Source organism: Microbacterium phycohabitans (assembly GCF_032464935.1).
Classification (GTDB): domain Bacteria; phylum Actinomycetota; class Actinomycetes; order Actinomycetales; family Microbacteriaceae; genus Microbacterium; species Microbacterium phycohabitans.
The window spans coordinates 229,268-285,674 of sequence record NZ_JAWDIT010000003.1; the positions used below are offsets into that span (position 1 = coordinate 229,268).

51 protein-coding genes, 2 tRNA genes and 1 other RNA gene (2 of these 54 cut by a window edge) are annotated in these 56,407 nt (G+C 70.6%); 26 read left to right on the forward strand and 28 right to left on the reverse strand.

Annotated features, from left to right (window positions below):
* Positions 1-361: the 5' portion of a dUTP diphosphatase gene (dut, locus tag RWH44_RS09665; protein ID WP_298872819.1), read on the reverse strand. The gene continues 95 nt to the left of window position 1, outside the view; only the first 361 of its 456 coding nucleotides appear in the window; its start codon is at positions 359-361; its stop codon lies beyond the left edge, outside the window.
* A gap of 12 nt (positions 362-373) precedes the next feature.
* Here dut and RWH44_RS09670 point away from each other — a divergent pair, with 12 nt between their 5' ends.
* A complete protein-coding gene (locus RWH44_RS09670; protein WP_298873147.1) occupies positions 374-865 on the forward strand; it encodes a DUF3093 domain-containing protein in 492 nt (163 codons plus the stop codon).
* On the opposite strand, the gene RWH44_RS09675 is transcribed toward RWH44_RS09670, so the two are convergent.
* Positions 840-1,133, reverse strand: a complete 294-nt coding sequence (locus RWH44_RS09675) for a DUF4193 domain-containing protein (RefSeq protein ID WP_056231545.1) — start codon at positions 1,131-1,133, stop codon at positions 840-842. The two genes, RWH44_RS09670 and RWH44_RS09675, sit on opposite strands and share 26 nt — an antisense overlap.
* Positions 1,134-1,354: 221 nt before the next feature.
* On the opposite strand from RWH44_RS09675, the gene sepH reads away from it, so the two are divergent.
* Positions 1,355-2,380, forward strand: coding sequence for a septation protein SepH (sepH, locus tag RWH44_RS09680; protein WP_298872817.1), 1,026 nt, complete (start codon positions 1,355-1,357; stop codon positions 2,378-2,380).
* 85 nt (positions 2,381-2,465) lie between these two features.
* Here sepH and RWH44_RS09685 read toward each other — a convergent pair whose 3' ends face one another.
* A complete protein-coding gene (locus tag RWH44_RS09685) occupies positions 2,466-3,593 on the reverse strand; it encodes an alkaline phosphatase family protein (RefSeq protein ID WP_316004416.1) in 1,128 nt (375 codons plus the stop codon).
* A gap of 70 nt (positions 3,594-3,663) precedes the next feature.
* Here RWH44_RS09685 and RWH44_RS09690 point away from each other — a divergent pair, with 70 nt between their 5' ends.
* Entirely contained in the window at positions 3,664-6,117 is a 2,454-nt protein-coding gene (locus tag RWH44_RS09690; RefSeq protein ID WP_316004417.1) for a DNA gyrase/topoisomerase IV subunit A, read from the forward strand.
* Between the two features lie 33 nt (positions 6,118-6,150).
* Here RWH44_RS09690 and RWH44_RS09695 read toward each other — a convergent pair whose 3' ends face one another.
* Complete coding sequence (locus RWH44_RS09695; protein ID WP_298872810.1) at positions 6,151-8,220, reverse strand: DNA gyrase/topoisomerase IV subunit B; 2,070 nt, start codon at positions 8,218-8,220, stop codon at positions 6,151-6,153.
* A gap of 163 nt (positions 8,221-8,383) precedes the next feature.
* Here RWH44_RS09695 and RWH44_RS09700 point away from each other — a divergent pair, with 163 nt between their 5' ends.
* On the forward strand, positions 8,384-8,602 hold the full coding sequence (locus tag RWH44_RS09700) for a DUF7455 domain-containing protein (RefSeq protein ID WP_298872807.1): 219 nt from the start codon (positions 8,384-8,386) through the stop codon (positions 8,600-8,602).
* Positions 8,603-8,676: 74 nt separating this feature from the next.
* Here the strand turns inward: RWH44_RS09700 and RWH44_RS09705 are convergent, their stop codons facing one another.
* Positions 8,677-9,714 (reverse strand): alanine racemase, encoded by a 1,038-nt coding sequence (locus tag RWH44_RS09705; protein ID WP_316004418.1) that lies wholly within the window; start codon positions 9,712-9,714, stop codon positions 8,677-8,679.
* Positions 9,711-10,361 (reverse strand): alanine racemase C-terminal domain-containing protein, encoded by a 651-nt coding sequence (locus tag RWH44_RS09710; RefSeq protein ID WP_316004419.1) that lies wholly within the window; start codon positions 10,359-10,361, stop codon positions 9,711-9,713. Before RWH44_RS09710 ends, RWH44_RS09705 begins: the two co-directional genes overlap by 4 nt.
* Before the next feature lie 45 nt (positions 10,362-10,406).
* Here RWH44_RS09710 and RWH44_RS09715 point away from each other — a divergent pair, with 45 nt between their 5' ends.
* Positions 10,407-11,429, forward strand: coding sequence for a sugar-transfer associated ATP-grasp domain-containing protein (locus RWH44_RS09715; protein WP_316004420.1), 1,023 nt, complete (start codon positions 10,407-10,409; stop codon positions 11,427-11,429).
* Positions 11,430-11,920: 491 nt separating this feature from the next.
* Here RWH44_RS09715 and RWH44_RS09720 read toward each other — a convergent pair whose 3' ends face one another.
* From RWH44_RS09720 to RWH44_RS09730, 3 genes are all read right to left on the reverse strand, one after another.
* The gene (locus tag RWH44_RS09720; protein ID WP_316004421.1) at positions 11,921-12,619 is read right to left on the reverse strand and encodes a coenzyme F420-0:L-glutamate ligase; all 699 of its coding nucleotides are present in this window, start codon (positions 12,617-12,619) and stop codon (positions 11,921-11,923) included.
* The gene (locus RWH44_RS09725; protein WP_316004422.1) at positions 12,616-13,944 is read right to left on the reverse strand and encodes an RNA polymerase sigma factor; all 1,329 of its coding nucleotides are present in this window, start codon (positions 13,942-13,944) and stop codon (positions 12,616-12,618) included. Before RWH44_RS09725 ends, RWH44_RS09720 begins: the two co-directional genes overlap by 4 nt.
* A 275-nt stretch (positions 13,945-14,219) precedes the next feature.
* A complete protein-coding gene (locus RWH44_RS09730) occupies positions 14,220-15,146 on the reverse strand; it encodes a proteasome assembly chaperone family protein (protein ID WP_316004423.1) in 927 nt (308 codons plus the stop codon).
* An 84-nt stretch (positions 15,147-15,230) separates the two neighbouring features.
* Between RWH44_RS09730 and RWH44_RS09735 the strand changes: the two genes are divergently transcribed.
* The 3 genes from RWH44_RS09735 to sucB are packed head-to-tail and all read left to right on the forward strand — an operon-like array spanning position 15,231 to position 19,855.
* Positions 15,231-16,697, forward strand: coding sequence for a leucyl aminopeptidase (locus tag RWH44_RS09735; RefSeq protein ID WP_316004424.1), 1,467 nt, complete (start codon positions 15,231-15,233; stop codon positions 16,695-16,697).
* On the forward strand, positions 16,694-18,067 hold the full coding sequence (gene lpdA, locus RWH44_RS09740) for a dihydrolipoyl dehydrogenase (RefSeq protein ID WP_316004425.1): 1,374 nt from the start codon (positions 16,694-16,696) through the stop codon (positions 18,065-18,067). The genes RWH44_RS09735 and lpdA overlap by 4 nt, the downstream gene beginning before the upstream one ends.
* Before the next feature lie 54 nt (positions 18,068-18,121).
* Entirely contained in the window at positions 18,122-19,855 is a 1,734-nt protein-coding gene (gene sucB, locus RWH44_RS09745; protein ID WP_316004426.1) for a 2-oxoglutarate dehydrogenase, E2 component, dihydrolipoamide succinyltransferase, read from the forward strand.
* A gap of 17 nt (positions 19,856-19,872) precedes the next feature.
* Here sucB and RWH44_RS09750 read toward each other — a convergent pair whose 3' ends face one another.
* Positions 19,873-20,895 carry a hypothetical protein gene (locus RWH44_RS09750; protein WP_316004427.1) on the reverse strand — a complete coding sequence of 341 codons (1,023 nt, stop codon included), beginning with the start codon at positions 20,893-20,895 and terminating at the stop codon, positions 19,873-19,875.
* 118 nt (positions 20,896-21,013) lie between these two features.
* Here RWH44_RS09750 and RWH44_RS09755 point away from each other — a divergent pair, with 118 nt between their 5' ends.
* A complete protein-coding gene (locus RWH44_RS09755) occupies positions 21,014-21,724 on the forward strand; it encodes a DUF4191 domain-containing protein (RefSeq protein WP_298872788.1) in 711 nt (236 codons plus the stop codon).
* A gap of 57 nt (positions 21,725-21,781) precedes the next feature.
* Here RWH44_RS09755 and RWH44_RS09760 read toward each other — a convergent pair whose 3' ends face one another.
* Entirely contained in the window at positions 21,782-22,210 is a 429-nt protein-coding gene (locus RWH44_RS09760) for an RDD family protein (protein WP_316004428.1), read from the reverse strand.
* A 133-nt stretch (positions 22,211-22,343) separates the two neighbouring features.
* On the opposite strand from RWH44_RS09760, the gene glnA (RWH44_RS09765) reads away from it, so the two are divergent.
* Positions 22,344-23,768 (forward strand): type I glutamate--ammonia ligase, encoded by a 1,425-nt coding sequence (glnA, locus tag RWH44_RS09765; protein WP_298872784.1) that lies wholly within the window; start codon positions 22,344-22,346, stop codon positions 23,766-23,768.
* A gap of 92 nt (positions 23,769-23,860) precedes the next feature.
* Here the strand turns inward: glnA (RWH44_RS09765) and RWH44_RS09770 are convergent, their stop codons facing one another.
* Together RWH44_RS09770 and RWH44_RS09775 are read right to left on the reverse strand one after the other, a co-directional pair.
* Complete coding sequence (locus RWH44_RS09770; RefSeq protein WP_316004429.1) at positions 23,861-24,175, reverse strand: DUF2277 domain-containing protein; 315 nt, start codon at positions 24,173-24,175, stop codon at positions 23,861-23,863.
* A 38-nt stretch (positions 24,176-24,213) separates the two neighbouring features.
* Positions 24,214-24,498 (reverse strand): hypothetical protein, encoded by a 285-nt coding sequence (locus tag RWH44_RS09775; RefSeq protein ID WP_316004430.1) that lies wholly within the window; start codon positions 24,496-24,498, stop codon positions 24,214-24,216.
* A 250-nt stretch (positions 24,499-24,748) separates the two neighbouring features.
* Here RWH44_RS09775 and RWH44_RS09780 point away from each other — a divergent pair, with 250 nt between their 5' ends.
* Positions 24,749-26,443, forward strand: a complete 1,695-nt coding sequence (locus tag RWH44_RS09780; protein ID WP_316004431.1) for a long-chain-fatty-acid--CoA ligase — start codon at positions 24,749-24,751, stop codon at positions 26,441-26,443.
* Positions 26,444-26,606: 163 nt separating this feature from the next.
* Here the strand turns inward: RWH44_RS09780 and RWH44_RS09785 are convergent, their stop codons facing one another.
* Genes RWH44_RS09785 through RWH44_RS09795 form a run of 3 tightly spaced genes read right to left on the reverse strand, consistent with a single transcriptional unit; the run spans position 26,607 to position 31,176 of the window.
* Positions 26,607-29,597, reverse strand: a complete 2,991-nt coding sequence (locus RWH44_RS09785) for a bifunctional [glutamine synthetase] adenylyltransferase/[glutamine synthetase]-adenylyl-L-tyrosine phosphorylase (protein ID WP_316004432.1) — start codon at positions 29,595-29,597, stop codon at positions 26,607-26,609.
* Between the two features lie 10 nt (positions 29,598-29,607).
* Complete coding sequence (glnA, locus tag RWH44_RS09790; protein WP_076675636.1) at positions 29,608-30,948, reverse strand: type I glutamate--ammonia ligase; 1,341 nt, start codon at positions 30,946-30,948, stop codon at positions 29,608-29,610.
* A gap of 45 nt (positions 30,949-30,993) precedes the next feature.
* A complete protein-coding gene (locus tag RWH44_RS09795; RefSeq protein ID WP_298872768.1) occupies positions 30,994-31,176 on the reverse strand; it encodes an SPOR domain-containing protein in 183 nt (60 codons plus the stop codon).
* Positions 31,177-31,273: 97 nt separating this feature from the next.
* Between RWH44_RS09795 and ppgK the strand changes: the two genes are divergently transcribed.
* Entirely contained in the window at positions 31,274-32,059 is a 786-nt protein-coding gene (ppgK, locus tag RWH44_RS09800; RefSeq protein WP_316004433.1) for a polyphosphate--glucose phosphotransferase, read from the forward strand.
* Between the two features lie 62 nt (positions 32,060-32,121).
* Here ppgK and RWH44_RS09805 read toward each other — a convergent pair whose 3' ends face one another.
* The 4 genes from RWH44_RS09805 to RWH44_RS09820 all read right to left on the reverse strand — a co-directional run bounded on the left by RWH44_RS09805 (position 32,122) and on the right by RWH44_RS09820 (position 35,324).
* The gene (locus tag RWH44_RS09805) at positions 32,122-32,412 is read right to left on the reverse strand and encodes a hypothetical protein (RefSeq protein WP_298872762.1); all 291 of its coding nucleotides are present in this window, start codon (positions 32,410-32,412) and stop codon (positions 32,122-32,124) included.
* 65 nt (positions 32,413-32,477) lie between these two features.
* Positions 32,478-32,854, reverse strand: an RNA gene (rnpB, locus tag RWH44_RS09810) — RNase P RNA component class A.
* A gap of 28 nt (positions 32,855-32,882) precedes the next feature.
* The gene (locus RWH44_RS09815) at positions 32,883-34,580 is read right to left on the reverse strand and encodes a bifunctional 3'-5' exonuclease/DNA polymerase (RefSeq protein ID WP_316004434.1); all 1,698 of its coding nucleotides are present in this window, start codon (positions 34,578-34,580) and stop codon (positions 32,883-32,885) included.
* A gap of 15 nt (positions 34,581-34,595) precedes the next feature.
* Positions 34,596-35,324 (reverse strand): zinc ribbon domain-containing protein, encoded by a 729-nt coding sequence (locus RWH44_RS09820; protein ID WP_298872756.1) that lies wholly within the window; start codon positions 35,322-35,324, stop codon positions 34,596-34,598.
* Positions 35,325-35,576: 252 nt separating this feature from the next.
* Here RWH44_RS09820 and RWH44_RS09825 point away from each other — a divergent pair.
* Together RWH44_RS09825 and RWH44_RS09830 are read left to right on the forward strand one after the other, a co-directional pair.
* Positions 35,577-35,649, forward strand: a tRNA-Val gene (locus RWH44_RS09825).
* 50 nt (positions 35,650-35,699) lie between these two features.
* Positions 35,700-36,374: a CatA-like O-acetyltransferase gene (locus tag RWH44_RS09830; protein WP_316004435.1), complete on the forward strand. Its 675-nt coding sequence runs from the start codon at positions 35,700-35,702 to the stop codon at positions 36,372-36,374.
* On the opposite strand, the gene RWH44_RS09835 is transcribed toward RWH44_RS09830, so the two are convergent.
* Positions 36,371-37,066 carry a DUF1345 domain-containing protein gene (locus tag RWH44_RS09835; RefSeq protein ID WP_316004436.1) on the reverse strand — a complete coding sequence of 232 codons (696 nt, stop codon included), beginning with the start codon at positions 37,064-37,066 and terminating at the stop codon, positions 36,371-36,373. The two genes, RWH44_RS09830 and RWH44_RS09835, sit on opposite strands and share 4 nt — an antisense overlap.
* 251 nt (positions 37,067-37,317) lie before the next feature.
* Between RWH44_RS09835 and aceE the strand changes: the two genes are divergently transcribed.
* From aceE to RWH44_RS09865, 6 genes are all read left to right on the forward strand, one after another.
* Entirely contained in the window at positions 37,318-40,044 is a 2,727-nt protein-coding gene (gene aceE / locus RWH44_RS09840; protein ID WP_316004437.1) for a pyruvate dehydrogenase (acetyl-transferring), homodimeric type, read from the forward strand.
* Positions 40,045-40,154: 110 nt separating this feature from the next.
* Entirely contained in the window at positions 40,155-41,342 is a 1,188-nt protein-coding gene (locus tag RWH44_RS09845) for a PucR family transcriptional regulator (RefSeq protein ID WP_298873146.1), read from the forward strand.
* A 188-nt stretch (positions 41,343-41,530) separates the two neighbouring features.
* The gene (locus tag RWH44_RS09850) at positions 41,531-42,451 is read left to right on the forward strand and encodes an ACP S-malonyltransferase (RefSeq protein ID WP_316004438.1); all 921 of its coding nucleotides are present in this window, start codon (positions 41,531-41,533) and stop codon (positions 42,449-42,451) included.
* Entirely contained in the window at positions 42,448-43,452 is a 1,005-nt protein-coding gene (locus RWH44_RS09855) for a beta-ketoacyl-ACP synthase III (RefSeq protein ID WP_316004439.1), read from the forward strand. The genes RWH44_RS09850 and RWH44_RS09855 overlap by 4 nt, the downstream gene beginning before the upstream one ends.
* A gap of 67 nt (positions 43,453-43,519) precedes the next feature.
* On the forward strand, positions 43,520-43,768 hold the full coding sequence (locus RWH44_RS09860) for an acyl carrier protein (RefSeq protein ID WP_022880558.1): 249 nt from the start codon (positions 43,520-43,522) through the stop codon (positions 43,766-43,768).
* A gap of 68 nt (positions 43,769-43,836) precedes the next feature.
* Positions 43,837-45,075, forward strand: a complete 1,239-nt coding sequence (locus RWH44_RS09865) for a beta-ketoacyl-[acyl-carrier-protein] synthase family protein (RefSeq protein WP_298872696.1) — start codon at positions 43,837-43,839, stop codon at positions 45,073-45,075.
* A 144-nt stretch (positions 45,076-45,219) separates the two neighbouring features.
* Here the strand turns inward: RWH44_RS09865 and RWH44_RS09870 are convergent, their stop codons facing one another.
* From RWH44_RS09870 to RWH44_RS09880, 3 genes are all read right to left on the reverse strand, one after another.
* Positions 45,220-45,723: a DUF3145 domain-containing protein gene (locus RWH44_RS09870; protein WP_076675660.1), complete on the reverse strand. Its 504-nt coding sequence runs from the start codon at positions 45,721-45,723 to the stop codon at positions 45,220-45,222.
* Positions 45,724-45,860: 137 nt separating this feature from the next.
* Positions 45,861-46,742: a hypothetical protein gene (locus tag RWH44_RS09875; RefSeq protein ID WP_316004440.1), complete on the reverse strand. Its 882-nt coding sequence runs from the start codon at positions 46,740-46,742 to the stop codon at positions 45,861-45,863.
* Positions 46,743-46,818: 76 nt separating this feature from the next.
* Complete coding sequence (locus tag RWH44_RS09880; RefSeq protein WP_316004441.1) at positions 46,819-47,415, reverse strand: hypothetical protein; 597 nt, start codon at positions 47,413-47,415, stop codon at positions 46,819-46,821.
* 149 nt (positions 47,416-47,564) lie between these two features.
* Between RWH44_RS09880 and RWH44_RS09885 the strand changes: the two genes are divergently transcribed.
* Both RWH44_RS09885 and RWH44_RS09890 read left to right on the forward strand, forming a co-directional pair.
* Positions 47,565-48,239, forward strand: a complete 675-nt coding sequence (locus tag RWH44_RS09885; RefSeq protein WP_316004442.1) for a response regulator transcription factor — start codon at positions 47,565-47,567, stop codon at positions 48,237-48,239.
* Positions 48,236-49,663 (forward strand): sensor histidine kinase, encoded by a 1,428-nt coding sequence (locus RWH44_RS09890; RefSeq protein ID WP_316004443.1) that lies wholly within the window; start codon positions 48,236-48,238, stop codon positions 49,661-49,663. The genes RWH44_RS09885 and RWH44_RS09890 overlap by 4 nt, the downstream gene beginning before the upstream one ends.
* A gap of 125 nt (positions 49,664-49,788) precedes the next feature.
* On the opposite strand, the gene RWH44_RS09895 is transcribed toward RWH44_RS09890, so the two are convergent.
* Positions 49,789-50,127: a DUF7882 family protein gene (locus RWH44_RS09895; RefSeq protein ID WP_298872682.1), complete on the reverse strand. Its 339-nt coding sequence runs from the start codon at positions 50,125-50,127 to the stop codon at positions 49,789-49,791.
* Between the two features lie 335 nt (positions 50,128-50,462).
* Here RWH44_RS09895 and RWH44_RS09900 point away from each other — a divergent pair, with 335 nt between their 5' ends.
* From RWH44_RS09900 to RWH44_RS09915, 4 genes are all read left to right on the forward strand, one after another.
* The gene (locus RWH44_RS09900; RefSeq protein WP_298872679.1) at positions 50,463-51,860 is read left to right on the forward strand and encodes a hemolysin family protein; all 1,398 of its coding nucleotides are present in this window, start codon (positions 50,463-50,465) and stop codon (positions 51,858-51,860) included.
* Complete coding sequence (locus tag RWH44_RS09905) at positions 51,857-52,882, forward strand: CNNM domain-containing protein (RefSeq protein WP_316004444.1); 1,026 nt, start codon at positions 51,857-51,859, stop codon at positions 52,880-52,882. Before RWH44_RS09900 ends, RWH44_RS09905 begins: the two co-directional genes overlap by 4 nt.
* Positions 52,883-53,072: 190 nt before the next feature.
* Entirely contained in the window at positions 53,073-53,891 is an 819-nt protein-coding gene (locus RWH44_RS09910; RefSeq protein WP_316004445.1) for an SDR family oxidoreductase, read from the forward strand.
* A 187-nt stretch (positions 53,892-54,078) separates the two neighbouring features.
* Positions 54,079-54,447: a hypothetical protein gene (locus tag RWH44_RS09915; RefSeq protein WP_316004446.1), complete on the forward strand. Its 369-nt coding sequence runs from the start codon at positions 54,079-54,081 to the stop codon at positions 54,445-54,447.
* Between the two features lie 55 nt (positions 54,448-54,502).
* On the opposite strand, the gene RWH44_RS09920 is transcribed toward RWH44_RS09915, so the two are convergent.
* The 3 genes from RWH44_RS09920 to RWH44_RS09930 all read right to left on the reverse strand — a co-directional run.
* Entirely contained in the window at positions 54,503-55,369 is an 867-nt protein-coding gene (locus RWH44_RS09920) for a zinc-ribbon domain-containing protein (protein ID WP_316004447.1), read from the reverse strand.
* Between the two features lie 60 nt (positions 55,370-55,429).
* Positions 55,430-55,503 (reverse strand) — tRNA-Ile (locus tag RWH44_RS09925).
* 90 nt (positions 55,504-55,593) lie between these two features.
* Positions 55,594-56,407, reverse strand: the 3' portion of a protein-coding gene (locus tag RWH44_RS09930; protein WP_437127289.1) for a methyltransferase family protein. 128 nt of this gene lie beyond the right edge of the window; the window shows 814 of its 942 coding nt (coding positions 129-942); its start codon lies beyond the right edge, outside the window; its stop codon occupies positions 55,594-55,596.

Here is a 56,407-nt window from a genome sequence, read left to right on the forward strand (position 1 = left end):
GCACGGGTGGGACGGGCATCACGATGAGCTGGGCGATGCGGTCTCCGACCGCGATGTCGTAGGCCTCTTCGAGGTCGGTGTTCAGCAGTGCGACCTTGATCTCGCCGCGGTAGCCGGCGTCGATCGTGCCGGGCGCGTTGACGATGGTGATCCCGTGCTTGGCCGCCAGTCCGCTGCGCGGCACCACGAAGGCGGCGAAGCCCTCAGGCAGTGCGATGCGGACGCCGGTGCCGACGAGAGCGCGCCGCCCGGGTTCGAGTCGGACCGCCTCCGCGGAGGTCAGGTCGGCGCCGGCGTCGCCGGGGTGGGCGAAGACCGGGGGCTCGGATGCGACAATTGGGACGTCCACCGTTTCGGTCACCCCATGAGGGTAATGCAGAAGAGGGGGTGCGGCATCCGCACCGCAGCCGACTACCGAGAGCGTCTCAGCCCGTCGCTGTGGGCGCTCGTCGCCGCCGCCGTGTGCGGCCCGATGGCCGCCGTCGTCTTCTCGCCGCTCGACACGACGCTGGCGCTATTCATCGGTCTCGTCGTGTCGGTGGCGATCGTCGTGGGGCTCCTCGCGATCTCACCCGTCGTCGAGGTCCGAGATGGTGAACTGCGCGCCGGTCGTGCGCACATCCCCGTGGAATTCCTGGGTGTTCCCGCCGGGGTCGTCGCCGAGGAAGCCCGTACGGCCCGTGGGAGTGGTCTCGACCATCGGGCCTGGCATGTCATCCGGGGCGGGATCGACGGCATCGTCACGGTTCCCGTGACCGATCCCGACGACCCGACCCCGTCGTGGGTGGTGTCCACCCGCACGCCGGATCGCCTGGTCGCGGCGATCCAGCGCGCTCAGGTCAGGCTGCGCACTCCAGGCAGATGAAGCCGGGGCCGCTCTCCTCCGCGATCTGGGAGCGGTGCTTCACGAGGAAGCAGTTCATGCAGGTGAACTCGTCTTCCTGCGGGGGCAGGACGACGACATCGAGCTCGATGTCGGAGAGGTCGGCGCCGGGCAGTTCGAAGCCCGAGGGGTTGTCGGCATCCTCGTTGTCGATCGACCCCGACGCCTTGTCGGGCACGCGCTCCTTGAGGGCCTCGATCGACTCGCTGTCGTCCTCGGTCTTGCGCGGTGCGTCGTAATCGGTTGCCATGCGTGCGGGTCTCTACTTCCGGTTTTCGTGGTGCTGTGCCCCATCGGGTGCCCGATCGGGCGGCCATAGTTTGCATGACGCGTCTGCGATAAGCAAATGCTCGCGAGTGCGCGTGCGTGTCGGGCGAGACGGGAAACTCGCGGCGCGCCCCGGATATTCCCGGAACCGGGCGACGCGCGTGTCAGCATGGGCGCTGACCGCAGATCGGAGGGGTGTTTCGCATGGAACAGCTCAAAGTCATCGGAACCGAAGATGACGTCCTCGTCGTGGCGACGCAATCGGGCGAACGTTTCGCTCTCGCGCTCGACGAGGTGCTGCGCGCCGAGGCGCGCCGCGCGCGTCGCGATCGTGAGGACGACGACCGCGCCCCGCGCCCCAGCCCCCGCGAGATCCAAGCCCACATCCGTGCCGGTCTCTCGGCGCGCGAGGTGGCGACGCTGCTGAACGCCCGCGTCGAAGACGTAGAGCGTTTCGAGGGGCCGGTGCTCGCCGAGCGCGAGCACGTCGTCGCTCAGGCTCTCGCGGTCCCCGTGCTGCTGGGCGGTGCCCTCGAGCACGACTCCCCCATCACCTTCGGTGCGGCGGTCCGCGCGAAGCTCACCGAGGCCGGCGCGTCGGCGGAGCGGTGGACCAGCTGGAAGGAGGGCTCCGGCTGGATGGTCAAACTGGAGTTCACCGCGAACGGGATCGAGCACGACGCGCGCTGGGGCTTCGAGCCGCGTCGCAGCAGCCTCTCCCCCCAGAACGCCGATGCGATCCAGCTCTCGCGCCAGGGATCGCTGCCCGAGGGTCTCATCCCGCGCCTGCGCGCTCTCGACACCGTGTCGAAGGACGACTCCCGCTTCGACAGCGGGGCATTCGGACCCCGACGCCTCGACATCGACGACGAGCCCGGGGTCGAAGCGACCGGCCCGGTCGCCCCGGCGGTCCAGGCGGCCGCGATCAAGCGCTCCCCCGACGCCCCGGTGACCTCGTCGGAGACCGCCGACCTGCTCGAGGCGCTCCGTCGGCGTCGCGGACAGCGTGAACCGCTGCCCGGTGCGTCCGAGATCGAGCCCGAGCCGCGGCCCGCGAGCCCGCCCGTGGCCCTGTTCGACGCCGTCGAACCCGGATACCCCGAAGACGGCGTCGACGAGACCGCCGAGCCGGAGCGTCCGCAGCCCGACACGGCGAGACGCGCCAAGGGTCGCCCCTCGATGCCCTCGTGGGACGAGATCGTGTTCGGGGCGCGCACCGACGAGAGCTGACGGCGTCAGCCGCTGCGCTTCTCGCATCCCGATACAGGGCCGCGGGTTGTGCACCGGTCGGTCCTCGCGTGGGCCGACCGGGAGATCAGGCGAACGCCCCCAGGCGCAGCAGGGGCACCGTGCGCTCCTCGTCGGTGAGCGAACCGTGCTGACCGACCATCCGCTGTGCTCGCTTGTCGGCCTCGCGATCGTCGTAGTAGGCGAAGCGCCCCCGCGCAGCAACCACCACGTCGCCGATGCGCTCGCGCACCTCCTCGTCCACCGGGCCGAACAGGCCCGCGCCGACGGCCTCCTCGCGCGTCAGCACCCAGGCGCGTGCGGCCTCGGCGTGCTTCCAGCGTGCGGCCACGGCATCCGCGTGCCCCTCGGTCGCGTAGAGGTGCAGCATGCGCGGCTCACCCCCGATGAGGGCGACCTCGTCGAGCAGGGGATCGCCGTCTTGCAGCAGGACGTGTCTGCGGGCGGGCACGTCGACCATGCCGTGATCCGCCGTGACGACCACGCCGGTACGGGGGTCGATGGCCTCGGAGAGACGACGGGCGGAGGCGTCGAGGTGTTCGAGGGCATCGGTCCAGCGGTCCGACTCCCACCCGTCGCGGTGCCCGGCGGTGTCGAGCTCGGGTGCGTACAGGTAGGTGATCGATCCGGGATGCCGCGCCGCGAGCGCCGCGGCCAGGTGCACGCGCTCGTCGAGGTCGTCGGAGGGGAAGAACGCCGCTCCGCGCAGCGTGGCCTCGGTGAACCCGGAGCCGGTGTAGCTGGCCCGGGAGACGACGAAGGCGTCGCGCCCCGATGCCGCGTGGCTCTCGAGCAGCGGAGTGCGCCGCTGCCACGTGTGGGGATCGAGTCCGTCGGTCTCCCAGCCGTGGAGCTGGTTCGGCGCCGAGGTCGTTCCGGGGATGCGCACGCGGTATCCCACGATGCCGTGGGCGCCGGGAGCGGAGCCCGTGAGCAGACTGGTCAGCGCCGCCGCGGTCGTCGACGGGAACACGGTGCGCGCCACGTCGCGTCGCCCGCCGGCCGCCGCGAGGAACCGCGCGTGCCCGCGGCGCGCCGCGAGGTTGTGGGCCCCGAGGCCGTCGACGAGGAACACGATCGCGCTCTGTGCGGGGGCGAACCAGTCCGACGAGCCCGTCAACGCGGCGATGGACTGCTCCACCACACCGGTGAGGCTCCGGGAGCGCGGCGGGTCCGCCGGTAGGCTGAGTGACATCGGAGCAAGTCTTCCACACGGCTCCCGACCCCGTCCCGACCGGACGCCCGCCCGACCCGAGGCCGTTGATATGCCCGATTCCCGTTCCTCCTCCCCCGTGACCGAGCGCATCGAAGACGTCGATGTCTCGGTCGAGATGCAGGGGTCGTTCCTCGAGTACGCCTACTCGGTGATCTACTCGCGCGCGCTTCCCGACGCCCGCGACGGCCTCAAGCCTGTGCAGCGGCGCATCCTGTTCCAGATGGCCGAGATGGGCCTGCGTCCCGACCGCGGACACGTCAAGAGCGCCCGCGTGGTGGGCGAGGTGATGGGAAAGCTCCACCCGCACGGGGACGCACCCATCTACGACGCCCTCGTGCGTCTCGCGCAGCACTTCTCGCTGCGTGTGCCGCTGGTCGACGGCCACGGCAACTTCGGCTCCCTCGACGACGGCCCGGCGGCTCCGCGCTACACCGAGGCGCGCCTCGCTCCCCCGGCCCTCGCCCTCACCGAGAACCTCGACGAAGACGTCGTCGACTTCATCCCGAACTACGACGGGCAGTTCCAGCAGCCCGAGGTGCTGCCGGCGGCGTTCCCCAACCTCCTCGTGAACGGCGCCACCGGCATCGCGGTCGGCATGGCCACCAACATGGCCCCGCACAACCTCATCGAGGTGGTCTCGGCGGCGACCCATCTGCTTCAGAACCCGGATGCCACGGTCGAAGAGCTCATGGAGTTCGTCCCCGGCCCCGACCTCCCCTCGGGGGGCATCATCGTCGGCCTCGACGGCATCAAGGACGCCTACACCAACGGCCGCGGCACCTTCCGGACACGGGCCAAGGCGTCGATCGAATCCCTCGGACCGCGGCGAACGGGCATCGTCATCACCGAGCTGCCCTACCTCGTCGGGCCCGAGCGCGTGATCGAGAAGATCAAAGACGCCGTGCAGGCGAAGAAGCTCGCGGGCATCGCCGACGTGACCGACCTGACCGACCGCAACAACGGTCTGCGCCTGGTCATCGGGATCAAGACCGGGTTCGATGCCCGGGCGGTGCTGGATCAGCTCTACCGGCTGACGCCCCTCGAGGACTCGTTCGGCATCAACAACGTGGCGCTCGTGGACGGGCAGCCCCAGACGCTCGGACTCCGCGAAATGCTGCGGGTCTACATCGACCACCGCATCCGCGTCGTCACCCGGCGCAGCGAGTACCGTCTCGCCCGAAAGCGGGAACGCCTTCACCTCGTCGAGGGCCTGCTCATCGCCATCCTCGACATCGACGAGGTCATCCAGGTCATCCGTTCCTCCGACGACGGGGAGCAGGCGCGAACCAAGCTGCAGGAGGTCTTCGACCTCTCGCACCCCCAGGCCGAATACATCCTCGAGCTGCGCCTGCGGCGCCTGACGAAGTTCTCGCGGATCGAACTCGAGGCAGAGCGCGACCAGTTGAACGCCGAGATCGCGGAGCTGGTCGAGCTGCTGGGCAGCGAGACGCTCCTGCGCCAGCAGGTGGCGAGAGAACTGGATGCCGCGGCCGAGGCCTATGGAACGCCCCGTCGCACGATGCTGCTCAACGGCGGTCCCGTCCAGCCCCGCTCCGCGCGCGCCGCGGCAGCGGCCGACCTGCAGATCGCCGACGCCCCCTGCCGGGTGTACCTGTCGGCGACGGGACGCATGGTGAGGGCCGAGCTCGTGGCGGACGCCCCCGGCGGGGGCGTGGTCCCGCCCGCGCGACGCTCGAAGCACGACGCCATCCGCTCGGCGGTCGACACGACCACACGAGGCGACATCGGGGCGGTGACCTCGGCGGGGCGCCTTGTGCGCTTCTCGCCCGTCGACCTGCCCTCCGTCCCCGCCAACTCGGTGCACCTGGCGGCCGGGACGAAGGTCGAGCAGTACCTCGCCCTCGCCAAGGGCGAGACCGTCGTCGGCATCGTTCCCCTGACCGGCACGGCCACGATCGCCCTCGGCACCGCACAGGGTGTCGTCAAGCGCGTCGCCGCGTCGGAGCTCGGGACGAAGGACGAGATCGAGATCATCTCGCTCCGCGACGGCGACCGGGTCGTCGGAGCCGCCCTGGCCGGAGACAACGCCGAGCTGGTGTTCGTCGCGAGCGATGCGCAACTGCTGCGGTTCGACGCCTCGTCGGTGCGGCCGCAGGGCCGATCGGCCGGGGGCATGGCCGGCATCCGGCTCTCCGACGGCGCCCGTGTGATCTCCTTCGCGGTCGTCGGCGCGTCGGCCTTCGATGCGGTCGTGGTCACCGTCGCGGGCTCGTCGGCGGCGCTGCCCGGGACGGACGCGGGTTCGGCCAAGGTGTCGGCCTTCACCGAGTTCCCCGCGAAGGGAAGAGCGACGGGGGGCGTGCGGGCCCAGCGGTTGCTGCGCGGCGAGGACGCCCTCACCCTGGCATGGGTCGGCACGGAGCCCCGCGCGGTCGGCACGGACGGCTCGGTCCGCGCGCTGCCGGAGCCGGGGGCCAAGCGCGACGCCTCGGGCCAGCCCCTCGACGCCGCCATCGGCGCGATCGGAACCGTCGTCCGCTGAGTCGAGGAGGGCGGAAGCCCTCGGGTCGTCGAATCAGACGTCGATGCGTTCGCGCGCCAGGCGGTCGCTGGAGTCGATGATGAACTCGCGGCGGGGAGCGACGTCGCTGCCCATGAGCAGGTCGAAGACGGATGCCGCGGCCTCCATGTCCTGCACGCGCACGCGGCGCAGCATGCGACCGCCGCGATCCATGGTCGTCGTCGCGAGCTGATCGGCATCCATCTCGCCGAGACCCTTGTACCGCTGCACCGGCTCCTGCCACCGCTTGTTGGAGCGCTTGAGCTTCGTCAGCAGCTGGTGCAGCTCCTGCTCGCTGTAGGTGTAGATGGTCTCGTTCGGCTTGGTGCCGGGGTTCATCACGATCACGCGGTGGAGGGGCGGAACGGCCGCGAACACGCGCCCCTCTTCCACCAGTGGCCGCATGTAGCGGAAGAACAGCGTCAGCAGCAGCGTGCGGATGTGAGCCCCGTCGACATCGGCGTCGCTCATCAGGATGATCTTGCCGTAGCGGGCCGCGTCGAGGTCGAAGGAGCGGCCCGAGCCGGCGCCGATCACCTGGATGATCGAGGCGCACTCGGCGTTGGACAGCATGTCGCTGATCGAGGCCTTCTGGGTATTCAGAATCTTGCCGCGGATGGGCAGGAGCGCCTGGTACTCGCTGTTGCGCGCGAGCTTGGCCGTCCCGAGCGCCGAGTCCCCCTCGACGATGAACAGCTCGGAGTCGTTCACGTCGTTCGAGCGGCAGTCCACCAGCTTCGCCGGCAGGGAGGAGGACTCGAGGGCGTTCTTGCGCCGTTGGGTCTCTTTGTGGGTGCGCGCCGAGATGCGCGCCTTCATCTCCGAGACGACCTTCTCGAGCAGCTGAGCGGTCTGAGCCTTGTCGTCGCGCTTGGGCGAGGCGAAGCGCGCGGCGAGCTCCTTCTGCACGACGGTCGCCACGATCTGGCGCACTGCGGGGGTGCCGAGCACCTCTTTCGTCTGACCCTCGAACTGCGGCTCGGGCAGGCGCACGGTCAGCACCGCCGAGAGCCCGGCGAGGATGTCGTCCTTCTCGATCTTGTCGTTGCCCACCTTGAGCTTGCGCGCGTTCTGGTCGACCTGGGTGCGCAGCACCTTCATCAGGCCCTGCTCGAAGCCCTGCTGGTGCGTGCCGCCCTTGGGGGTGGCGATGATGTTCACGAACGAGCGCGTGGTGGTGTCGTACCCGGTGCCCCATCGCACCGCGATGTCGACCTCGCAGGTGCGCTCGACCTCGGTGGGGATCATCGATCCGCCCGGCTGCAGCACCGGCACGGTCTCGGTGAAGGTGCCGGTGCCGGTGAGACGCCAGGTGTCGGTGACGGCCGCGTCGGGGGCGAGGAAATCGGCGAACTCGGAGATCCCGCCATCGAAGCGGTAGCTCGTCTCGATGCGCTCGTCGCCGCGGTCGTCGAGCACGACGATCTCGAGTCCCGGCACGAGGAAGGCCGTCTGACGCACGCGCTGCACGAGCTCGTCGTGGCCGAAGGCGGCATCCTTCGTGAAGATCTGCCGATCGGCCCAGTAGCGGATGCGCGTGCCCGTGACCCCGCGCGGCGCCTTGCCGATGACGCGGAGCTCGCTGCTGCGGTCGAAGGGGGTGAAGGGCGAATCGGGACCGTCGCCGGCGAAGAGGCCCGGTTCGCCGCGGTGGAACGACATCGCGTAGGTCTTCCCCGCTCGGTCGACCTCGACGTCGAGGCGCTCCGAGAGGGCGTTCACGACCGACGCGCCGACACCGTGCAGACCACCGGATGCCGCGTACGAGCCGCCACCGAACTTTCCACCGGCGTGGAGCTTGGTGAAGACGACCTCGACTCCGGTGAGACCGGTGCGGGGTTCGACGTCGACGGGGATGCCGCGGGCGCGGTCGCGCACCTCGACACTGCCGTCGGCGTGCAGCACGATGTCGATGCGGGAGCCGTGGCCGCCCAACGCCTCGTCGACGGAGTTGTCGATGATCTCCCAGAGGCAGTGCATGAGACCACGGGAGTCGGTGGAGCCGATGTACATGCCCGGGCGCTTCCGCACGGCTTCGAGGCCCTCGAGGACCTGCAGGTGGTGGGCGGAGTACTCGGAGGTCACATCCCGAGCGTAATCGGGGCCACCGACATCCCCTGCCAGACACACAGGGGGGTCGGGTCACCGTACGCGCACAGCGAAATGTGATCAAGCTGCGGCATAGGGGAAACATCCGCGTGGTTGTATATGGAGACTCGCCCACGATCACTTGAGGAGGGCACCCGAGATGACCACCACGACTGCACCCGAAGCGTCCGTTCTCGATCACCGCCTGACGGCGGCGGATCGCTGCGACTCCTGCGGCGCACAGGCCTACATCGCCGCCGAGGTCAACGGCAGCGAACTGCTGTTCTGCGCGCACCACGGCCGCAAGTACGAAGAGAAGCTCCGCAGCGTCGCCACCTCCTGGCACGACGAGACGGCGCGCCTCACCGCCGCCGACTGAGACACCCCGCCGAACGGGCCTCGCGCCGCTCCTCCGGAGCGGTTCGGGGCCCGTTCCGCGTTCGCCCCCCGGGGTCAGTCCCCGATGTAGCGCCGGGGAAGAGCGGGGGCGACACGGAGAGCGATCTCCTCCCCGATCGTGTCGACGAGTTCGGCCAGGTCGGTGGCGCTACACAGGGCCCGGCGCCCGAAGAGCACGATCTCATCACCCGGTGCCGCGTCCGGCCAGGGGGCCACCGCCGTGGAGGTGGGGCCGATGGCCTCGACGCGCCGCGGCCCCGCGGGGGTGCCGACGTCGAAGCGTCCCGACAGGGTGCTGGGGAGCCCGTGGAGGCTACCGACATCGAGGTGGGCACCGGCGGCGTCGATTGCGGTGACCGTCGCGATGAGCGAGGCGACGGGCTCGATACCCAGCTCGGCCTCCCCCGGCCCTCCCGCGGGACGGATGCCGTACGAGAACGCCCCGACGCGCACGAGATCCTCACGGAACTCCCCGCGGGCGAAACCGGCGGCGCTGGCCGCGAGGTGCGAGAAGCGCGGGTCGAGACCGGCCGCCCGGGCGGCATCGCGCGCCGCGAGGAAGATCCGCCGGGCGTCGTCGTCGTCGGCGTCCGAGGCCTCGGAGATGTGCGACCACACGCCCTCGAACACGATGCGTCCCTCTCGCACGAGGCCGCTCGCGACCTCCAGCGCGTCGTCCCAGCGCTCGGGACGGATGCCGTTGCGGTGCAGTCCCGTGTCGATCTTGAGGTGCACGCGGGCGGGAGTCGGCAGGTCGAGTGTCGCGAGGTCGTGCAGCAGGGCCTCGTCGCCCACGCCGAGGTCGAGGTGCGCGGCGGCGCCGGCCGTCAGGTCGTCGGCGCCGCCGATGAGCCAGACGAAGATCCGGGCGTCAGGACCGACCACCCGGCGGACGGCGGTCCCCGTCGCGACGTCGAACGCGCCGAACCAGCGCACGCCCTCGGCCCAGGCGCGCCGGACGACGGCCTCGAGGCCGTGCGCGTAGGCGTCGTCCTTCACGACGAGCATGTGCGCGGCGGGCGCGACGGCCGCGCGCACCCGCTGGAGGTTCGCAGCGAAGGCGTCGAGGTCGACGAGGTAGAAGGCACTCACGGGCTCACCCTCCGGTCGGCACGCGCCCCCACGGTGGCGACGATCTCGGCCGCCGTGAGGCCCGTGGCATCCGTCCATTCCTGCAGGGAGGGGTGGGACTGCGCCGGATCGCCGAAGAACACGACCTCGGCACCGCGCGCGATCGCGGCGTCGCCGATGTCGACGACGCTCACGTCCATCGCGACCCGTCCGACGATGCGGTGGCGGCGGCCGTCGATCGCCACCGTCGCGCTGTTGCCCAGCGCGCGGATGACACCCTGGGCGTAGCCGCCGGTCACGAGGGCGACGGTGGTGTCGTGGGGGGCGCGGTGGGTGTAGCCGTACGAGACGCCCTCTCCGCGCAGGAGCGGCTTCGTGCCCAGGGCTCGACCGCGCAGCGTCATCACCGGGCGCGCGTGGGTCCCGGGCAGGCCGAAGAGGACGGCGGCGTCGAGGGACGCGGCATCCATCTCGAGATCCGACAGCACGGATGCCACCCACGCGGCACCGTGCCCCCAGGCATCGGCGGCGAGCACGTCGTCGGCACCGCCTCCGAGCCCCGCGGCGAGGGCGAGGGGGGCGTTCTCACGCAGCGCGGATTCCGAGACGAGGGCCACGGGAGACACTCCCCCGGCCCCGGGCGTGCGGGCAGGGAGCGTGGAGGTCACCCCTTTAGACTAACGGGGTCCGTCATCCCCGACCCCGGAGCGTGCATGCCATCCCAGGGCTTCTCCCCCGTCACCCGTCTGCGCTACCTCGCCGGACGTGCCCGCCGCATCGACGTCGGATCGGTGGTCGAGCGAGCCAAGGAGGCCTCGGCCCAGCACGGCAAGGCGCTGCCTCTCGTGGTCGCCGACATGCTGTTCCAGGCCGGTGTGAAGAACGTCGGCTTCCAGGACTACATCGACTACGACTTCGCGATCCTCACCCCCGCCGAGCGCGCGACGTACATGACGCACCCGGTGTCGAACCAGATCTCGCAGAAGTACGACCACCCCGACTACCGCGGCATCTTTCAAGACAAGGTGGCCTTCGACCGCCGCTTCAGCGACTTCCTCCGCCGCGACTGGATGGTGGTGGATGCCGACAACGCCGACGAGCTGCGCGCGTTCACCGAGCGTCTGGGCACGGTCGTCACGAAGGAGCCCGTCGGCCAGGCCGGCACCGGAGTGCACCGCTACCACGCGGCCGAGGTCGAGGACTGGAGCGCCTTCCATCGCGGACTGCTCGAGCGCGGGGAGATCCTCGTCGAGGAGGTCATCCGCCAGCACGACGACCTCGCCGCGGTCTGCCCCGGCACCGTGAACACCACGCGCGTCACCGCCTTCTTCGACGGCGAGAAGACGCACATCCTCGCGATGGCGCAGAAGTTCGGCCGCGGTGCCGTGAGCGACCAGATGACCTTCGGCGGCTTCTACACGATGCTCGACGAGGACGGCCACGCCCTCGGCGCCGGCTACGACTCCCACGGGCACGTGCACGAGCTGCACCCCGACTCGGGCGTGCGCATCGCCGACTTCCAGCTGCCGATGATCGACGAGGTCAAGGCGTTCGTCGACCAGGTCGCCCGCGTCGTCCCGCGGGTGCAGTACGTCGGCTGGGACATCGTGGTGGGCCCCGACGGCCCCGTGCTCGTCGAGGGCAACTGGGGCGCGGGCGTCTACGAGAACAAGCCCAGCGTGACCGGCATCCGCACCGGCCACAAGCCGCGCTATCAGGCGGCCATCGGGTTCTGATCCCGGATGCCGAGAGGCCCGCTCCCGTGAGGGGCGGGCCTCTCGTCGTCGTGCGGGAGTGTCCTGGGCTCGTCTAGGGGCCGGTGGCGTCGACGGGGCGGTGGGGAGGACCCTGAGCTCGTCGAAGGGTCCGGTGGCTTCGACAGGCTCAGCCACCTGGGTGGGGAGGGTCCTGGGCTCGTCGAAGGGTTCGGTGGCGTCGACGGAGCGGTGGGGAGGACCCTGAGCGTGTCGAAGGGTTCGGTGGCTTCGACAGGCTCAGCCACCTGGCTGGGGAGGATTCTGGGCTCGTCGAAGGGTTCGGTGGCGTCGACGGAGCGGTGGGGAGGACCCTGAGCGTGTCGAAGGGTTCGGTGGCTTCGACAGGCTCAGCCACCTGGGTGGGGAGGACCCTGAGCTCGTCGAAGGGTCCGGACGTGCCGCACGTCGTGGCATCCGCACAACGGAAAAGCCCGCCCCGAGAACGGGACGGGCCTTACCGAGCAGCGATGTCAGCTGTGGCGGACGATGCCCAGCGGAGTGGACTCGTGCCCCTGGCCGAGCGGGTTGTCCTTCAGGATCGCGACGAGACGCTTCTCGCCGGCCTTGTCCATCGTGGAGCCGAGGATGTTGCCGCCGAGGTCGTTGATGTCGACCACGGCCACCTGCAGATCGCCGCCGAGCAGCGACTTCAGGCGTGCGGCCACCTCGCGCGGACGCTCGGGTCCGAGCACCACGGCCTGGTTGTACGGAGGGATGGTGCCCTTGGTGGGACCGTCGATCGCGCGCGCCTTGTCTCCCGCGATGCGGTAGAAGTCGCCCTTGCGTCCGAGCGCCTTGGTGACGGCCGAGACCGCCGCCGCGAGCAGGATGCGCGGGGTGCCGCACTCGCGAAGTGCCATCTCCATCGTCTCGGGCATGCCCAAGCCGATGCCGTACGGCGTGCGGGTGACGTACTTCGACAGGAAGAGAGCGAGTTTGCGGGGCTTGATCGTGTCGAGCTTGAACGATCGGCCCTGAGTGATCGCGACGATCTTCTCGGTGACGAACAGCAGGTCGCCCGGCTGAACGGCATCCTTCGCGTACTCGAGGATGAACGCGTCGAGGTCGTCGCCCGGCATGACGACCCGCGTGCGGATCGGGATGCGGGCGTACGACGTGCCCTCGACGGAGACGGTGAGCGCCTTGCCGGCGTTGGCCTCGCCGCTCATTCGAGGTAGTCCCGGAGCGACTGCGAGCGGCTGGGGTGACGCAGCTTGGCCATGGTCTTCGACTCGATCTGACGGATGCGCTCGCGCGTGACGCCGAACGTGTCGCCGATCTGGTCGAGGGTCTTCGGCTGGCCGTCGCCGAGGCCGAAGCGCATGCGGATCACGCCCGCCTCGCGCTCGCTGAGCGAGTCGAGGAGCGACTCGAGCTGGCGCTGCAGCATCGTGAAGCCGACCGCGTCGGCCGGGACGACCGCCTCGGTGTCTTCGATGAGGTCACCGAACTCGCTGTCGCCGTCTTCACCGAGCGGCGTGTGCAGCGAGATGGGCTCGCGCCCGTACTTCTGCACCTCGATGACCTTCTCGGGGGTCATGTCGAGCTCGCGGCTCAGCTCCTCGGGGGTGGGTTCGCGACCGAGGTCCTGCAGCATCTGGCGCTGCACACGAGCGAGCTTGTTGATGACCTCGACCATGTGCACCGGGATGCGGATGGTGCGGGCCTGGTCGGCCATGGCGCGCGTGATGGCCTGACGGATCCACCACGTCGCGTAGGTCGAGAACTTGAAGCCCTTGGTGTAGTCGAACTTCTCGACCGCACGGATCAGGCCCAGGTTCCCCTCCTGGATGAGGTCGAGGAACTGCATGCCGCGACCGGTGTAGCGCTTGGCCAGCGAGACGACGAGGCGCAGGTTGGCTCCGAGCAGGTGGCTCTTGGCGCGCTGGCCATCGCGGGCGACCCACTGCAGGTCGAGACCCAGCTGGCTGGTCTTCTCGGCCGCCGACATGTTCGACAGCTTCTCTTCGGCGAAGAGGCCCGCCTCGATGCGCATCGCGAGCTCGACCTCTTCGGCCGCGTTCAGCAGCGGGACCTTGCCGATCTGCTTCAGGTAGTCCTTGACCGGGTCGGCGGTGGCGCCGGTGATCTGCGCGGAGTAGACGGGGACGTCGTCTTCGTCGCTGGAGGAGATGACGATCGCGCCGGTGGGAAGAGCCTCGGCGGGCGCCGCCGGGGTCTCGTCGTCATCGTCGTCGTCGGTCTTCTTGGCGCCGGCCTTGGCGGAGTCGTCGGACTCCTCCGTGTCGTCGCTGTCGTCGACGTCGATCTCGACATCGGCCTCGTCGTCGACGTCCTCTTCGTCTTCGAGGTCGTCGTCCTTCTTCGCCTTGGTCTTGGCCCTGGCGGGCGTCGCCTTGGCCTTGGCGGGGGCCTTCTTGGCGGGAGCCTTCTTCGCGGTCGTCGTCGTCGACGCCGTCACGGTCTCCTCGGAGTTCTCGAGCTCGGTGTCCTTCGCACCCCGGGAGCGGGTCTTGGTTGTCGTGCCTGCCACGTTTCGCCTTTCACCGGGAACGTACGTTGCACGGCCACCGGTCGTTCTCGGACACTAGTAAGACCCTTGTCAAGTACCGAGCCGAGGAGCGTGACTCCTGGACCGGATGACAACGGGTCAGGTTCTTCATTGTCTCACATCCCCAGACCGGGACTTGACGCGGACCGGGGATCTATGCGTACACAACGCCCCGTCGCGCCGCCGCATTCCCTCCGGATCCCGCGCCTGTCGGCATCCGTGATCGTCGACGCCGTGCGGCCGCCGCGGGGACGGACTCAGCCGAGCTTTCCGCGACGGTCGTCGTCGCCGGGACGGGTGGCGAGGAAACGCTCCAGCTCGGCGGCGAGCTCGTCGGCGCTCGGGAGATCGCCCGTATGGATGATGGGCGTCGCGTGGGTGGAGCCGGCCATGTAGGAGTCGTAGCGCTCCTCGAGTCCCTCGAGCATGCGCGTGAGCTCCTCGCTGCCCTCGACCTGCTCGGTGACCTTGCCGATGAACTCGCGGTTCTCCTCGCGGAGCACCTCTCCGGAGAACACCAGCCCCGTCGCGACGGTCAGGCTGTCCAGAGCGGCCAGCGCGGCCGCAGGATACTCGGTGTCGCCGAGGTAGTGCGGGACGAGCAGCGCGAAGCCGGCCACCTTGGCGCCGGCTTCCGCGAAGCGGTACTCGAGGAGGTGACCCGCGGTCGAGGGGACCTGCGTGTGCGGGCGCCAGACCGAGTGGGCCTCGGCGAGCTCGGGTCGCGTTCCGCTCACCGTCGTGCCGATGGGACGGGTGTGCGGGACGGGCATGGGGATCGCGTGCACCCAGGTGACGGACGCCACCTGCAGGCCGGCCGAGAGCTCGAGCACGGTCTCGGCGAAGGTCTCCCAGAGGAAGTCGGGCTCGTATCCCGCCAGCAGCAGGAACGGGTGCCCGAGCGAGTCGTGGGCGAGCGACAGCTCGAGCCGCGCCGGTCGGTAGTCGGTGAGGTGGTCCTCCACGAAGGTGATGACCGGCCGCCGCGCGCGGTAGTCGAGCAGCACGTCGTTGTCGAAGACGAAGACGGGGTTGGGCTGCAGGTCGTCGCGGAAGTACTCGACCAGTCGGGTGACGGCCCCGCCGGCGTCGGTGAATCCCGTGAGGGCGATCACGAGCGGCAGGCCCGACGGCACGGGCGGCGCCGCGGGGGCGCGGTCGTACAGCGGGGCGGAGGAGGGCATGCATCCACTCTACGAGCGCTCCCGGATGCCCGGTCGCGGTGCGTCCCGCTGCTAGCGAACACGCACGAACCTAGGATGGATCCCATGCCGTTCCCCTCTGTGGCGTACACCGACGCCCCCGTCCTCGAATCCGATGCCGACGCGATCCTGCTGATCGTCCCCACCACCGCGGAGGGAGCGTCCGACCCCGTCGGTTGGGATGGATTGCACGCGGCACTGGCCGCGGTCGGGTTCACGGGGGCCGCGGGCTCCTTCCAGCGCGTGCACGTACCGGGCGTGAACAAGCCCCTCGCCGTGGTCGGTGCCGGTTCCGACGCGACCGAGGCGTCCGTCCGGGATGCCGCGGGCACCGGCCTCCGCCAGCTCACCGGCTTCGCGCACGTCGCGGTCGAGTCACTGGTCGCGGCGCCGTGGCGTCCGATCGCCGAGGGTGCCGCTCTCGGGGGCTACCGCTTCGCCGACTACAAGAAGAAGTCCGCGAAGGCGCGGGCCGAACGTGTGAGCGTCTCGACGAGCGAGGCTCCGACCGAGGCCGACGTCGCCGCGGTCACCGCGATCTCCGGAGCCGTCGCCCTCGTGAAGGACCTGGTGACCACGCCGGCCGAGTGGCTGGGGCCGGCGGACTTCGCCGACGCCGCCGTCGCGGCCGTGAAAGACCTGCCCGTCGACGTCGAGGTGCTCGACGAGGCCGCGCTGCGCGACGGCGGCTACGGCGGCATCCTCGGCGTCGGCCAGGGGTCGGACCGCCCGCCCCGTATGGTTCGGCTGGAGTACGCGCCCGCCGGTGCCGAGCGCCACGTCGCCCTGGTGGGCAAGGGCATCACCTTCGACACGGGCGGACTGTCGCTCAAGCCGCCGGCATCGATGGTGGGGATGAAGTACGACATGTGCGGCGCCGCCACGGTGCTGGCCGTGCTGAAGGCCGCCGCCGAGATGGCGCTGCCCGTCAAGGTCAGCGCCTGGCTCTGCATCGCCGACAACATGCCGTCGGGCCGGGCCACCCGCCCCGGCGATGTGCTGCGCACGCTCGACGGCACGACCGTCGAGGTGTTGAACACCGACGCCGAAGGACGCCTGGTGCTCGCCGACGGCCTTGCCGCGGCCAGCCGCGAGAACCCCGACCTGATCGTCGACGTCGCGACCCTCACCGGCGCCATCACCGTCGCCCTCGGCAATCGCCACACCGGTGTCATGGGAGACGACGCGGCGGTGGCGTCGTACCTGGAGGCCGCGGGCCGCGTCGCGGAGCTGGCATGGCAGCTGCCCCTGCCCGACCACATGGTCGACGACCTCGACTCCCCCATCGCCGACCTCCAGAACGCGAAGATCGGCGACCCCGCCGGCGGTTCGCTGTTCGCGGGGCTCTTCCTGCGCCACTTCGTCGGCCGGGTGTCCGACGACGCCGATGCCGCTCGCATCCCCTGGGTGCACCTCGACATCGCGGGCGTGGGCATGAACAAGTCCGCACCGTTCGGATACACCGACAAGGGCGTGACCGGTGCGACCGTGCGCTCGCTGGTGGAGCTGCTCGCGACGGACGGCGCGCGGTGACCGAGTACACCGCGGACGTCGTCGTCCTCGGTGGCGGCAGCGGCGGTTATGCCGCCGCGCTGCGACTCGCCGAGCTCGGAAAGGACGTCGTCCTCGTCGAGAAGGACAAGCTGGGCGGCACCTGCTTGCACCGGGGGTGTATTCCGACGAAGGCGCTCCTGCACGCCGGCGAGGTCGCCGACGCCGCGCGCGGGGCGTCCGACATCGGTGTCGATGTGACGTTCTCGGGGATCGATCCGGCGCGCGTGCGCGCGTATCGCGAGGGGATCGTCGCCAAGAAGTTCAAGGGCCTCGAAGGGCTCATCTCGGCGCGCGGCATCCGCGTCGTCGCCGGGGCGGGCTCGTTGGAGGCGGGACCCGCCGTCCGCGTGGGCGACGACGTGTACCGCGGTACGGACGTCATCCTCGCGACGGGTTCGTACAGCCGCAGCCTCCCCGGCCTGGAGATCGGCGGCCGCGTGCTGACGAGCGAGCAGGCCCTCGATCTCGATGTCATCCCCGAGCGCGTCGTCGTCCTCGGCGGCGGCGTCATCGGCGTGGAGTTCGCCAGCGTGTGGCGCTCGTTCGGCGTCGAGGTCACGATCGTCGAGGCGCTCCCCCATCTGCTGCCCGCCGAGGACGTCTCGTCGAGCAAGGCTCTGGAGCGGGCCTTCCGCAAGCGCGGCATCGCCTTCCAACTGGGTCGGCGATTCACCTCGCTGTCGTCGGACGACGACAGCGTCACGGTGACCCTCGACGACGGAAGCGAGTTGGCGGCCGACTACGTCCTGGTGGCCGTGGGCCGGGGCCCTGCGACCTCCGGTCTCGGGTTCGAGGAGGCCGGGGTCGTGCTCGACCGCGGTTTCGTGCAGACCGACTCCCGTCTGCGCACCGCCGCGGCGCACGTGTGGGCCGTGGGAGACATCGTGCCCGGTCTGCAGCTCGCCCATCGCGGGTTCCAGCAGGGAATCTTCGTCGCGGAGGAGATCGCGGGACTCTCGCCCGTGCTCGTCCCCGACGTCGACGTGCCGCGCGTGGCCTATTCGCATCCTGAGGTGGCGTCCGTCGGACTCACCGAGGCCCAGGCGCAGGATCGTTATGGATCCGAGGCCGTCCGCGCGTACGAGTACAACCTGGCCGGCAACGGTCGCAGCGAGATCATCGGCACCTCGGGCATCGTGAAGATCGTGCGTCGTGTCGACGGCCCCGTCGTCGGTGCCCACCTGGTGGGCGATCGGGTGGGAGAGCTGATCTCGGAGGCTCAGCTCGCCGTCGGTTGGGAAGCGCATCCCGAAGACATCGCGCCGTTCGTCCACGCGCACCCCACCCAGAGCGAGGCGCTCGGCGAGGCCTTCCTGGCGCTCGCGGGCAAGCCGCTGCACGCACTCTGACCGACAACCGGTCACTAAGCTAGATACCGCATCCGGTACGAAGGAGACATATCCATGAGCACATCCGTCGTCCTCCCCGCTCTCGGCGAGAGCGTCACCGAGGGAACGGTCACCCGCTGGCTGAAGCAGGTCGGTGACACCGTCCAGGAGGACGAGGGGCTGTTGGAGATCTCGACCGACAAGGTCGACACCGAGATCCCGTCCCCCGTCTCGGGCGTGATCGAAGAGATCCTCGTCCAGGAGGACGAGACCGTCGAGGTCGGCGCCGTCCTCGCCAAGATCGGCGACGGCTCCGGTGCCTCGTCCACGGACGACGCCCCTCAGGCCGCTCCCGCCGAGCAGGAATCGGCTCCGGCCGAGCAGGCCGCTCCGGCAGAGTCCGCCCCGGCAGAACAGCCCGCTCCCTCCGCGTCGTCGGCTCCCGCCTCTTCCGGCGACTCCACCGAGGTGGTCCTCCCCGAGCTCGGCGAGAGCGTCACCGAGGGCACCGTCACCCGCTGGCTCAAGGCCGTCGGCGACGACGTCGCGGTCGACGAGCCGCTGCTCGAGATCTCCACCGACAAGGTCGACACCGAGATCCCTTCGCCGGTCGCCGGCACGCTGCAGGAGATCCTCGTGCAGGAGGACGAGACCGTCAACGTCGGTGCCGCCCTCGCGCGCATCGGCAGCGGTGCCGCCGCTCCCGCGCAGGAGGAGGCCCCCGCGGCGCCCGCCGCCGAGGAGAAGCCGGCTGAGCAGCCCGCTCCCGCCGCGGAGGAGAAGCCGGCTGAGCAGCCCGCGCCCGCCGCGGAGGAGAAGCCCGCCGAGCAGCCCGCTCCCGCCGCCGAGAAGCCGGCCGCGCCGGCTCCCGCCGCCTCGTCCAACGACGACGTCACCTACGTCACCCCCCTCGTGCGTCGCCTCGCACAGCAGCAGGGCGTCGACCTGAAGTCGGTCACGGGCAGCGGCGTCGGTGGACGCATCCGCAAGGAAGACGTGCTCAAGGCAGCCGAAGCCGCGAAGTCGGCGTCCGCGGCGCCCGCCCCGGCTGCGGCCCCGGCCGCCGCGCCCGCCGCGCCGGTCGAGGTCTCCCCGCTGCGCGGAACGACCCAGAAGATGTCGCGTCTGCGCAAGGTCATCGCCGAGCGCGCGGTCGCCTCGATGCAGGCGACGGCTCAGCTCACCACCGTGGTCGAGGTCGACGTGACCAAGGTCGCCGCCCTGCGCGACCGCTTCAAGGGCGAGTTCCAGCAGAAGACGGGCGACAAGCTGTCGTTCCTCCCCTTCTTCGCGATCGCCGCCATCGAGGCGCTCAAGACCTACCCGATCATCAACTCCACGGTCGAGGGCGACGAGATCGTCTACCCCGCCCAGGAGAACGTGGCGATCGCGGTCGACACCGAGCGTGGCCTGCTCACCCCCGTCGTCAAGGACGCGGGCGAGAAGAACATCGCCCAGCTGGCCCGTGAGATCGCCGACCTGGCCGCTCGCACGCGCGACAACAAGCTGAAGCCCGACGAGCTCGCGGGCGGCACGTTCACGCTGACCAACACCGGTTCGCGCGGCGCGCTGTTCGACACGCCCATCGTGTTCCTGCCCCAGTCCGCGATCCTCGGTCTCGGTGCCGTGGTGAAGAAGCCGGGCGTCGTCTCGGTCGACGGAAAGGATGCCATCTCGGTGCGCTCCTACGTCTACCTGGCTCTGTCGTACGACCACCGCATCATCGATGGTGCCGACGCGGCCCGCTTCCTCGGTGCCGTCAAGGCACGCCTCGAGGCGGCGCAGTTCGAGGGCGACCTCGGCATCTGACGCCGCTGACCGCCGGCTCATGATGGCTGGTCCGTGATCGTTTCGACGGCGCGGACCAGCCATCGGTCTTTCTGGCGGACGAGGGTCACGTACTGCGCGGTCATCGTGTCCGCGACGCGGACCACGGCGACGCCCCCGAAGTCCTCGACCAGGGCGATGTCGGCGTGCTCGGCATCGGGCAGCAGGGACTCCCGTGCGAATGCGGAGCCGTCGTCGAACGCGCTCCGGCACGTCGGGTCGTCTTCGCAGAGGGAGATCTCGGCGAAGACGCGGCGCGCGATCGCGGTGACGTCGTCGGAGAGGGGGACGCGATCGTCCACGGGCCGGGGCGACGTCGCGGAGGGCTGCGGTGCGACGGACGCGGACGGGGGCACGATCCGTGACACGGCGGGAGACGCGGATGCCACGGGAGCGGGCCCACCCGCTCCGGGCAGCAAGAAGGATGCGACCGCGGCGACGACCGCGACGACACTCACTCCGATGGCGATCGCGCGGAGTCGGGGCGACGTCTTCCATCCCTCCCGGAGGCCGGCCGCGCTCTGCCGTATCGCGCCGACGAGGTCGCCGTCGATGAGGCCGAGCAGACCACCCGCCGTGTCGGCCCGGTGATCTTCTCCCGGGTCGTCGACGACCACCGGAGCCAGCGGACCGAGAACGAGCGGTGTCGGCTCGGCGAGGGCGAACAGGCGCCTCTCCACGGCATCCCACTCGCGCGGAGGACGGGTTGCCACCGCCTCCCCCGCTCGATCGACGAGGCCGCGCGTCGCCGGCTCGGGGATGAGCGCGGCCAGCCGTCGGAGGCCGTCGGCGGTCGCCGCAACAACGTCCGGAGCATCGTGCTCCTCGACGACGACGGGGCGGCCCTCCGCCGTCAGCCACCACGCGGCTCCCGTGGACCGGGCGGCCGCCCGGCATCCGCGCAGAAGACCGACGGCGGCGGTGACGACCTCGCCGGGGGTCAGGACGGTCGAGCTGGCGCTCCGACGACGCAAATAATCGACGAACGGTTCGACGGGAGTCAGCGCGGAGGAGGTGCTCATCCCCCGATGGTGCGCGCCCGGGAGAGGGGCGCGCGGGGCGCCGGGTCGTGATTGGGGATGATCGCCGCGACCGCGGCGCTGGGGAGGAACGGTTCGCGGCGAAGATAGAATCGTCCTCATGGCCGCTCGCACCACCACACCCGAGAAGCGTCCGGGCTTCTTCTCGCAGCTCAAAACGCTGTACACCTTCACGCAGAAGGAGTACCGCTGGCTGCCCTTCCTCCTCGCGGGCATCGTCCTGGTGGGCATCGCCCTCGGTGTGCTCGTCGGTTTCCTCATCCCGCCGCTGGCGGTGTGGAGCATCATCCTGTGGGGTGTCACGGGTCTTCTCGCCGGCATCCTGGCCGGAATGATCACCATGACGCGCCTGTCGACCACGGCGATGTACAAGAAGATCGACGGCATGCCCGGGGCGACCGGTCACGTGCTGTCGTCGTCACTCGGACGCAACTGGCAGGCTTCCGAAGCCCCCATCGGCGTGAACCCGCGCACCCAGGAGGCGCTGTACCGCGCGATCGGTCGCGGCGGGGTCGTGCTGATCGGTGAGGGCAACCGCAGCCGCCTCACCCGCCTGGTCGGCGAGGAGCGCTCCCGCGTGCTCCGCGTCGCCGCGGGCGTGCCGGTCACCGTCCTCTACGTCGGTCACGGCGAAGACGAGGTTCCCATCGCGAAGCTCGCCTCGACCATCAAGGCGTTGCCGAAGAAGGTCGACCGCGCCACGATGGCCGCCGTCATCAAGCGCGTCTCGTCGGTCTCGCAGGGGCTGTCGTCGCTGCCGATCCCGAAGGGCGTCGACCCGACGAAGATGCGCGCACCGCGCCCGCGCTGATCCCACGAGAAAGGCCCCCGCTCAGCGGGGGCCTTTCTCGTGGGATCGGTGCCTACGTCACGTGCGGACGAGGACGGTTGCGACCGCCTTGTCGTGCAGCCCGCGTTGGTCGGCGTCCCACACGACGGCGGGGATGATCAGAGCCAACAGGATCGTCCGGACGATCGGGCGCCAGAGCCCCACCCAGCCCCCGGATGCGAGTTCGAGGCGCATCCCCATCAGGCGGTGTCCGGGGCTCCCGCCGATCAGCGGGATGAAGAGGATCTGCACCGCGAAGAAGATGAGGTTCGTGGCGATGGGATTCGCGAACGGCACTCCGGTCACGGGATCGGGACTCGAGAAGAACGCGAATCCGATGAGTCCGGCGCTGGCGACGTCGATCAGCAGGGCTGCGATGCGGCGCCCCGGACGGGCGATGGAGCCGCGACCCTCGCGGGGAAGGCCGAGCCGCTGGCCCGGGTACGCGTTCTCGGCGGGGACGGTCACGGCATCCAGCGTAATCGGCCCGCCGTAACATCCCGGAAACATGCGAGATATGACCGGGACACCGGTTCTGTATAGGGTCGAGGAGGCTGGCCGAGGCCGGCATGATCCCGAATGTTCTACCTCTGGAGTCTTCATGTTCAAAGATTCGTCCGAGGTGCTGAAGTTCATCCAGGACGAGGACGTCAAGTTCCTCGACATCCGTTTCACGGATCTTCCTGGTGTGCAGCAGCACTTCAACATCCCCGCCTCGACCGTCGACGAGGAGTTCTTCACCGTCGGACAGCTGTTCGATGGCTCGTCGATCCGCGGGTTCGCGAACATCCACGAGTCGGACATGCAGCTGATCCCCGACGTGACCACCGCGTACGTCGACCAGTTCCGCGAGGCGAAGACCCTCGTCATGGTCTTCGACATCTACAACCCGCGCAACGGTGAGATCTACGCCAAGGACCCGCGTCAGGTCGCCAAGAAGGCCGAGAAGTACCTCGCCTCCACCGGTATCGCCGACACCGCGTTCTTCGCCCCCGAGGCCGAGTTCTACATCTTCGACGACGTGCGTTACGAAGTGAAGCAGAACTCGAGCTTCTACTCGGTCGACTCCGAGGAAGGCGCCTGGAACACGGGCCGCGAGGAAGAGGGCGGGAACCTCGCCAACAAGACCCCCTACAAGGGCGGCTACTTCCCCGTCTCCCCCGTCGACAAGACGGCGGACCTCCGCGACGACATCACCCTCAAGCTGATCGAGGCGGGCTTCGCCCTCGAGCGCTCGCACCACGAGGTCGGCACCGGTGGTCAGCAGGAGATCAACTACCGCTTCGACACGATGCTGCACGCGGCCGACGACATCCTGAAGTTCAAGTACATCGTCAAGAACACGTGCGAGCAGTGGGGCAAGGTCGCGACCTTCATGCCCAAGCCGCTCTTCGGTGACAACGGTTCGGGCATGCACACCCACCAGTCGCTCTGGAACGACGGCAAGCCGCTGTTCTACGACGAGACCGGCTACGGCGGGCTCTCGGACATCGCCCGCTGGTACATCGGTGGTCTGCTGGCGCACGCCCCCGCGGTGCTCGCCTTCACCAACCCGACCCTCAACAGCTACCACCGTCTGGTGAAGGGCTTCGAGGCGCCGGTCAACCTGGTGTACTCGGCCGGTAACCGCTCGGCTGCCATCCGCATCCCGATCACGGGCACCAACCCCAAGGCCAAGCGCATCGAGTTCCGCGCCCCCGACGCCTCGGGCAACCCGTACCTCGCGTTCGCGGCCCAGCTGATGGCCGGCATCGACGGCATCAAGAACCGCATCGAGCCGCACGAGCCCGTCGACAAGGACCTCTACGAGCTCCCCGCCGAAGAGGCCAAGAACATCCCGCAGGTTCCGAACTCGCTCCTCGACTCGCTCGAGGCCCTGCGCGCCGACCACGAGTTCCTGCTCGCCGGTGGCGTCTTCACGCAGGAGCTCATCGACACCTGGATCGAGTACAAGATCGAGAACGAGATCCAGCCGATCGCCCAGCGCCCGCACCCCTTCGAGTACGAGCTGTACTTCGGGGTCTGATCGCCCGATCGCCACGTCGACGCCCGTCCCCGCCGTTTCGCGGGGGCGGGCGTCGTCGTTTCCGACGCCGACGGATGCCGTGTCCCGGCGCGTCAGCCGGTGGTCCGCGCCGCGAGCTTCTGCTCCTGGAACACCCGGATCGCCTCGTACCTTTCGGCGGAGCGGGCCTGGCGCTTCGCGGCCTCGACCTCTCGCACCTTCGGTGGGGCGTTGGTCACGAAATCGTCGAGGAGATGACGGACGGATGCCGTGATCTCAGCGACCGCGCGATCGAAGACGTCCTGATTGGCGCGCGACGGCGTCGTCGTGCCCACGATCTTTCGGACGAACTGGAGCGCGGCGTCGTGGCACTCGGCATCCGTCGCCGGGGGCGTGAAGTTGTGCAAGGGGACGATGTTGCGGCACATGCCCGACAGGGTAGGCCTCTCGCACGCCCCGCGCGAGGTCACCGCGTTCGTCGAGCCGGGATCTCGGGCCATCGGCGCAGCAGACGCGCGGCGAGGGCGGCGCCATAGACGATGAAGAGTACGGACACCGGGCCTCCGACACCGACGACGACCACGGCGGGCATACTGCGGCGACCGGAGCCCAGGGTGTCGGTCCAGCGCAGGTCTCCCGCGGCGATCTGCGCGAGAGCGGAGAGGGCGAATGCGGCGATGACCGCCCCCATGACGAGAGCGATGACGACCATGAGCAGCGCTCGCCCACGCCCGAGACGCATGAGGCTCACGTCGAGGTTCTCCGTCCAGCGTTTCCGCGGGGATGTCACGACGACTCCGCCACGGCGCGCCGCACCCGCTCGCCGTGAACGGGCGCGCGTCGACCGGGGCCGGTCGGGTTCCGCAGCTGCTGCACTCCCCCATCGAATCACGCCGACGACCGCGCGTCGCGCCGGTCCATCGCGCGAAGGGACCGGCTTCCCGGCATCCGCACAGGTACCCTTCCGCCGCGATGTCGGTGGGTCACGCCAGGATGGGGGGATGCCGGACTCTCCCTACGCCTCGCGTCCGTGGTCGACCTCGTATGCCGAGGGCGTGCCGCTCGAGATCGACGAGCCCTCGCAGACGCTTCCCGAGATGCTCGCCGCCTCAGTCGCGAGATACGGCAAGAAGACCGCGCTCGAGTTCTTCGGCGCGTCCACGACGTATCAGGACCTCGGCCGGCAGGTCGCGCGCGCGGCGGAGGGGCTGCGCCGACTCGGCGTGCGTGCGGGCGACCGGGTGGCGCTCGTGCTGCCGAACTCGCCGCAGCACGTCGTCGCCTTCTACGCGGCCCTGCGGCTCGGGGCCATCGTCATCGAGCACAACCCGCTCTACACGCCGCGGGAGCTCCGGCACCAGTTCGAGGACCACGGCGCGCGATTCGCGATCGTGTGGGACAAGCTCGCCGACACGGTCGCCGAGTTCCCCTCCGACCTGGCCCTCGAGCACATCGTCAGCATCGACATCACCGAAGCCCTGCCCCTGGGGAAGCGTCTCGCGCTCCGGCTGCCGGTGGCGAAGGCGCGGCAGTCGCGTGCCCAGCTCACCGCGACGCCCACGTCGAAGCGCCCGATCGCGTGGAAGCAGTTGCTCACGCACGGCTCGCTCTCGCGCAAGCACGCCGGCCCGGCGCTCGACGACATCGCCCTGCTGCAGTACACGAGCGGAACGACCGGAAGCCCCAAGGGCGCGGTGCTCACCCACGCGAATCTGCGCGCCAACGCCATGCAGGGGCGTGCCTGGGTGCCCGGGCTCCACGACGGCGAAGAGACGTTCTACGGGGTTCTGCCGCTCTTCCACGCCTACGGCCTGACGCTGTGCCTCACGTTCGCGATGAGCATCGGTGCGAAGCTCGTGCTGTTCCCGAAGTACGACCTCGACCTCGTCGTGGCCGCGTCGAAGAAGAGCCCCCCGACCTTCCTCCCCGCCGTGCCGCCCATCTACGATCAGCTCGCTCGCGCTGCGGCCCGCGGCACAATCGACCTCACGAGCGTGCGCTTCGCCATCTCGGGCGCGATGAGTCTGCCCGTCGCGACGGTCGACCGCTGGGAGGCGGCCACCGGCGGCCTGCTCGTGGAGGGCTACGGCATGACCGAGTCGTCACCGGTGGCGCTGGGCAACCCGATCGGTCCCTCGCGACGCCCCGGCACGGTCGGCGTGCCGTTCCCGAGCACGGAGATCCGGGTGGTCGACCCCGACGACCCGACCGTCGACCTCCCCCTGGGCGAGCCCGGAGAGCTCCTCCTGCGCGGTCCGCAGGTGTTCCAGGGGTACTGGAACCGGCCCTCCGACACGGCGGCCACGCTCCTCGACGGCGGATGGCTGCGCACGGGCGACATCGCCTCGGTCTCCCCCGACGGCTTCGTGACGATCGTCGACCGGCTGAAGGAGATCATCATCACCGGCGGCTTCAACGTCTCGCCGAGCGAGGTCGAAGACGTGCTCACCTCCCACCCCGACATCGCGGGGGCGGCCGTGGTCGCGCTGCCCAAGTCGAGCGGAGGCGAAGACGTCGCCGCGGCGATCGTCCTGCGCGAGGGCGTCCAGGTCGAACCCGACGCCATCCGCGATTTCTGCAAAGCGCGTCTGGCGGCCTACAAGGTGCCGCGCCGCGTGGTCGTGGTCGACGATCTCCCGCGCTCCCTCATCGGCAAGGTGCAGCGGCGCGAGGTGCGCGAGCGCCTGATGTCGTGAGCTCGCGGTCGCGACGGATGCCGACGGCCCGGCCCGGGAGGGCATCCTCGGCGCACAAGCGCTCCACGCGCTGAGCACGCCGGCAGCGACGGCGATCGGGGCCCGGCCGCCGTGGCATCCATCGCCTGACGGATGCCGACGGCCCCGCCGGGACGGCGGGTGCTCAGCCGTAGAAGAGCTTGTCGAACACGCGCCGGGCGCGTCGCGTCGCGCCGAGGTAGTCTTCCTCGACCTGCGTGGCGGAGCGCGGCGGGTATTCGAGGATGCGACCGATCCCGTCGAGGCGCCCCCGATCCACCGGGAGGATGTCGCTGGTCTGCCCCGACAACAGGGTGTTGGCGGAGCGCAGGCGGGACGCCAGGTGCCAGGCGGCGGCGAGCTTGTCGCTCGCGTCGCGGTCGACGAGCCCAGCGGCGGTCGCTGCGTCGAGCGCCCCCAGCGTCGACGTCGTGCGCATGTCGGGCACCGCCCGCGCGTGCTGCAGCTGCAGCAGCTGCACGAGCCACTCGACGTCGCTCAGCGATCCGGGTCCCAGCTTGAGGTGCCGTGCGGGATCGGCGCCCTGCGGAAGCCGTTCGTTCTCGACGCGCGCTTTGATGCGGCGGATCTCGCGCAGACCGTTCTGATCGGCCGACACCGGGTAGCGCACCTCGTCGGCGAGCTCCATGAACGAACGGATGAGCTTGACGCTGCCCGCGACGCCGCGTGCGCGCAGCAGCGCCTGCGCCTCCCACGACAGCGACCACCGGCGGTAGTACTCGGAGTACGCCTCGATCGAGCGCGCGAGCGGGCCGCTTCGTCCTTCCGGGCGCAGCTCCGCGTCGAGATCGAGAGGGAGGCGGTGGTCCTCCGACTGCTCGCGCAGGCCCGCCACGATCTTCAGCGCCAGCTGACTCGCCCGCTGAGGGTCGATGCCGTTCGCCCGATAGACGTACATCACATCGGCATCCGACCCGAAACCGAGCTCGCGGCCACCGAAACGCCCCATGGCGATGACGGCGAAATCGAGGTCGTCGTCTTCGGGCGGCACGACGACGCGACGAACCGCGCGCAGCGTCGCCTGGATCGTCACCTCGGTGATGGTGGAGAGCGCGTCGGAGAGCTCCTCGAGAGAGACGGTGCCCAAGACCGCGGCCATGGCCACCCGCAGCATCTCGCGACGGCGCAGCGCCCGCACCGAGCGCATCGCGTCGTCGATGTTCTGCCACCGCGTCTGGATCGCGCGCGCTTCGTCTTCGAGCGCCTTACCCGAGCGGGGCCGCAACAGCGCGTCGTCGTCGAGCCAGGCGACCGACTCCGGGATCCACTCCATGAGCTCGCCGATGTAACGGGACCCCGAGAGCACCCGGGTGAGGCTCTCCGCGGCGCCCGCGGAATCGCGCAGCATCCGCAGGAACCACGGGGTGTTGCCCAACCTCTCGCTGATGCGACGGAACACCAGTAGGCCGTAGTCGGGATCGACGCCGTCGGCGAACCACCGGATCATGATCGGCATCAAGTGCCGCTGAATGGTCGCCTTGCGGCTCAGACCACTCGTGAGCGCGGCGATGTGCCGCAGAGCTCCGGCGGGGTCGCGGAAACCGATCGCCGCGAGACGGTCGCGCGCCTGTTCGGTCGACAGTGTGCGTTCGCCCTCGGGCAGAGCGGCGACGGCCGAGAGCAGCGGGCGGTAGAAGAGGCGCACGTGGATGTCGCGCACCTCGCGCTTGATGCCCTCCCACACCGCCTGGACCCCGGATGCCGACTCCGCCAGCCGCGACGCACGGGCGAGCACGCGCAGGTCGTCGTCCTTCTCGGGGAGCAGGGCCGTGCGACGGAGCCCCCGCAGCTGGAGGCGATGCTCGAGCAGACGGAGGAGTCGGTAGTCGCGCCCGAAGGCCTCGGCCTCGCTGCGGCCGATGTACCCCTCGGCGACGAGCGCGTCGAGCGCCTCGAGCGTTCCGCGCTGGCGGATGCGTTCGTCGGTGAGTCCGTGCACGAGCTGCAGCAGCTGCACGGTGAACTCGACATCGCGGATGCCGCCGGGCCCGAGTTTGAGCTGACGGTTCACCTCCGCAGCGGGGATGTGATCGGTGACGCGTTCGCGCATGCTCTGCACGCCCTCGACGAAGTTCTCGCGCGCCGCGCTGTGCCAGACCAGCGGTTGCACCGCGGCGACGTACTCGGCGCCGAGCGTGGGGTCGCCCGCGATCGCGCGCGCCTTCAGCAGTGCCTGGAACTCCCAGCTCTTCGCCCAGCGCGCGTAGTACTGCTGGTGCGAGGCGAGGCTGCGCACCAACGCGCCCTGCTTGCCCTCGGGGCGCAGGTTCGGGTCGACCTCCCACAGCGGCGGCTCGATCTCGGGCCCCGCGATCCCGCGCATCGTCTGCACCGCGAGCCGCGTGCCGATGTCGATCGCGCGTGCCTCGCTCACGACCTCCTCATCGGCCGAACCGCCGACGAAGATCACGTCGACATCGCTGACGTAGTTCAGCTCGCGGGCGCCGGTCTTGCCCATCGCGATGATGGCGAACCGGGTCGCCGCGACCTGCTCACGCGGGAACGCACCGGGACCTGCTCCCGAGACGCGCGAGCGCGCGACGCTGAGAGAGGCTTCCAATGCCGCTCCGGCGAGGTCGGCGAGCGATGACGAGACCACGTCGATCGCGGCGGCCGGGTCGTCCTGACCGAGGTCGTAGGCGGCGATGCGGGCGAGCAGACGCCGGTACCTGACGCGCAGGGCGACCCAGGCGGCATCCGTCGCATCCGCCGCGAAGCCGTCGTCGTCGCCGACGGATGCCAGCAGTTCGGCCCGCATCGTCGGCTCATCCGGCAGCGTCAGGCCCGCGCCCGACAGGTGCGCGATCTCGTCGGGATGCCGGAGGTAGAACTCGGCGAAACCGTCGGAGGCCCCCACGATGTCCCACAGGGCCCGCCATGCTCCGGCGTCGGCGGCCGCCGTGCGTACCGCCGCGACGTCGCGGCGCGCGACCTGGAGGATCGCTCTCAGCGCGCGGTCGGGGTCGGCCACGCGCTGCGCGAGCTGCATGGCATCCGCCCGATCGACGCCGACCGACTCCTCGAGCTCACCGAGCAGGGTGTCTGCCTCGGTGAGCTGCGAGAAGCCGGTGCGGGCGAGGGCGGTGAGCGCGGTGGAGCGATCGCCCGAGGTCATCGGCGGTCCGTCAGAGCGCTTCGAGGTTGCTCGCCAGCTCGAACGGCGTCACCTGCGCGCGGTACTGGTTCCACTCGCGACGCTTGTTGAGCAGAACGTACTTGAAGACGGTCTCCCCCAGCGTCTCGGCGACGAGCTCGGACTCCTCGAGGTATTCGAGGGCGTGGTCGAGGCTCGACGGAAGCGGCGCGTACCCGAGGGCGCGGCGCTCGGTGTCGCTGAGCGACCACACGTTGTCTTCGGCCTCGGCGGGGAGCTCGTACTCCTCCTCGATGCCCTTGAGGCCGGCCGCGAGCATGAGCGCGTACGACAGGTAGGGGTTGGCGGCGGAGTCGAGCGCGCGGTACTCGACCCGCGTCGACTGGCCCTTGTTCGGCTTGTACAGCGGCACGCGCACGAGAGCCGAGCGGTTGTTGTGACCCCAGCAGATGAAGCTGGGGGCCTCGTCGCCGCCCCACAGGCGCTTGTACGAGTTGACGAACTGGTTCGTGACCGCCGAGATCTCGTTCGCGTGGCGCAGCAGGCCCGCGATGAAGTGACGCCCGACCTTCGACAGCTGATACTGCGCGCCCTCTTCGTAGAAGGCGTTCATGTCGCCCTCGAACAGCGACAGGTGCGTGTGCATACCGCTGCCGGGCTGGCCGCTGATGGGCTTGGGCATGAAGGTGGCGTAGACGCCCTGCTCGATCGCCACCTCTTTCACCACCGTGCGGAAGGTCATGATGTTGTCGGCCGTCGTGAGGGCGTCGGCGTAGCGCAGGTCGATCTCGTTCTGACCGGGCCCGCCCTCGTGGTGGCTGAACTCGACCGAGATGCCGAGGTCTTCGAGCATGCGCACCGAGCGACGGCGGAAGTCGTGCGCGGTGCCACCCGGGACGTTGTCGAAGTAGCCGGCCGAGTCGACGGGCTGGGGGCGTCCGTCGGCGCCGAGCTGCGACGACTTCAGCAGGTAGAACTCGATCTCGGGGTGCGTGTAGAACGTGAAGCCCGCGTCGGCCGCCTTGGCCAGCGTGCGCTTGAGCACGTGGCGGGGATCGGCGACCGCGGGCTGCCCGTCGGGCGTGGTGATGTCGCAGAACATGCGCGCCGTCGGGTCGATCTCGCCGCGCCACGGCAGGATCTGGAACGTCGTGGGGTCGGGGTGGGCGAGCAGGTCGGACTCGTAGGAGCGCGTGAGGCCCTCGATCGCCGAGCCGTCGAAGCCCAGTCCCTCGGTGAAGGCGCCCTCGACCTCGGCGGGGGCGATCGCCACCGACTTGAGCGTGCCCACCACGTCGGTGAACCAGAGGCGCACGAACTTGACGCCGCGCTCCTCGATCGTGCGCAGGACGAAATCGCGCTGCTTGTCCATCGTCATCCTTCGTTTCGGGGGAGGTCGGTGCGTCGGGCCGGGGACTCAGTCGTCCTGGGCCTCTTCGTCGGCCCACTGCTTGGCGCGCTGCTTGAGCAGCTGCGGCGCGTTGGCCGCCTCTTCGGCGGTGTCGAACGGGCCGGCGCGGTCGATCGCGGGCGACTCGTACCCCTTCTCGACCTGGCCGGTCTCGAGGTTGTACCAGTACTTCTCGTTGTCGTCGCTCACGATGGCTCCTCACGTGCGTCTCGCGGATCGGCGCGGAACCGCCGGTGCTCTCCCGATCCTACTGATGCCGACCCCGGGGCTGGATAGGCTGAGGGGTATGGCAACGAATGCGTCTCGTGCGGTCGGAGTGGACATCGGCGGAACCGGCATCAAGGCGGGAATCGTCGATCTCGACGCCGGGGAGCTCGTCAGCGACCGGGTGAAGGTCGCCACTCCCGAGGGCGCGGAGCCCGCCGACGTGCTCGCCGCGGTCAAGCAGGTGCTCGAGACGCTCGAAGCCCCGGCAGACCTGCCGCTGGGCGTGGCGTTCCCCGCGATCGTCAAGGGTGGACGCACGCTGTCGGCGGCGAACGTGTCGAAGACGTGGATCGGGTTCGAGGCCGAGAAATTCTTCGAGCACGGGCTGTCGCGCGACATCCACTTCGCCAACGACGCCGATGTCGCGGGCATCGCCGAGGTGCGATACGGAGCGGCGAAGGGCATCGACGGCCTCGTGATCCTCACCACGCTCGGCACGGGTATCGGGTCGGCCATGATCTACGACGGCGTCCTCGTTCCGAACAGCGAACTGGGTCACCTCCAGCGCGCCGGACACAAGAAGGATGCCGAGCACTTCGCGGCCTACTCCGCGATGGAGCGCGAAGAACTGTCGTGGGAGAAGTGGGCCGAGCGTCTGCAGTGGTACTACGACTACGTCGAGTTCCTCTTCAGCCCCGACCTGATCGTCGTCGGCGGTGGCGTCTCGAAGCACTCCGAGAAGTTCCTCCCGCTCCTGAAACTCCGCGCACCGATCGTCCCCGCGAAGCACCGCAACAACGCCGGGATCATCGGCGCCGCATCCCTCGCCGTGCCCGTGCCCGAGGCGCTGCCCGCCGTCAAGTGAGGCGCGGGGCGGGTGGCATCCTGTCGCTCGTGGGGATCGGTGTTGCGGCTCACCGCGAGTGATCACGCCGCGTCGACCTGACGCACGCTGACGGCGTTGCGCCACACCACGGGTGCCCAGTGGCCGCCCTCGCAGGGCACCTCGAGCATGACGACGCGGTCGTTGCCCCCGGTGGCCCACGCGGCCTCGCGCGTTGCGGCGCGATTGGGCCACGTGACCCAGGCCCACACCGCGCGCTTCTGCGCGTACCACTCGATGGGGCGCGCTCCCCAGGTCTCGGGCTGAAGCGTGCAGGGGGCGATGGATGCCAGCACCCGCGCGACCATCTCGTCGCTGACTCTGGTCGACCCCATGCACCGGACCCCTTCCCCGGCCGTGATCGAGTGTAGAACATATGTCCGACACTCGCCTCGGGGTGCGAATGGGCCGGCCTGTACGCCGGGTTCTGTCCGGGGGCCCTTCGACAAGCTCAGGGCCCCGTGGACGGTCATCTCTCTCGGCGACACGTTGCCGTGCCGCTCCAGCGGCCTACCCGGGGACTCGGCGAGCCGCGTCGTCATCCCCTGTCTGGCCTTGCTCCGGACGAGGTTTACCTCGCGGGTCGTGTCACCACGACCCCGGTGGTCTCTTACACCACCCTTTCACCCTTACCCGCGCCGTAAGCGCGGGCGGTCTGCTCTCTGTGGCACTGTCTCGCGGATTGCTCCGGGTGGGCGTTACCCACCGTCCTGCCCTGTGGAGCCCGGACGTTCCTCGGCACGGGCGAACCCGTGACGCGACCGTCCAGCCGACCCATTCGCACCGTCGAGTCTACGCGGGCCGGTCAGCCCTTCTCGGCCGTCTCACCGATCCGCAGGTCGAGGGGGAAGTCGATGGGGAACGTCCCGAACAGCAGCCGACCGGCGGATGCCGCGGACTCCCGCACCGCCGCCGCCACCGCGTCGGCGTGCTCGAGGGGGGTGTGCACGACGATCTCGTCGTGGAGGAAGAACGCCAGGTGCGGCGACCGCGCGAACATCGGACCCGAGGCGGACGCCGCGCGAGCGGCATCCACCGGGGGGAAGGCGGCGAGACGCGCGCGCAGGTCGGCGAGCCACGCCAGGGCCCATTCGGCGGCCGTGCCCTGCACGACGAAGTTGCGCGTGAAGCGCCCGCGGTCGCGCGCGGAGCGCCGGGCACGGGTCTCGTCGGCCCCGGATGCCGTGGCGTCACTGGCGAGGGATTGCAGCTGCTGCCAGGCGTCACCGGCGGCGGGTGAGGTACGCCCGAGCCAGGTGTGGACCACTCCCCCGTTCTCGCCGGTGCGGGCCGCGTCGTCGACGAGCTGCATCGCGCGCGGGAAGGTGCGGCGAAGGCGCGGTAGCAAGCGGCCGCTCTCGCCGGTCGTCGCGCCGTACATCGCGCCGAGCATCGCGAGCTTGGCCTCGGCACGGCTGCCGACCGCCCCGCGTTCGACGATGCCGGCGTAGAGGTCGCGTCCGGATGCCGCTTCGGCCAGCGCCGTGTCACGGGCCATCGCCGCGAGCACCCGGGGCTCGAGCTGGGCCACGTCGGCGGTGACGAGGGTCCAGCCCGGGTCGGCACGCACGGCCGTGCGGAGCGACCGCGGGATCTGCAGCGCCCCGCCGCCCGACGACGCCCAGCGGCCCGTCACGACCCCGGCGGGCACGTAGACGGGGCGGAAGCGGTCGTCGTGCACCCACTCCTGCATCCACGCCCATCCGTTGGCCGTGTACAGCCGCATGAGCTTCTTGTAGGCGATGAGCGGAGCGACGACCGGGTGATCGTGCTCGGCGAGCTCCCACCGACTCGTCGAGGTCACCTGCAGACCCGCGCGGTGCAGCGACCGCAGCAGCCGCGGCTGCGAGTCGAGCGACGCCGTCGGATCGTCGAGCGCCTCGCGGACGGCGGCGGCGGTCTGCTCGATGCGAGCGGGCAGTCCCCCGCCCCGGCGAGTTCCGAGCTGACGCTCGAGCATCTCCTCGTGCGCTGTCCGGCTCCAGGGGACGCCCGCCGCGTGCAATTCCGCGGCGACGAGCGCTCCCGCCGATTCCGCTGCGCACAGGAGCCGCAGCGCTCCCGGTGTCGACGACGAGGCGATGGCCGCGAGCTGCCGGCGGTACTCCGCCACGGCGGCGTCGAGGGAGTCGGGGAGGCCGGTCGAGGCGTCGCCGAGGTCGAAGAGCGTGTCGCCGGTCGCGGGCGCCGCGCTGCCGGCATCCCACTCCCGATGGGAGCGGAGCCCGTGATCGTCGACCACGCCCTCCGCGTCGCGCAGGATGCCGTGCACGAGGCGCAGATCCCATGCCCGGGCGACGCGCACTCCCGCCTTCAGCACGCCGGGGTAGATCGAGGCGGTGTCGGCCCACACCCAACGGACCTCACCCCGCGCCTCGCGATCCGCGATGGCGTCGGCCAGCCGTTCGACGGGGATCTCGACGGAGGGTGCGTCGCGATCGATGGTCAGGAGTGCGAGACGGTCGGAACCGGCGCGCCCGACGACGACCGTGTCAGATGCCACGGGCTCCGAACGAGGTCATCGCGATTCTTCGGTGCGCACGAGGATCGCGCCGCACTCGGGACAAAAGACGACCTCGTCGGTCTGCGCGCGACGGACGGTGGCCAGATCGCTCGGCGGCAGAACCATGCGGCACGCCTCGCAGGCCCCGGCACGCAGCAGCCCGGCGCCGTTGCCGCGCGCAGCGAGACGCTCGTACAGCCCGAGCAGATCGGACGGCACCGAGGCGGCCACGGCCTCGCGGTCGCGGCGTGCTCCCTCGAGCCGGGTCGTCGCGTCGGACACGGTGGTCTTGGCCTCGGCGCTGAGCTCGGCGCCCTGCGCGTTGGTGTCGGCGATCAGGGCCTCTTGCTCGGCGACCGCGGCATCCGCTGCCTCGAGGCGCTCCATGAGGGCGATCTCCATGTCTTCGAGGTCGCCCTTGCGGCGCTTCAGCGACACGAGTTCGCTCTCGAAGCCCTGCGCCTGCTTGGGGTTCGACGACGCGGCGAGGCGGTCGGTGTCGCGGGCGATGCGGGCGTCGACCACGGCGACGTCGGACTCGAGACGCTTCAGTTCGGCGGTGATGTCGTCGCGCGCATTGGCCCGGATACCGAGTTCTTGCGACAGCGTGGCCCGCCGGGCGATGAGCTCGCGCACGCGCTCGGCCTGCGGCGGGTTCGCCGCCACGCGCTCGTCGCGCACGATGCGGGCGTCGAGGTCGGCGAGATCGAGCAGTTTGCGCTGGTCGGCGGGATCGGCATTCACGCATGCAACGCTACCCCGGGGGTCGGACATCGGCGGTACGCGCTGTCGTCCCCGCCCGTCCCGGCCCGCCCCGGCCCGTTCGACGCGAGGTCACGCGGTCCGGCCGAGACGACCCGGCGATTCGCGGCACTCATGGGTCATCTCGGCGCAAACGCGCGATCTCGCCGTCGAGGCGCCGACGCGGGCGCGACGGGCGCGAGCGTGCAGCGAGCACGGCCGCGCGCCGTCGCGACGCTAGACTCAAGGCATCCCGGGCCTTTAGCTCAGCTGGTAGAGCGCCACGTTTACACCGTGGATGTCGTCGGTTCGATCCCGGCAGGGCCCACCTCTCCACAGCCTCGCTTTCGTTCGTCGCGCGTCCGCGATCATGGAGCGGTGGAGCACCCCATCCCCATCGACCTCGACACGTGGCCGCGACGGCAGCAGTTCGCGCACTACCTGCACGCGTCGCCGTGCACGTACGCGCTGACGGTCGAGATCGACGTCACCGACTTCGTCGCCGCCGTGCGGGCAGCGGCGCGTCGCACGTACGTCGCGCAGATCTGGGCCCTCGCGTCAATCGTCGACCGGCACGAGGAGTTCCGGCTGTGCCTCGACGAGGCGGGCGCTCCGGCCGTGTGGGACCGCGTGCACCCGGCCTTCACGGTCTTCCACGCCGAGCGCGAGACGTTCTCGTGCCTCTGGGTGCCGTTCGACCCCGACTTCGACGCGTTCCACGCCGCCGCTGTGCGGACCATCGCCGAGCACGCGGCATCCGAGGAGTTCTTCCCGCAGGGCGAACCGCCCCGCAACACCTTCGACGTGTCGAGCGTGCCGTGGACGAGCTTCACCGGCTTCACGCTGAACATCCAGAAGGGGTGGGCGCATCTCGCACCGATCGTCACGCTCGGCCGATACGTCGAACGCGACGGCCGGGTGCTGCTGCCCGTCGCCCTGCAGCTGCACCATGCCGCGGCCGACGGCTTCCACGCCGCCCGTTTCGTGAACGAGCTGCGCGACCTTCTGGCCGACGGGTCGTGGCTGGCGGCCCCGCCACCCGCCGAACGCTAGTTCAAGACGTTCACGCTGCGCGCGATCACCAGCGCGAGCAGGATGAAGCCCGACACCGCCTGCGCCATCATGAACAGCTTCGCGCGGCTCGACAGGGGCATCACGTCGGTCGGGCTGAAAGCCATGGCGTTGGATGCCGAGAAGTACAGGTAGTCGACGTATCCGGGCGCCCAGTCCTCGACGTCGGACGAGCGTCGACGCACCTCGCTGACGGCGTCGCGGTCGCTGTCCTGCGGGAACTGGAAGTCGGCCGGCGGCAGTTCGTCGCGGGCGTCGCGGCGGCGGGCGATGGGGCCGCCCCGGTCCATTTCCCAGTACACGACGGCGTAGCCGATGACGTTGATCGCCCACACCTGCGCGGCGCCCAGCAGCGTTCCGGCACCGTCGCCCTGCCCCTGCAGCAGCTGCTGGACGAGCAGGAACAGCGCCACCTGATTGGCCAGCAGCAGCACAGCCGTGAATGCCAGGGCGAACCCGCGCCCGATGCGGGATTCGCGGGTCAGCCGCGACGGGTTGGTCACCACCATCGGGATCGCGCACAGCACTCCCGCGGCCACGACGACGTACCTCAGGATGCCGGCGGCCTCGGTGGGCAGGAACGCGTACAGCCCCGCCCCCACGGCGAGGGCGATGAGCACCGGCCAGCGATGCTCGGGCCGCGTCCGGAACGCGGCGGGATCCTGCGTGTCCACGCGCTCAGGCTAGACCCGCCGGCATCCCGTCCCCTCGATGCGGCGCGCTTCATCCGGAGTCCATGACCGCGACCGGACTGCTCGACGTCGAAGCGTCGGCGCGACGCGGGGCCCGCCGCAGCCCGCGCGCGCATCCGATGGCGCGCCGACTCGCTAGGCTGGACGCTGGTTGATTGTGCGGAGCGAACAAGGGTTGCCGCACTCGTATGGCGATTCTCTGGCATGACCTGCCAGACGACGAAAGGTCTTCCGTGACTGTTCACGACCAGGATCCGTATTCGCAGGGGCCGCAGGACAGCGACCCGGAAGAGACCGGGGAGTGGCAGGAATCCCTGCGCCAGCTGGTCCAGGCGAAGGGTCCGGCTCGCGCTCGCGAGATCATGCTGAGCCTGCTCAAGGGCTCGAAGGAACTGCACCTGAACGTGCCGATGGTTCCGACCACCGACTACATCAACACGATCTCGCAGAAGAACGAGCCCGAGTTCCCCGGTGACGAGGAGCTCGAGCGTCGTTACCGCAAGTGGATCCGCTGGAACGCGGCGGTCACCGTCCACCGCGCTCAGCGCCCCGGCATCGGCGTCGGCGGCCACATCTCCACCTACGCCTCGTCGGCCGCCCTGTACGAGGTGGGCTTCAACCACTTCTTCCGCGGCCTCGACGACCCCTCCGGCGGCGACCAGATCTTCATCCAGGGCCACGCCTCCCCCGGCGCCTACGCCCGCGCGTTCCTCGAGGGTCGCCTCACCGAGGCGCAGCTCGACGGGTTCCGTCAGGAGAAGTCGGCTGCCCCCAACGGCATCCCCTCGTACCCCCACCCCCGTCTCATGCCGGAGTTCTGGCAGTTCCCGACGGTGTCGATGGGTCTGGGCCCGATCAACGCCATCTACCAGGCGATGTCGAACAAGTACCTCGCCAACCGCGGCATCAAGGACGTCGGCGGCTCGCAGGTCTGGGCCTACCTGGGCGACGGCGAGATGGACGAGGTCGAGAGCCGCGGTCAGCTGCAGGTCGCGGCGAACGAGGGCCTCGACAACCTCAACTTCATCATCAACTGCAACCTTCAGCGCCTCGACGGCCCGGTCCGCGGCAACGGCAAGATCATCCAGGAGCTCGAGAGCTTCTTCCGCGGTGCCGGCTGGAACGTCATCAAGGTCGTCTGGGGCCGCGAGTGGGACGACCTGCTCGCCCGCGACACCGAGGGCGCGCTGCTCAACCTGATGAACACCACGCCCGACGGCGACTACCAGACCTACAAGGCCGAGAACGGCGCGTACGTCCGCGAGAACTTCTTCGGACGCGACCCCCGCGCCCTCGAGCTCGTCAAGGACTACACCGACGAGCAGGTCTGGGGCCTCAAGCGCGGCGGCCACGACTACCGCAAGGTCTACGCGGCCTTCAAGGCAGCGGCCGAGCACAAGGGGCAGCCGACCGTCATCCTCGCCAAGACCATCAAGGGCTACGGCCTCGGTCCGCACTTCGAGGGCCGCAACGCCACGCACCAGATGAAGAAGCTGACGCTGGACGACCTCAAGTCGTTCCGCGACGCGATGGACATTCCCGTCACCGACGCGCAGCTCGAAGAGAACCCCTACCAGCCGCCTTACTACAACCCCGGCGAGAAGGACGAGACGATCCAGTACATGCTGGAGCGTCGTCGTTCGCTCGGCGGGTTCCTGCCCGAGCGTCGCACGACCCACGTGGGCCTGGAACTGCCCGGGGATGCCGCGTACGCGCTGCCCAAGAAGGGTTCGGGCACGCAGGACGTCGCCACGACCATGGCGTTCGTGCGTCTGCTGAAGGACCTGCTGCGCGTCAAGGGCTTCGGTCACCGCATCGTGCCGATCATCCCCGACGAGGCGCGCACGTTCGGTATGGACGCGTACTTCCCGACCGCGAAGATCTACAACCCCAAGGGTCAGCACTACACCTCCGTCGACCGCGAGCTCCTGCTGGCGTACAAGGAGAGCCCCGAGGGTCAGATCATCCACGTCGGCATCAACGAGGCGGGCGCCCTCGCGGCGTTCACCGCGGCGGGCACGGCGTACTCGACCCACGGCGAGCCGCTGATCCCGGTCTACGTGTTCTACTCGATGTTCGGCTTCCAGCGCACCGGCGACGCCCAGTGGGCCGCGGGCGACCAGATGGCGCGCGGCTTCATCATCGGCGCCACGGCCGGCCGCACCACGCTGACGGGTGAGGGTCTGCAGCACGCCGACGGTCACTCGCAGCTGCTGGCCTCGACCAACCCCGCGACGGTGTCGTACGACCCGGCCTACGGCTACGAGATCGCCCACATCGTGCGCAGCGGTATCGAGCGCATGTACGGCGGGGAGCACAACGACCCGAACGTCATGTACTACATGACCGTGTACAACGAGCCCTACGTGCAGCCCGCCGAGCCCGAGGGCGTCGACGTGGACGGCATCGTCCGCGGCATCCACCACATCTCCACCGGTGAGGGCGACGGACCGCGCACGCAGCTGCTCGCCTCCGGCGTCGGTGTGCCGTGGGCTCTCGAGGCGCAGCGTCTGCTGAAGGACGACTGGGGCGTGAAGGCCGACGTGTGGTCGGTCACCTCGTGGTCGGAGCTGCGTCGCGACGGTCTCGCCGCCGACGAGCACAACTTCCTCCACCCCGACGAGGAGCCGCGCGTGGCCTACCTCACCGACAAGCTGAAGGAAGCCGAGGGCCCGGTCGTGGCCGTCAGCGACTGGATGCACGCGGTGCAGGATCAGATCCGCCAGTGGGTCCCGCAGAACTACTGGACGCTCGGTGCCGACGGCTTCGGCTTCTCCGACACCCGCGCCGCGGCCCGTCGATTCTTCAAGATCGACGGTCCCTCGCTCGCCGTCCGCGCCCTCCAGGCCCTGGCCGAAGAGGGCAAGGTCGACCGTGCGGTCGTCGGACAGGCCATCGAGAAGTACCGCCTGCACGACGTCAACGCCGGTACCAGCGGCAACGCGGGCGGCGAGGCCTGAGTCAGGTGACGCCCTCCACGGACGGGTCCGGTTCCGCCCCCACGGGCGGGGCCGGACCCGACCGCCGTTCTGCGTCCGGCGCCGAGGCGGCGCAAGAGAAGGCCGAGACGCTGACGTGGCTGCGACGCATCTCCGGCGACCTGGCCACGGCGACCATCCAGCGGCTCGAGGAGACCCTGCCCTGGTACGCCGAGATGCCCCCGGCCCGGCGCTCGGCCGTCGGCCTGGTCGCGCAGGCCGGCATCACGTCGTTCTTGCAGTGGTTCGAGGAGCCCGCCTCGACCCCGGCGATCGCCGCCGACATCTTCGCCGCAGCTCCCCGTGAGCTGCTGCGCAGCGTGAGCCTCACGCAGACCCTGCAGCTGGTGCGCGTGACCGTCGAGGTCATGGAGGAGCGTGTCGCCGGCCGCAGTGAGAAGGTGCGCGAGGCGATGCTGTCGTATTCGCGCGAGGTGGCCTTCGCCGCCGCCGACGTCTACGCGCGCGCCGCCGAGGCACGCGGCCTCTGGGACGCGCGTCTCGAGGCGCTCGTGGTCGACTCGATCCTCACCGGTGAGGCCGACGACGAGCTCCCCAGCCGGATCGCCGCCCTCGGGTGGCACGGGCACGGAGAGGTCGCGGTGCTCGTCGGCACCACTCCCCCGCAGCTCGACGTCGACCAGGTCCGCCGCACCGCCCGCAAGCTCGGCGTCGACGTGCTCATCGGCGTGCAGGGCTCACGTCTCGTGCTCGTGGTGGGTCGCGCCGACCTGCCCGCGCGCGGCGGTGACGACACCGCCGAACTGCCGTTCCCCGAGATCGCGAAGCGGCTCGAGCCCGGCTTCGGCTCCGGTCATCTCGTGCTCGGTCCCGCCGTGCCCGCCCTCGTCGATGCCGGGCAGAGCGCCCGCGCCGCCCTCGCGGGCTTCGCCGTCGCCCGGGCGTGGCGTCACGCCCCGCGTCCCGTCGAGGCCGACGACCTGCTGCCGGAGCGGGCCCTCGCCGGTGACGCCGTCGCGAAGCAGACGCTCGTCGAGCGCGTGTACCGCCCGCTGCAGGCGCACAGCGCGGATCTCGTCGCGACCCTGTGGAGCTACCTCGACAACGGGCGTTCGCTCGAGGCGACGGCCCGCGAGCTGTACGTGCACCCCAACACGGTGCGGTATCGCCTGAAGCGTGTCTCCGAGGTCATCGGGTGGGATGCCACGGGCCCCCGCGAGGCGCTGATCCTGCAGACGGCGCTGATCCTCGGCTCGATCGGTACGGATGCCACCCGGCGTCGCGGGCCCGTCAACCGGCGGCCCGTCGTGTCGCGCTGACACCGCAGGCCCCGTCTGGACCGTCCGCAGAGAGTCGACGACACGTCGCTCTCCGCGCGAGAACGCGGCGTGTCGGGGACGGTCGACGGGATCACCACGGCGCTAATGCACGGCGCGCACAAAGACACGCCGCATATCTGTGCCGATATCTCCATAAGCGCGGGCCCGATCCTTGGCAGGATGGGACGGTGATCATCGCCGTCTTCCCCGGACAGGGCTCGCAGACCCCCGGGTTCCTCTCGCCGTGGCTCGCGTTCGACGGGGCGCGCGAGCGCCTCGCTGCCTTCTCCGAACAGGCCGGAGTCGATCTCATCGCCGCCGGTACCGAATGGGATGCCGACCGGATCCGCGACACCTCCGTCGCCCAGCCCCTCATCGTCGCGGCGTCGCTGCTGTCGTGGGCGGCGCTGAGCGAGCGCGCCGGTTCGCCGGTCGCCGGTGTCGCGGGGCATTCCGTGGGCGAGATCGCCGCGCTGGCGGCATCCGGTGTTCTGAGCGACGCCGACGCGCTGCGTCTGGTGGGCCTGCGCGGCCGCGCGATGGCCGAGGCGGCCTCGGCGGTCGAGACAGGCATGAGCGCCGTCGTCGGCGGCGACGAGCAGGCCGTGCTCGAGCGCCTCGAGGCTCTGAACCTCACCCCCGCCAACTACAACGGCGGCGGGCAGATCGTGGCCGCCGGGGAGCTGCCCGCCCTCGCGGAGCTCGCGAGCGATGCGCCGCGCGGCACGCGCGTGATCCCGCTGCAGGTCGCCGGCGCCTTCCACACGCGCTTCATGGAGCCCGCGGTCGAGACGCTGCGTTCGGCGGCGGCCGACGTCGAGGTCGGCGACCCCGAGCTGACGCTGTGGACCAACTCCGACGGCTCCGTCGTCTCCGACGGGCGTCGTGCGCTCGACCTCGTCGTCGCCCAGGTGGCGTCGCCGGTGCGCTGGGACCGCTGCATGGCCTCGTTCGCCGAGCACGGCGTGACCGGCATCATCGAACTCTCGCCCGCGGGGGCGCTCACCGGGCTCGCCAAGCGCGCCCTGCGCGGCACCCCGACCGTGGCGGTCAAGACCCCCGACGACCTCGACGCGGCCGTCTCACTGCTGAAGGAAGACCAGGCATGAGCACCCCCACCCTCCGCCAGACCCAGGGCGCGGCCCACACCCGCATCTACTCCTACGGCGCGGCCCGCGGCGAGAACTTCGTGCCGAACGACGACCTCGTCGGCCCGATCGACTCCAGCGACGAGTGGATCCGCCAGCGCACCGGCATCGTCACGCGCGTGCGCGCGAACAAGGAGACGGATGCCATCGACCTGGCCTCCGAAGCCGCGCGCGAGGCCGTCGAGAAGTCCGGGATCTCCCCCGCCGACATCGACGCCGTGATCGTCGCCACCATCAGCAACCCGAAGCAGACGCCCTCGGCCTCCGCGATCGTCGCGGACCGCATCGGTGCGAACCCCGCGGCCGCCTATGACGTCAACGCCGCGTGCGCGGGCTTCGCGTACGGCGTGGGTCAGGCCGACGCCCTCGTGCGCGCGGGGCTGGCGAAGCACGTCGTCGTGGTCGGTGCCGAGAAGCTCAGCGACATCGTCGACCCGACCGATCGCAGCATCTCGTTCCTCCTCGGCGACGGCGCGGGAGCCGTGGTCATCGGGCCCAGCGACACCCCGGGGATCGGCCCGACCATCTGGGGCTCCGACGGCTCCAAGGCGGACGCCGTGGGGATGAACGCCACGCTCAACGAGTTCCGCGACGGCACGGCGCCGTGGCCGACGCTCCGTCAGGAGGGCCCCACGGTGTTCCGCTGGGCCGTCTGGGAGATGGTCAAGGTCGCCCGTCAGGCGATCGAGGCGGCCGGCATCGAGCCGGGCGATCTCGCCGCTTTCGTGCCGCACCAGGCGAACATGCGGATCATCGACGAGTTCGCCAAGCAGCTGGGCCTGCCCGAGACCGTGGTCATCGGCCGCGACATCGAGACGACGGGCAACACCTCGGCGGCATCCATCCCCCTGGCCACCCACCGCCTGCTCGAGGAGCACCCCGAGCTCAGCGGCGGTCTCGCGTTGCAGATCGGCTTCGGCGCCGGACTCGTCTTCGGCGCGCAGGTCGTCGTCCTCCCCTGACGCGAGAGCGTCGAACCCTAGACTGATCGGGGCCTGTCAGGCCCGCCCCCAAGAAACAGGAGACATCATGGCATTCACCAACGACGAGGTTCTCGCCGGCCTTGCCGAGCTCATCACCGACGAGACCGGGATCTCGGCCGACGAGGTCGCCCTCGAGAAGTCGTTCACCGACGACCTCGACATCGACTCCATCTCGATGATGACGATCGTCGTCAACGCCGAGGAGAAGTTCGGCGTCACCATCCCCGACGACGAGGTCAAGAACCTCAAGACCGTCGGCGACGCCGTGACGTTCATCACGTCGAACCAGTCCTGACACCTCCCGGTGGGGGCTCCGGCCCCCACCGGTCACGACCTGTCGGCCGCACCAAGGATCCCTCGCTCATGAGCACACCCCGCATCGTCGTCACCGGCATCGGAGCCACTTCGCCCATCGGCGGAACGGCACCCGAGAGTTGGTCCGCCCTGCTCGCCGGAACCTCCGGCGCCCGTTCCCTCGAGCACGAATGGGTCGAGCAGTACAACCTGCCCGTCACCTTCGCCGCCGAGGCGCTCGTGCGACCCGAGACCGTGCTCGAGCGACCCGTCGCCAAGCGGCTCGACCCCTCGTCGCAGCTCGCAATGGTCGCGGCCAAGGAAGCGTGGGAAGACGCCGGTTCGCCCGACATCGACCCCGACCGTCTCGGCGTCGACTTCGCCACCGGCATCGGCGGCGTCTGGACGCTGCTCGACGCCTGGGACACCCTGCGCGAGAAGGGCCCGCGTCGCGTCATGCCGATGACGGTGCCGATGCTCATGCCCAACGCCGCCGCGGGCAACCTGTCGCTCCACTTCAACGCGCGCGCTTTCGCGCGCACGGTGGCGTCGGCCTGCGCGTCGAGCACCGAGTCGATCGTCAACGCCGTGCAGCACATCCGCGACGGTCTGGCCGATGTCGTCATCGCGGGTGGCACCGAGTCGGCGATCCACCCGATCACCATCGCCTCGTTCGCCTCGATGCAGGCGCTGTCCAAGCGCAACGACTCGCCCGAGACGGCCTCTCGGCCGGCCAGCATCGACCGCGACGGCTTCGTCATGGGCGAGGGCGCCGGTGTGCTCATCCTCGAGACCGAGGAGCACGCGAAGGCCCGCGGTGCGAAGATCTACGCCTCGATCGTGGGTGGCGGCGTCACCGCCGACTCGTACCACATCACCGCCAACGACCCCGAGGGCCAGGGTGCCGCCCGCGCGGTTCACATGGCACTGGAGATGGCCGGAGCGTCGGTCGACGACGTCACGCACATCAACGCGCACGCCACGTCGACGCCGGTCGGCGACCCGAACGAGTACAAGGCGCTGCGGGCGGTGTTCGGCGAGCGCGTCGACGAGATCCCGGTCTCGGCGACCAAGGCCTCCACCGGTCACCTCCTCGGCGGCACGGGCGCCCTCGAGGCGATCTTCACCGTGCTGGCGCTGCAGAACCGTGTCGCCCCGCCGACCATCAACCTCACCGAGCAGGACCCCGAGGTCCCGTTCGCCCTGTCCGGCTCCCCCGTCGAGCTCGGAGCGGGCGATCAGCTCGCGATCAGCAACTCCTTCGGCTTCGGCGGCCACAACGCCGTCGTCGCGATCGCATCCGTCTGATCCGACGAAGAACGCCCCCTGGCATCCCTCCGACTGCGGTGGAGGATGCCAGGGGGCGTTCTCTTTCGTCCGGGTGGGATACGCGGTCCCGGTGCCGGGTGCGGACACCGGCCTCCGGTAGTGGCGCCTCCCCGCCCGGGGGTCTCACCCCACCTTGTGCAGCCAGACGATCTGCTGATCGTCTCCCGCGTGGCGGAACGGCTCGAGCTCTTCATCCCAGGCCGAGCCCAGGGCGACGTCGAGTTCGCGCTGGAGTTCGAAGGGATCGCCCGCGGCGACCTCCATGGCGTAGCGCACGCGGTCCTCGCCGATCACGACGTTGCCCGACGCATCGGTCTGCGCGTAGTGGATGCCGAGCCCGGGCGTGTGCATCCAGCGACCGCCGTCGCTGCGCGGAGTGGGGTCTTCGCTCACCTCGAAGCGCAGGTGCTCCCAGCCGCGGATCGCGCTCGCGAGCGCAGCGCCGGAGCCGACCGGGCCCTCCCAGTAGAACTCGGCACGACGGCTGCCCATCAGCACGGGCTGGTCGGCCCAGTCGAAGTTGACGGCACGGCCGAGGGCGCGTCCCACCGCCCACTCGAGGTGGGGGCACAACGCGCGGGGCGCGGAGTGGATCAGGATCACTCCGCGCGAAGACGTGATCGCCATGGTCTCTCCTTCGTCAGGTACGTCTTCCCCTACGACCTGTGATGGAGCACGGCGGCTGTTCGTTTGTCCCGGCAATTATCGCCCGTGCATAACGAAATCACAACACTGTGATTTGGTCCGGCCTCCTGACGATGCCCTCAGGCGAACCAGAGCGCCCAGTACAGCGCGAAATTGCGGTTGCCGTAGGCCGAGCAGGCGTCGCCGGTGCCCCACCGCGCGGCCAGGGCGGCGGGGTTCGGCTGGTACGGCGTGTAGTTGTACAGCGCCGCGGTGGCGCGGTTCGTGATCGCCACGTCGGTGCCGCCGCAGGCCGGGTCGGGCGAGTAGGCGATGTAGTGGGTTCCGGGCTGCCGCATGAAGCCCGAGGCGCTGTACGACTTCAGGTCGGTGGTGCCCTGGACGACCTGCGCGGCGAAGCCCGCCGCCCCCGGGTCGCAGGCGGCGTCGTCGGGGCAGCGCGCCCCCATCGCCGCCCCGAGCTGTTCGGCACGAGGGGCCCGGGCCGACCGGCCCGCGACGAGGCTCTGCTCCTTCTGCAGGGTGACCAGGATGACCTTCGCCGAGATGCCGCACGCTCGCTGCACGCGGTCGATCACCTGCGCGGCGGACAGCTCTCCCCCGTCCCATCCGTCGCACACCGTCTCGCCCGTGGCCTCCGAGACGACCGGCGCCCGGGCGGGGAGATCGACGCGCAGATCGGCGAGGCACGTGTCGGCCGTGCAGGCGCCGACCTGGTCGTCGAGGAACGCCTGGATCTGATCGGCGGTCAGCGCGTCACCGTCGTAGAAGTCGTCGTCGCCGATGAGGGTGCCGGGGTCGAACGAGGTCAGGTCGACCGCTTCGCGGCGGGTCTCGGCGTTCCAAGCGGCGTTCCACGCCCGCGTGAGCGAGACCAGCGGCGCGAGGGCGGCGACGATCAGGGCGATGAGCACCGCGGCGGTGACGCCGACGGTGATCCGGCGGCGGCGGAGTACTCGCGCGCGGGCCGCGGAAGGCCGTCGCCTGCGTCTGTTCGCCACCCCTCGATCGTGCCGCACCGCGCTGACCGCTCGCTGCACGCCCGGGGCGTGGCGCGGCGGTCAGCGCGGTCGCGGCTCAGCTGCCGGACGACGCCGACGGGGTGGGTGCCGCGCCGTCGGCGGGCGGGGCGGGCGGGGTCGGGGCCGTGCCGTCGGACGGCGGAGTGGGCACCGAGCCGTCGGCGGGCGGCGCGGGCGGGGTCGGGGCGGTGCCGTCGGTCGGCGGGGCGGGCTTCTCGCCGTCGGCCTGGGGGCCCTTCGCTCCGGGGCCGTCCGCTCCGGGGCCGGCGTGACCCGGACCGCCGCCGGGACCGCACTCACCGGGGCCGGTGCCACCGGGCGCGGCGGGTGCAGCGGGCGCGGTACCGTCGGACGGCGCCGGGGCGGGCGTGGGCGCGGTGCCGTCGGCTGGGGTCCCGCTTGCGGTGGCGCCGGGCGTGGGCGCGGTGCCGGGGCCGGTCGCGCCCCCGTCGGCACTCGGGGCCGAGGTCGCGGCGGTGAGCGTCGCTCCCCCGCCGGTCTGCGCGGCCAGGGCGGCGCTGCCGCCGGTGAGCCCCGCGGCCACGATGACGGCGCCCGCGATCAAAGCGGGGCGTCGCCACGAGCGGCGGCGCGGCTCGGTGCTGTCGTCCAGGCGCGGAAGCGGCTGGGTGGGGTATTCGTCGTCGTTCACGGTGTCTGTCCTCCTGCGCCGGTGGCTGTCACCGGCTCTGAGACCAGACTTCGAGGCGGGACTGAAGCGAACCTGAAGCCGACGACCGCGCGGTGATCGCATACGCAAGCCACAACCGGCGTTCAGGGGGCGGCCCTATCGTCGGTCGGATGTCCGCTCCGGCCCGCGTGCTCGTCCTCGACGACGACGAGACCATCCGCGTCTCCGTGCAGACGGCCCTGCGCGCGGAGGGCTTCGTGACCGAGGCCGCTCCCGACGGGTCCGACCTGCCCGCTCGTCTCGAACGGTTCCGCCCCGACCTCGTCATCCTCGACTGGATGATGCCGGGGCCCAGTGGCATCCGGTTGCTGCCCCTCGTGCGAGCGACGGGCGACATCCCGGTGATCATGCTCACCGCGCGGGACGAGGTCGACGACCGTCTGCGCGGTTTCGCGGAGGGCGCGGACGACTACGTGGTGAAGCCGTTCACGATGGCCGAGCTGGTCGCCCGCGCCGGCGTCGTGCTGCGTCGGCGCGGGCGCCTGCCGCAGACGATCGCGATCGGCGACCTGCTCGTGGATCCGGATGCCGCGACCGCCCACCGGGCGGGGGCCTCGCTGGAGCTGACGGCGACGGAGTTCCGCCTGCTGCAGCTGTTCGCGGAGAGTCGGGGACGCACCCTGTCGAAGGCGCAGATCCTCACCCAGGTGTGGGGCTACGACGACTACGACCCCAACCTGGTCGAGGTGCACCTCAGCGCACTGCGCCGGAAGATGGAGCAGCACGGGCCGCGGCTGATCCACACGGTCCGCGGGCTGGGCTATCGCTTGAGCGCGGCCGCGTGAGCGCCCCTGTCCTGCGCTCCGGGTCTCTGCGGCGTCGCACGATCGTCGCCGTGGTGGCGGTCGTGGCGCTGTTGCTCATCGTGCTCGCCGTCGTGGTCGATCTGGCGCTGGGCGCGCGCCTGCGCGGGCAGATCGAGGAGCGTCTGCGCGACCGCGCCGCCGCCACCGCGTCGCTGGTCGGGATCGTCGACGACGCCGACCTCGCCGAGCGTCTGTCGGACCAGGGACTCGCCGTGCGCATCGACTCCGCCGGCGGGGGGTCCGTCGTGGCGGGCCCGAGCCCCGAGCAGCTGCGCGAGGGACCGGGTGGGCCGGGCGGGCCGGGTGGAGGTGCGCCCGGGGAGCGTTCGGCCCTGCAGCCCTCCCCCTCCAGCGGCGTGGACGTCGTGGCATCCGAGGTGTCGGGCGACGATCAGCTGGTCACCCTGCGCTCGACACTGAGCGACGGATCGACGCTGACCCTGACCGCGTCGGCCGTGGGCGTCGGCGAGACGCTCGGTCAGGTGCGATGGATCATGGCCGTGTCGTCGGTCGGGGTGCTCGTGCTCGCCGCGGGCGCCGTGACGCTGGTCGTGCGCCGGAGCTTGCGCCCCCTGGACCGGGTCTCGGAGGTCGCTCGGGCCATCGGGGCGGGGGAACGGGAGCGGCGGCTGCACCCGACGCGTGCAGACACCGAGATCGGTCGCGTGGCGACGGCGCTCGACGACATGCTCGACGACGTCGTGGGGGCGGAGCGCACGGCCCGCGAGGCCGAGCAGCGGTTGCGGGCGTTCCTGTCGGATGCCGCGCACGAGCTGCGGACGCCGGTCGCCGGCATCCGCGCCGCCGCAGACACCCTCGTGCGCGCCGATCTGGATGGGCCCGAACGCGAGATGCTCGCCGCGCACGTGGCGCGCGAGGCCACGCGCGCCTCGCGCCTCGTTGACGATCTGCTGACGATGGCGCGGGTCGATCGCGGACTCGACCTGCAGCGCGTCGACGTCGATCTGCGGACCCTGGTGGATGCCGAGGCGCGCCGCGTTCCGCTCGTGCACCCCTCGGTGCGGTTGCGCACGGCTGTTCCCGATCAGCCCGTCGCGGCGACGGTGGACGTCGACCGCATCGCCCAGGTGATGGCCAACCTCATCGAGAACGCGGCCCGAGCCGCGGGCGGAACCGGCGAGATCGATCTCGGCCTGCGGACCGACGCCGGTCGCGCGGTGATCTCGGTGGTCGACAATGGTCCGGGGGTGCCCACCGCCGAGCGCGAGCGCATCTTCGACCGGCTCGTGCGGTTGGACACCGCGCGGGCCTCGGCCGCGGGGGTCGGCCTGGGGTTGCCGATCGCCCGCGGGATCGCCCGCGCGCACGGTGGTGACGTGCGGTGCGTCGCGTCACCGACCGGGGCGTGCTTCGAGGTCGAGCTGCCGCTCACCACCGCCTGAGCGCGTCGCGGTCAGGCTGACGCGCTCAGGCGAGGCGATGGGCGGGCGCACTGACCGGGTGCCGTGCGCCCGGTCGGGCAGGGCGCGAACGGCATCCGCGCCATCGTGCGAATGGCCGGGCGGCGTCAGTTGGCCGTGCGACCCACCGGGCGGCGGGGCGGGGCCGGCGGCGGGGCGATGCCCGCGGCCGTGAGCGTGAGCCCGTCGGCCCCGCTGGCGTCGTGCATCATTTGATCGATGAGCTCCCGGTCGATTGCGGGCTCCCGACCGCCGTAGAACTGCATCACGAGCGCGTTCGAGGCGTGGATCCACAGGCTCGCCTGGCGCACGCCCTCGTTGACGGGCAGCTGGAGCATGAACCCCTCGTTGCGTCGCAGCTTGTTCATGACGACGATGCGGAGGTGAGCGAGGATGCGGTCGTCGATGTCGAACGATGCGCGGTCTCGGTAGATGAGTCTTCCCACGACAGGTCCTTTTCTGGCGCGCCGAAGCGTACCGGTAGAGCAAGGGCGGGACCACGCCGGGAAGCGAGGCAATGCGGGAGTACCAGTATCGCATCCGTCGGGGCGGATGAGCCGTGCGCGAGCGATATATCGCTCGACGGGTGTGTCACGCCCCGCGGCCCGTCCTGAAGGTCGAGGCGAACGCTCAGACTGACCGACGACAGGGTCGGTAGATTGAAAGCCGATCTGCGATCACCCGACCCACGAGAGAGAAACCCCGTGAGCCATCACCGCACCTCCACCGACCAGGAGGGCCGATCTTCGAGCCCCCTCTTCTCGAGAGGGGGTGAGATCTGATGCTGGCCGCGGCCCTGACACTCCTGTTGGGGATCATCGTGACCCTGGCGATCATCGTCGCCTGCGGATTCTTCGTGGCGCAGGAGTTCGCCTACATGTCCGTCGACCGCGCGCGACTGACCGCGCGGGCCGAGAAGGGCGACGCGCAGGCGAAGCGCGTGCTGGCGATCACCAAGCGCACCTCGTTCATGCTGTCGGGTGCCCAGCTCGGAATCACCGTGACGGGCCTGCTCATCGGATACGTCGCCGAGCCGCTGATCGGTGAGTCGATCGGCACGCTGCTGGGCGGCGTGGGCGTCGACCCCGCCGTGTCGGTGCTCATCGGGACGGTCGGGGCGCTCCTGCTCGCGACGGTCGTGACGATGATCTTCGGCGAGCTCTACCCGAAGAACCTCGCCATCGCGAACCCCGAGCCGCTTGCTCGCGCCCTCGCCGTGCCGACCCGCATCTACCTGCTGCTGTTCGGCTGGCTCATCACCGTGTTCGACGTCGCCGCCAACGCCCTCCTGCGCCTGCTGCGCATCGAGCCCCTCGAAGACGTCGACGAGAGCGCGACCGCGCGCGACCTCGAGGCCATCATCGAGGAGTCGCGTCAGAGCGGCGACCTGCCCGACGATCTGTCGATGATCATCGATCGCATCCTCGATTTCCCCCAGCGCGATGTCGAGCACGCCATGGTGCCGCGGTCGCAGGTGGGGTCGGTCACCCCCGACACCACCGTCGGCGAGGTGCGCGCGCTCATGGCCACCGGTCATACCCGCTACCCCGTGATCGGCGCGGAGGACTCCCCCGTCGGCGTCGTCGAGCTCATCGACATCCTCCGTGAGGACCCGGCGGATGCCGCGCCCGTGGCATCCGTCATGCGTGCGGCCGTCGTCATCCCGACGTCGATGCTGCTGCCGGTGGCCCTGGATCGCATGCGGCACACGCGCAACGAACTCGCGTGCGTCGTGGACGAGTACGGCAACTTCGACGGCATCCTGACCATCGAGGATCTGACCGAAGAGGTCATCGGCGAGCTCTCCGACGAGCACGACGCCGTCGTGGCCGAGGCGGCGGCGGTCGGCGACGACGCGTGGAGCGTTCCGGGCGACCTGCACCTCGACGAGCTCGAGCGCCTCATCGGGTACGACCTCGCCGACAGCGACGTCGAGACCGTCGCCGGTCTCGTGATCGAAACCCACGGCGACCTCCCGCCCGTCGGCGGGGTGGTGCGCATCGATCTGCCCGAGCGGGCGTCGGAGACCGTCCAGGGCCTGGACTACGAGCGCTGGCTCGCGGTCGAGGTCGTCGAGGTCGACCGGCACGTGCCGTCGCACCTGCGGGTGCAGTTGCACGAGGTGGATCGAGACGCCGTCGTCGACGGCCCGACGATCGACGAGGAGGTGGCCCGATGAACGGCTGGACCGTCGCGCTGATCACCACGGCGCTCATCATCGCGAGCGCGTTCTTCGTCATCGTCGAGTTCGCGCTGCTCGCCGCCCGCCGACACCGCCTCGAGGAGGAGGCCGCCACGAGCGCCTCCGCCCGAGCGGCACTGCGCGGTGTCAACGAGCTCACGGTCATGCTCGCGTTCGCGCAGTTGGGCATCACGGCCTGTACGTTCCTGCTCGGCGCGATCACCAAACCGGCGATCGACTACGCCCTCGCCCCGGTGTTCGAGGCGTGGGGCCTGCCCTACGTGCTCGCCGACATCATCGCCTTCATGCTCGCGCTGATCGTGGTGACCTTCCTGCACCTCGTGATCGGCGAGATGGCGCCGAAGTCGTGGGCGATCGCCCACCCCGAGACCGCGGCGAAGGCCACCGGCATCCTCGCCCGTGCGCTCACGTGGCCGCTGCGTCCGTTCCTGCTGTGGATCAACCACATCGCGAACCGTCTGGTGAAGGCCTCGGGCGTCGAGCCCGTCGACAAGGCCGCGGCGGGCGGGCAGGACGCCGACACCATCCGCGAACTCGTCGCGCACTCGCGTCAGGCCGGCACCCTCGATCAGCAGTACTCCGAGCCCATCGCCCAGGCGATCGCGCTCGGCACGCTGACGGTCGGCGACATCGTGCGCACCGACCGCTCCCCCACGGCCGTCCCGCGGGATGCCACGGTCGCCGACATCCAGCGCGTCGCCGCCGCGTCGACCCACCTGCGCATCCTCGTCGGTTCGGGGGCGGGCTCCCGGGTGGCGCACGTGCGCGACACGCTCGCCGTCGCCCCGTCGACGCCGGCTGAGCAGATCGCCCGGGATCCCCTGGTGCTGGAGCCGGCGGCATCCGCCTACGACGCCCTCGCCCGCATGCGGCGCGGACGCGTTCAGCTGGCCACCGTGGTGGAGGGCGAGAGGCTCGTCGGCGTCGTCACGCTGGACGATCTGCTGCGCGAGATCCTGCCCGGGCCGGGAGAGACGGCGGAGGTCGCCGGACGGTAGTCGCCGCTTCCGGTTCGGGGCGGATTCCGCGCTTCGGGGCATGGGTCTTCCGCCCCGAACGCAGGACGACGCCCCGAACGGCGTCGGCGTCGACGGTCGAGGATGCGGGGAGTGTCAAGCCACCACGGGAGCGGAGAGGCGCGGCGTACCGTCGCTGGCGTTCACCCATCCCCTCTCCTGGAGGACTCCCATGAGCAAGATCTGGTTCATCACCGGCGCATCCAAGGGCTTCGGCCGCGAGTGGGCCGAAGCGGCCCTCGAGCGCGGCGACAGCGTCGCCGGGACCGCCCGGAACCTCGATGACGTGAAGGAACTCGTCGACGCGTACCCCGAGACGTTCCTGCCGATCCAGCTGGACGTCACCGACCACGCCGCCGACACCGCGGCCGTGGAGAAGGCGCACGAGAAGTTCGGCCGACTCGACGTCGTCATCAACAACGCCGGCTTCGGACACTTCGGCATGGTCGAGGAGCTCACCGAGGACGAGGTGCGCGCCCAGCTCGAGACCAACTTCTTCGGCGCGCTGTGGGTGACCCAGGCGGCGCTGCCGATCATGCGCGCGCAGGGCTCCGGGCACATCATCCAGGTGTCGAGCATCGGCGGAATCAGCGCCTTCCCCTCCGTCGGCGTCTACCACGCGTCGAAGTGGGCGCTCGAGGGTCTGTCGCAGTCCCTCGCGCAGGAGGTCGCCGGCTTCGGCATGCACGTCACCCTCGTCGAACCGGGGGGCTACTCCACCGACTGGTCGGGACCCTCGGCCAAGCGCAGCGAGGAGATCGAGGCCTACGCCGACGTCCGCGAGCAGGCGGCGAAGCGCCCCTCGGCCGCGGAACCCGGTAAGCCCGAGGCCACGCGCGCGGCGATCCTGAAGGTCGTGGATGCCGAGAACCCGCCGCTGCGCATCTTCTTCGGCAAGGCACCCCTCGGCATCGCCGAGAAGGACTACGAATCGCGACTGCAGACGTGGCGCGAATGGCAGCCGGTGTCGGAGGAGGCGCACGGCTCCTGACCGGGTCGTCTCGGCCGGGGCGCGCGACGTGCCCCGGCCGAGACGCTTCGACGACATCGTGTCGGGTGCGGCTCGGTCGCGGAGGGTGCCGCGTCGGCGGTGAGGGGGCGCGGATCCGTCTCCGCCAAGGACGGGGCGGCGGCCCTGATGACGCCGGGCGGCCCGCCGGCGATGCGATGATGAACCGGTGAGCACAGACGTCGGCTTCCCGCCGCGGCGCAGCCGGGAACTCCTGCGATCGTGGGTCGACGACTATCTCGAGACGGTCAGCCTGAACGGTGCCCGCGTGGAGGTCATCCCGCAGGACGGGGAGGACGAGCTCGACACCGGTCTCGTCGTCATGCACCCCAAGGACTCCGCCCTCCTGGTGTACATGCAGCCGCGGGGTGTGAACGATCCGTTGTGGGAGCTCACCATCCCCGGCCGCGAGACGGACTCCGTCCTCAGCGCCCTCGAACTGGGGGCCGTCGCTTCCGTGGTGCTCGACGCGGCGCGGTTGTGCATGTACCTGCAGTTCCGCTCCCTGGAGTGGGACCGCGCGTCCGGCCGGCGCTGACTCCCACGCAGCGGCGATGCCGCCTCGGCATCGGACCCGCGCCCTCGGCATCCCTTCACCGGAGATACGCATCCACGAGGAGCGGGCCCCGGATGCCGCGGAACACGTCGATGAGGAGGTCGACCGCCCGACGATTCCACGTCGCGAGCCGCAGGTCGTGCGGGCCGAGCGGCTCGAGGGCGCCGGTGCGCACCCGCACGACCTCCCACCCCGCCGCACGGAGCGCGCGATCTTTCCGCCGGTCGGACTCCTCCCGCCGGCCCACGTGCTCGAGACCGTGACGACCGATCGAGTCGTACTCGACGGCAACGCGCAACTCGGGGAAGACCAGATCGGGCCACACTTCGAGATGGTCGTAGAACGGGCGCGCCACGCGCACGGCGTTGAACCCCTCGCTCAGCGAGAGGCGTTCGCGCAGGTCGGCGCGCAGCCGACCTTCGACCGCCGACGCCGGCTTCGGGGCGCACACCGATACGAAGGCCTCGCCGACGGCCGCGGCGGGCGTCTTGTCGCAAAGGCGGCGCGGGCGCGGGGCGCGGCGTGCCCGCAGGACGGCGGCGTCGGAGGTCGCCGGTTGCGTCACGTCATCGCGCATCGGCAGAGCGATCGTCCGCGTGGGTCTGGCCGACTCGCTGCAGTCGGGGCACCACGCGCTCCGACGCCGCTCGCGACCGGGGCGCAGCCGCTGCTCGGTCGGGGTGGCGGCGAAGCGATGCCCCGCGTCGCACTGCCACAGCAGCAGAACCTCGGCGGCCGGCGGGATCTGGCTCAGCGCGATGCCGTGGTTGAGGTCGGGGTGGTACTGCCGCACCAGCGCCGGAAACGCCGCCCAGGCCTCGCGATACGCACCCACGGGATAGGGCACGTCGAGGCCCTTGGACCACTGTCGTCGGGCCCACCAGGCTTGCACTCTCTCCGCCACGCGCCCGACCGTAGCGTCGACCTCCGACATCGGCGATCGGGTCCACGGCGGAGAGAGGAGTAGGGCGGGTGGGACTTGAACCCACGATCGTCGGGTTATGAGCCCGCTGCCTTGACCAGCTTGGCCACCGCCCCCAGCGAAGACGAGCCTACCGGCATCCGTCCGCCGATCTCGAAAGCGGTCGACGACGGCCGCCGCCGTCCGAGCACGCCGGACACGCGGTTCTAGCGCCCCGAGCCCACCGGCCTAAGGCGCGGGATCCAGCACCGTACGGCACGCGCGTAGGCGCGGTACTCGTCGCCGAAGGCCCTGACGAGGTCGGCCTCTTCGTGAGGGCGGATCGCGTAGTTCCACACGAGGGATCCGGCGAGGGCGTAGACGACGACCATCCACGACGACATCAGCAGCCCGACGCCGACCCCCTGCGCGATACCCGCGAGCGCCATCGGGTTGCGGACGAAGCGGTACGGACCCGCCACCACCAGGCGGTTCGGCATGGCTGAGGGCAGGGGCGTGCCGTCTCCCTCGACCGTCATCGCGGCCGCCGACCACAGACCGAGGGCGCTCGCGGCCACCACGACCACGATGCCGACGACGTCCACCGCGGCGGGCAGGGGCAGAACCAGCCGCCACCGCTCCTCGAGGGCGCGGATGATCACGGGCAGCACGACGAGGAAGAGGCCCCAGAACACGACGATCTGGGCGGCCGTGGCCGCGACGTGCGCGAGGGGGCTCCGGCCCGGACGCGCGCGACGGAAGGCGAAGGGGCCCACCAGCAGCCACTCGGTCGGCACGCGCCCGAGCACGAGGAGGAACACCGCTCCCACCGAGGCGACGCTGGCGGCGATCATGAGCACGACGCCCCATCCGGCGAGGGTCGTCACGGTGGCATACGTCGCGAGCAGGACCGTCACCGCCAGCGTCCACGCCGTCGCCGTACCGGCGGCCCAGCGTGCCGCGCGAAGCGGCAGGACCGCCGCGAGAGCGGAGGCGACGACGAACAGGGGGACGTCGAGCACGGCCACGGCGACGGGGTCG

Excerpts from the sequence above, each read along its gene's own strand:
- RWH44_RS09670 (WP_298873147.1), top strand. The coding sequence starts at position 374 with ATGCAGAAGAGGGGGTGCGGCATCCGCACCGCAGCCGACTACCGAGAG.
- RWH44_RS09675 (WP_056231545.1), bottom strand. The coding sequence starts at position 1,133 with ATGGCAACCGATTACGACGCACCGCGCAAGACCGAGGACGACAGCGAG.
- sepH (WP_298872817.1), top strand. The coding sequence starts at position 1,355 with ATGGAACAGCTCAAAGTCATCGGAACCGAAGATGACGTCCTCGTCGTG.
- RWH44_RS09685 (WP_316004416.1), bottom strand. The coding sequence starts at position 3,593 with ATGTCACTCAGCCTACCGGCGGACCCGCCGCGCTCCCGGAGCCTCACC.
- RWH44_RS09690 (WP_316004417.1), top strand. The coding sequence starts at position 3,664 with ATGCCCGATTCCCGTTCCTCCTCCCCCGTGACCGAGCGCATCGAAGAC.
- RWH44_RS09700 (WP_298872807.1), top strand. The coding sequence starts at position 8,384 with ATGACCACCACGACTGCACCCGAAGCGTCCGTTCTCGATCACCGCCTG.
- RWH44_RS09715 (WP_316004420.1), top strand. The coding sequence starts at position 10,407 with ATGCCATCCCAGGGCTTCTCCCCCGTCACCCGTCTGCGCTACCTCGCC.
- RWH44_RS09720 (WP_316004421.1), bottom strand. The coding sequence starts at position 12,619 with ATGAGCGGCGAGGCCAACGCCGGCAAGGCGCTCACCGTCTCCGTCGAG.
- RWH44_RS09730 (WP_316004423.1), bottom strand. The coding sequence starts at position 15,146 with ATGCCCTCCTCCGCCCCGCTGTACGACCGCGCCCCCGCGGCGCCGCCC.
- RWH44_RS09735 (WP_316004424.1), top strand. The coding sequence starts at position 15,231 with ATGCCGTTCCCCTCTGTGGCGTACACCGACGCCCCCGTCCTCGAATCC.
- sucB (WP_316004426.1), top strand. The coding sequence starts at position 18,122 with ATGAGCACATCCGTCGTCCTCCCCGCTCTCGGCGAGAGCGTCACCGAG.
- RWH44_RS09750 (WP_316004427.1), bottom strand. The coding sequence starts at position 20,895 with ATGAGCACCTCCTCCGCGCTGACTCCCGTCGAACCGTTCGTCGATTAT.
- RWH44_RS09755 (WP_298872788.1), top strand. The coding sequence starts at position 21,014 with ATGGCCGCTCGCACCACCACACCCGAGAAGCGTCCGGGCTTCTTCTCG.
- glnA (WP_298872784.1), top strand. The coding sequence starts at position 22,344 with ATGTTCAAAGATTCGTCCGAGGTGCTGAAGTTCATCCAGGACGAGGAC.
- RWH44_RS09770 (WP_316004429.1), bottom strand. The coding sequence starts at position 24,175 with ATGTGCCGCAACATCGTCCCCTTGCACAACTTCACGCCCCCGGCGACG.
- RWH44_RS09780 (WP_316004431.1), top strand. The coding sequence starts at position 24,749 with ATGCCGGACTCTCCCTACGCCTCGCGTCCGTGGTCGACCTCGTATGCC.
- RWH44_RS09785 (WP_316004432.1), bottom strand. The coding sequence starts at position 29,597 with ATGACCTCGGGCGATCGCTCCACCGCGCTCACCGCCCTCGCCCGCACC.
- glnA (WP_076675636.1), bottom strand. The coding sequence starts at position 30,948 with ATGGACAAGCAGCGCGATTTCGTCCTGCGCACGATCGAGGAGCGCGGC.
- ppgK (WP_316004433.1), top strand. The coding sequence starts at position 31,274 with ATGGCAACGAATGCGTCTCGTGCGGTCGGAGTGGACATCGGCGGAACC.
- RWH44_RS09805 (WP_298872762.1), bottom strand. The coding sequence starts at position 32,412 with ATGGGGTCGACCAGAGTCAGCGACGAGATGGTCGCGCGGGTGCTGGCA.
- RWH44_RS09855 (WP_316004439.1), top strand. The coding sequence starts at position 42,448 with ATGAGCACCCCCACCCTCCGCCAGACCCAGGGCGCGGCCCACACCCGC.
- RWH44_RS09860 (WP_022880558.1), top strand. The coding sequence starts at position 43,520 with ATGGCATTCACCAACGACGAGGTTCTCGCCGGCCTTGCCGAGCTCATC.
- RWH44_RS09865 (WP_298872696.1), top strand. The coding sequence starts at position 43,837 with ATGAGCACACCCCGCATCGTCGTCACCGGCATCGGAGCCACTTCGCCC.
- RWH44_RS09870 (WP_076675660.1), bottom strand. The coding sequence starts at position 45,723 with ATGGCGATCACGTCTTCGCGCGGAGTGATCCTGATCCACTCCGCGCCC.
- RWH44_RS09885 (WP_316004442.1), top strand. The coding sequence starts at position 47,565 with ATGTCCGCTCCGGCCCGCGTGCTCGTCCTCGACGACGACGAGACCATC.
- RWH44_RS09900 (WP_298872679.1), top strand. The coding sequence starts at position 50,463 with ATGCTGGCCGCGGCCCTGACACTCCTGTTGGGGATCATCGTGACCCTG.
- RWH44_RS09905 (WP_316004444.1), top strand. The coding sequence starts at position 51,857 with ATGAACGGCTGGACCGTCGCGCTGATCACCACGGCGCTCATCATCGCG.
- RWH44_RS09910 (WP_316004445.1), top strand. The coding sequence starts at position 53,073 with ATGAGCAAGATCTGGTTCATCACCGGCGCATCCAAGGGCTTCGGCCGC.